The organism is Gammaproteobacteria bacterium (assembly GCA_016199745.1).
GTDB lineage: Bacteria > Pseudomonadota > Gammaproteobacteria > Acidiferrobacterales > Sulfurifustaceae > JACQFZ01.
The window spans coordinates 56,402-114,072 of sequence record JACQFZ010000014.1 but is presented as its reverse complement, the minus strand read 5'-3'; the positions used below and the strand labels follow the sequence as shown (position 1 = coordinate 114,072).

At 59.0% G+C, this 57,671-nt stretch carries 49 protein-coding genes and 1 pseudogene (2 of these 50 running past the window's edge); 17 read left to right on the top strand and 33 right to left on the bottom strand.

The features are described from left to right. Positions 1-1,786: the 3' portion of a hypothetical protein gene (locus HY308_03370; GenBank protein ID MBI3897319.1), read on the top strand. 41 nt of this gene lie to the left of the window's left edge; the window shows 1,786 of its 1,827 coding nt (coding positions 42-1,827); its start codon lies beyond the left edge, outside the window; the stop codon is at positions 1,784-1,786. A gap of 120 nt (positions 1,787-1,906) precedes the next feature. On the opposite strand, the gene HY308_03365 is transcribed toward HY308_03370, so the two are convergent. Continuing rightward, the gene (locus HY308_03365; protein ID MBI3897318.1) at positions 1,907-2,758 is read right to left on the bottom strand and encodes a cytochrome c; all 852 of its coding nucleotides are present in this window, start codon (positions 2,756-2,758) and stop codon (positions 1,907-1,909) included. A gap of 180 nt (positions 2,759-2,938) precedes the next feature. On the opposite strand from HY308_03365, the gene HY308_03360 reads away from it, so the two are divergent. After that, positions 2,939-3,937, top strand: coding sequence for an OmpA family protein (locus HY308_03360; GenBank protein MBI3897317.1), 999 nt, complete (start codon positions 2,939-2,941; stop codon positions 3,935-3,937). Between the two features lie 40 nt (positions 3,938-3,977). Next, the gene (locus HY308_03355) at positions 3,978-4,538 is read left to right on the top strand and encodes a hypothetical protein (protein ID MBI3897316.1); all 561 of its coding nucleotides are present in this window, start codon (positions 3,978-3,980) and stop codon (positions 4,536-4,538) included. Between the two features lie 111 nt (positions 4,539-4,649). Here the strand turns inward: HY308_03355 and HY308_03350 are convergent, their stop codons facing one another. The 3 genes from HY308_03350 to HY308_03340 form a co-directional block, all read right to left on the bottom strand. After that, positions 4,650-5,753, bottom strand: a complete 1,104-nt coding sequence (locus HY308_03350) for a beta-propeller fold lactonase family protein (protein MBI3897315.1) — start codon at positions 5,751-5,753, stop codon at positions 4,650-4,652. A 249-nt stretch (positions 5,754-6,002) separates the two neighbouring features. Then, positions 6,003-6,485 (bottom strand): peptide-methionine (R)-S-oxide reductase MsrB, encoded by a 483-nt coding sequence (gene msrB / locus HY308_03345; protein MBI3897314.1) that lies wholly within the window; start codon positions 6,483-6,485, stop codon positions 6,003-6,005. Between the two features lie 111 nt (positions 6,486-6,596). Continuing rightward, on the bottom strand, positions 6,597-7,385 hold the full coding sequence (locus HY308_03340; protein MBI3897313.1) for a DUF1223 domain-containing protein: 789 nt from the start codon (positions 7,383-7,385) through the stop codon (positions 6,597-6,599). Between the two features lie 177 nt (positions 7,386-7,562). Between HY308_03340 and HY308_03335 the strand changes: the two genes are divergently transcribed. Further along, positions 7,563-7,763 (top strand): hypothetical protein, encoded by a 201-nt coding sequence (locus tag HY308_03335; GenBank protein ID MBI3897312.1) that lies wholly within the window; start codon positions 7,563-7,565, stop codon positions 7,761-7,763. Between the two features lie 109 nt (positions 7,764-7,872). Here HY308_03335 and HY308_03330 read toward each other — a convergent pair whose 3' ends face one another. The 3 genes from HY308_03330 to HY308_03320 all read right to left on the bottom strand — a co-directional run bounded on the left by HY308_03330 (position 7,873) and on the right by HY308_03320 (position 13,138). Beyond that, complete coding sequence (locus tag HY308_03330) at positions 7,873-10,230, bottom strand: DNA polymerase II (protein MBI3897311.1); 2,358 nt, start codon at positions 10,228-10,230, stop codon at positions 7,873-7,875. A gap of 78 nt (positions 10,231-10,308) precedes the next feature. Then, a complete protein-coding gene (locus HY308_03325) occupies positions 10,309-11,925 on the bottom strand; it encodes a GMC family oxidoreductase (GenBank protein ID MBI3897310.1) in 1,617 nt (538 codons plus the stop codon). Positions 11,926-11,944: 19 nt separating this feature from the next. Continuing rightward, the gene (locus tag HY308_03320) at positions 11,945-13,138 is read right to left on the bottom strand and encodes a GNAT family N-acetyltransferase (protein ID MBI3897309.1); all 1,194 of its coding nucleotides are present in this window, start codon (positions 13,136-13,138) and stop codon (positions 11,945-11,947) included. Positions 13,139-13,376: 238 nt separating this feature from the next. On the opposite strand from HY308_03320, the gene HY308_03315 reads away from it, so the two are divergent. Then, complete coding sequence (locus HY308_03315; GenBank protein MBI3897308.1) at positions 13,377-13,928, top strand: pyridoxamine 5'-phosphate oxidase family protein; 552 nt, start codon at positions 13,377-13,379, stop codon at positions 13,926-13,928. 13 nt (positions 13,929-13,941) lie between these two features. On the opposite strand, the gene HY308_03310 is transcribed toward HY308_03315, so the two are convergent. The 4 genes from HY308_03310 to HY308_03295 form a co-directional block, all read right to left on the bottom strand. Beyond that, positions 13,942-14,907: an AI-2E family transporter gene (locus HY308_03310; protein ID MBI3897307.1), complete on the bottom strand. Its 966-nt coding sequence runs from the start codon at positions 14,905-14,907 to the stop codon at positions 13,942-13,944. A 95-nt stretch (positions 14,908-15,002) separates the two neighbouring features. Beyond that, positions 15,003-16,031, bottom strand: coding sequence for an L-threonine 3-dehydrogenase (gene tdh / locus HY308_03305; GenBank protein ID MBI3897306.1), 1,029 nt, complete (start codon positions 16,029-16,031; stop codon positions 15,003-15,005). A gap of 237 nt (positions 16,032-16,268) precedes the next feature. After that, positions 16,269-17,477, bottom strand: coding sequence for a glycine C-acetyltransferase (locus tag HY308_03300; GenBank protein ID MBI3897305.1), 1,209 nt, complete (start codon positions 17,475-17,477; stop codon positions 16,269-16,271). A 68-nt stretch (positions 17,478-17,545) separates the two neighbouring features. Further along, a complete protein-coding gene (locus tag HY308_03295) occupies positions 17,546-18,955 on the bottom strand; it encodes a threonine synthase (GenBank protein MBI3897304.1) in 1,410 nt (469 codons plus the stop codon). A 241-nt stretch (positions 18,956-19,196) separates the two neighbouring features. On the opposite strand from HY308_03295, the gene HY308_03290 reads away from it, so the two are divergent. Then, on the top strand, positions 19,197-21,179 hold the full coding sequence (locus HY308_03290) for an acetoacetate--CoA ligase (GenBank protein MBI3897303.1): 1,983 nt from the start codon (positions 19,197-19,199) through the stop codon (positions 21,177-21,179). A gap of 87 nt (positions 21,180-21,266) precedes the next feature. On the opposite strand, the gene HY308_03285 is transcribed toward HY308_03290, so the two are convergent. Beyond that, on the bottom strand, positions 21,267-22,679 hold the full coding sequence (locus tag HY308_03285) for a DUF5050 domain-containing protein (protein MBI3897302.1): 1,413 nt from the start codon (positions 22,677-22,679) through the stop codon (positions 21,267-21,269). Between the two features lie 321 nt (positions 22,680-23,000). Between HY308_03285 and thpR the strand changes: the two genes are divergently transcribed. Next, positions 23,001-23,510 (top strand): RNA 2',3'-cyclic phosphodiesterase, encoded by a 510-nt coding sequence (thpR, locus tag HY308_03280; GenBank protein MBI3897301.1) that lies wholly within the window; start codon positions 23,001-23,003, stop codon positions 23,508-23,510. Here the strand turns inward: thpR and soxZ are convergent. Then, positions 23,483-24,340 (bottom strand): thiosulfate oxidation carrier complex protein SoxZ, encoded by an 858-nt coding sequence (gene soxZ, locus HY308_03275; protein ID MBI3897300.1) that lies wholly within the window; start codon positions 24,338-24,340, stop codon positions 23,483-23,485. The genes thpR and soxZ overlap by 28 nt on opposite strands. Positions 24,341-24,388: 48 nt before the next feature. After that, on the bottom strand, positions 24,389-25,843 hold the full coding sequence (locus HY308_03270; GenBank protein ID MBI3897299.1) for a M48 family metallopeptidase: 1,455 nt from the start codon (positions 25,841-25,843) through the stop codon (positions 24,389-24,391). A gap of 207 nt (positions 25,844-26,050) precedes the next feature. On the opposite strand from HY308_03270, the gene HY308_03265 reads away from it, so the two are divergent. From HY308_03265 to HY308_03255, 3 genes are all read left to right on the top strand, one after another. Next, positions 26,051-26,275, top strand: a complete 225-nt coding sequence (locus tag HY308_03265; protein ID MBI3897298.1) for a sulfurtransferase TusA family protein — start codon at positions 26,051-26,053, stop codon at positions 26,273-26,275. An 89-nt stretch (positions 26,276-26,364) separates the two neighbouring features. After that, complete coding sequence (locus tag HY308_03260; protein ID MBI3897297.1) at positions 26,365-27,519, top strand: PilT/PilU family type 4a pilus ATPase; 1,155 nt, start codon at positions 26,365-26,367, stop codon at positions 27,517-27,519. 345 nt (positions 27,520-27,864) lie between these two features. Next, entirely contained in the window at positions 27,865-30,723 is a 2,859-nt protein-coding gene (locus HY308_03255) for an insulinase family protein (protein MBI3897296.1), read from the top strand. On the opposite strand, the gene HY308_03250 is transcribed toward HY308_03255, so the two are convergent. Further along, complete coding sequence (locus tag HY308_03250) at positions 30,720-30,872, bottom strand: hypothetical protein (protein ID MBI3897295.1); 153 nt, start codon at positions 30,870-30,872, stop codon at positions 30,720-30,722. The genes HY308_03255 and HY308_03250 overlap by 4 nt on opposite strands. Positions 30,873-32,624: 1,752 nt before the next feature. Next, a pseudogene (locus HY308_03245) lies at positions 32,625-35,732 on the bottom strand (DEAD/DEAH box helicase). Between the two features lie 74 nt (positions 35,733-35,806). On the opposite strand from HY308_03245, the gene HY308_03240 reads away from it, so the two are divergent. Beyond that, positions 35,807-36,331, top strand: a complete 525-nt coding sequence (locus tag HY308_03240; GenBank protein ID MBI3897294.1) for an NUDIX hydrolase — start codon at positions 35,807-35,809, stop codon at positions 36,329-36,331. Positions 36,332-36,340: 9 nt separating this feature from the next. Here the strand turns inward: HY308_03240 and HY308_03235 are convergent, their stop codons facing one another. The 5 genes from HY308_03235 to HY308_03215 all read right to left on the bottom strand — a co-directional run bounded on the left by HY308_03235 (position 36,341) and on the right by HY308_03215 (position 43,011). Beyond that, positions 36,341-37,114: a response regulator gene (locus HY308_03235; GenBank protein MBI3897293.1), complete on the bottom strand. Its 774-nt coding sequence runs from the start codon at positions 37,112-37,114 to the stop codon at positions 36,341-36,343. A gap of 155 nt (positions 37,115-37,269) precedes the next feature. Further along, a complete protein-coding gene (locus tag HY308_03230; protein MBI3897292.1) occupies positions 37,270-38,661 on the bottom strand; it encodes a SpoVR family protein in 1,392 nt (463 codons plus the stop codon). A gap of 2 nt (positions 38,662-38,663) precedes the next feature. Next, positions 38,664-39,854: a sporulation protein YhbH gene (gene yhbH / locus HY308_03225; GenBank protein MBI3897291.1), complete on the bottom strand. Its 1,191-nt coding sequence runs from the start codon at positions 39,852-39,854 to the stop codon at positions 38,664-38,666. A gap of 128 nt (positions 39,855-39,982) precedes the next feature. Then, positions 39,983-41,914, bottom strand: a complete 1,932-nt coding sequence (locus tag HY308_03220) for a serine protein kinase (GenBank protein ID MBI3897290.1) — start codon at positions 41,912-41,914, stop codon at positions 39,983-39,985. A 500-nt stretch (positions 41,915-42,414) separates the two neighbouring features. Continuing rightward, positions 42,415-43,011, bottom strand: a complete 597-nt coding sequence (locus HY308_03215) for a hypothetical protein (protein MBI3897289.1) — start codon at positions 43,009-43,011, stop codon at positions 42,415-42,417. Between HY308_03215 and HY308_03210 the strand changes: the two genes are divergently transcribed. Then, positions 43,003-43,287 carry a hypothetical protein gene (locus HY308_03210; protein ID MBI3897288.1) on the top strand — a complete coding sequence of 95 codons (285 nt, stop codon included), beginning with the start codon at positions 43,003-43,005 and terminating at the stop codon, positions 43,285-43,287. The genes HY308_03215 and HY308_03210 overlap by 9 nt on opposite strands. Positions 43,288-43,366: 79 nt before the next feature. Next, positions 43,367-44,620: a hypothetical protein gene (locus HY308_03205; GenBank protein MBI3897287.1), complete on the top strand. Its 1,254-nt coding sequence runs from the start codon at positions 43,367-43,369 to the stop codon at positions 44,618-44,620. 72 nt (positions 44,621-44,692) lie between these two features. On the opposite strand, the gene HY308_03200 is transcribed toward HY308_03205, so the two are convergent. Beyond that, positions 44,693-45,364, bottom strand: a complete 672-nt coding sequence (locus HY308_03200) for an OmpA family protein (protein MBI3897286.1) — start codon at positions 45,362-45,364, stop codon at positions 44,693-44,695. Between the two features lie 118 nt (positions 45,365-45,482). Further along, entirely contained in the window at positions 45,483-46,349 is an 867-nt protein-coding gene (locus HY308_03195; GenBank protein ID MBI3897285.1) for a tetratricopeptide repeat protein, read from the bottom strand. Between the two features lie 99 nt (positions 46,350-46,448). Here HY308_03195 and HY308_03190 point away from each other — a divergent pair, with 99 nt between their 5' ends. Further along, the gene (locus HY308_03190) at positions 46,449-47,519 is read left to right on the top strand and encodes a 3-deoxy-7-phosphoheptulonate synthase (GenBank protein MBI3897284.1); all 1,071 of its coding nucleotides are present in this window, start codon (positions 46,449-46,451) and stop codon (positions 47,517-47,519) included. Between the two features lie 34 nt (positions 47,520-47,553). Here HY308_03190 and HY308_03185 read toward each other — a convergent pair whose 3' ends face one another. Beyond that, positions 47,554-48,891: a YihY/virulence factor BrkB family protein gene (locus HY308_03185; GenBank protein MBI3897283.1), complete on the bottom strand. Its 1,338-nt coding sequence runs from the start codon at positions 48,889-48,891 to the stop codon at positions 47,554-47,556. A gap of 171 nt (positions 48,892-49,062) precedes the next feature. On the opposite strand from HY308_03185, the gene HY308_03180 reads away from it, so the two are divergent. Beyond that, positions 49,063-50,637: a peptide chain release factor 3 gene (locus tag HY308_03180; protein MBI3897282.1), complete on the top strand. Its 1,575-nt coding sequence runs from the start codon at positions 49,063-49,065 to the stop codon at positions 50,635-50,637. A 213-nt stretch (positions 50,638-50,850) separates the two neighbouring features. On the opposite strand, the gene HY308_03175 is transcribed toward HY308_03180, so the two are convergent. From HY308_03175 to HY308_03135, 9 genes are all read right to left on the bottom strand, one after another. Beyond that, positions 50,851-51,168, bottom strand: a complete 318-nt coding sequence (locus HY308_03175; protein MBI3897281.1) for a DUF3301 domain-containing protein — start codon at positions 51,166-51,168, stop codon at positions 50,851-50,853. A gap of 6 nt (positions 51,169-51,174) precedes the next feature. After that, positions 51,175-51,720: a GNAT family N-acetyltransferase gene (locus tag HY308_03170; GenBank protein ID MBI3897280.1), complete on the bottom strand. Its 546-nt coding sequence runs from the start codon at positions 51,718-51,720 to the stop codon at positions 51,175-51,177. A gap of 36 nt (positions 51,721-51,756) precedes the next feature. Next, a complete protein-coding gene (locus HY308_03165) occupies positions 51,757-52,617 on the bottom strand; it encodes a diguanylate cyclase (protein MBI3897279.1) in 861 nt (286 codons plus the stop codon). A 50-nt stretch (positions 52,618-52,667) separates the two neighbouring features. After that, positions 52,668-53,501 carry a DUF2236 domain-containing protein gene (locus HY308_03160; protein MBI3897278.1) on the bottom strand — a complete coding sequence of 278 codons (834 nt, stop codon included), beginning with the start codon at positions 53,499-53,501 and terminating at the stop codon, positions 52,668-52,670. A gap of 6 nt (positions 53,502-53,507) precedes the next feature. Next, positions 53,508-53,804 (bottom strand): antibiotic biosynthesis monooxygenase, encoded by a 297-nt coding sequence (locus tag HY308_03155; GenBank protein MBI3897277.1) that lies wholly within the window; start codon positions 53,802-53,804, stop codon positions 53,508-53,510. 74 nt (positions 53,805-53,878) lie between these two features. Then, positions 53,879-54,718, bottom strand: a complete 840-nt coding sequence (locus HY308_03150; GenBank protein ID MBI3897276.1) for a sterol desaturase family protein — start codon at positions 54,716-54,718, stop codon at positions 53,879-53,881. Positions 54,719-54,738: 20 nt separating this feature from the next. Continuing rightward, on the bottom strand, positions 54,739-55,815 hold the full coding sequence (gene modC / locus HY308_03145; protein ID MBI3897275.1) for a molybdenum ABC transporter ATP-binding protein: 1,077 nt from the start codon (positions 55,813-55,815) through the stop codon (positions 54,739-54,741). Further along, positions 55,812-56,486 (bottom strand): molybdate ABC transporter permease subunit, encoded by a 675-nt coding sequence (gene modB, locus HY308_03140; protein MBI3897274.1) that lies wholly within the window; start codon positions 56,484-56,486, stop codon positions 55,812-55,814. Before modB ends, modC begins: the two co-directional genes overlap by 4 nt. 610 nt (positions 56,487-57,096) lie before the next feature. Beyond that, positions 57,097-57,318 (bottom strand): hypothetical protein, encoded by a 222-nt coding sequence (locus HY308_03135; protein ID MBI3897273.1) that lies wholly within the window; start codon positions 57,316-57,318, stop codon positions 57,097-57,099. Here HY308_03135 and HY308_03130 point away from each other — a divergent pair. Then, on the top strand, positions 57,244-57,438 hold the full coding sequence (locus tag HY308_03130) for a hypothetical protein (GenBank protein MBI3897272.1): 195 nt from the start codon (positions 57,244-57,246) through the stop codon (positions 57,436-57,438). The genes HY308_03135 and HY308_03130 overlap by 75 nt on opposite strands. After that, positions 57,435-57,671, top strand: partial view of a hypothetical protein gene (locus HY308_03125; GenBank protein ID MBI3897271.1) — the 5' end (the start) only. Its footprint extends 243 nt past the window's final position; the window shows 237 of its 480 coding nt (coding positions 1-237); the start codon lies at positions 57,435-57,437; its stop codon lies off the right edge, out of view. Before HY308_03130 ends, HY308_03125 begins: the two co-directional genes overlap by 4 nt.

Here is a 57,671-nt window from a genome sequence, read left to right as displayed (position 1 = left end):
CCACGTGTCGGCATTCGCCACGCCGCGCCCGACCGATAGCAACGATATCGTTCTAGTAACAGATCCGGCCGCGCTCGCGGTTGTTGCTGAAAGTGATGGAAGCTTCGGCGCTCTCGTCGGTGGGCGGGATTTTGCCGGCGCGAGCAATCATGTGCTCGACCGTAAAACCCGGTACGGCACTATTGTTGCCGTACTCGCACGCGATCTGCGCGAGCTGGCGCGTGCCGATCCGAAGCTTGGCGTCGGTGTTCGTGGTAACCCGCATCGGTTATTCAACGCTCGCTGGCTCAGCGCCGACACTGCACGCTTTGAGCTCATCGGCGTCGTCAATCGCATCGATCGCATGCCGTTCACTTCGCCTGCCTGTGGCGAGACACGATTGATTTATCGGCTCGCGTACACCGACGATGTTAAAGGTGAGCTGGTGCATTCACGCTTGCCGATGACGATAGCGGTTGCGTTAGGCGATAAGTCGGTCGATCCGCAAAAAAGCTGCCGCCAAGCCGCATTGCGTTGGCAGGCGCCCGCCAACCTGGCCGGTAGCGAACTGGGCCGCTGGTTGATGCGTGCGTCCGGACCGTTGCACGCCGTGCTGACGCCGGTAAGCGTGACCCGCGTCGAAATCAATATGCAGTCCGTCCGCTGGCCATCGACCGTGCGGCCGGATCTGGGAGGTCACGCGGAATATTTACTACGCGTTTTTCAGCCGGGCGCGGACATGAACGCTGCTTTTTTTGAAGCGCCGTTGCTCAGTACGCCGGATGTTGCCGGGATCCGCGCTAATCCGCGCGCTCGGGCCCAGCTCATCGCTTGGATCGGCCAAAACCTAAATGCTATCGACGACGGTAGCGCAATGCTGCCAGACGCGCTGTCCGCGCGGCGCGCAATATCGGTAACACCGCGCGGCCTTTCGCGACGGGCGAATCGGCCGTATCGGCAATTGTTGACGGCCGTGGATCTCAAAAACATAAATTTCGCGACGTTGCGATATGCGCGATCGCCGGCAGCGCTGCTACGGCGACTCGATGACCTCACGTGTCAGGGCTGCCATCAAGCACGCACGATCGCCGGCTTTCATTTATTGGGCATCGATCAAGCCGACGTCGGTGTCGGCAACGCGCTTGCCGTCGCAACCTCGCCGCACTTGTTTGCCGAAGTGCAACGCCGCGCGGCGCTCAATCGAAATCTCGCCGCTGGCAACCGGCCCGATTTCGCGCGCCCGTTCGCCGAACGCCGTTCAAACGATTCGGGCGGCTATGGGGCGCACTGCGGGCTCGGCGACCCTGGATTCGCGGCTTGGACTTGTGTCGCCGGATTGCGCTGCGAACCGTACGACGCGTCGGTCGACGACGCCGTTGTCGGCGTTTGTCTCCCGCAGAAGGCCGAGGTCGGCGACCCCTGCCAAATCGGCACAATGACAGCGCACGCCGATCCGCATCGCGACGCCGTAACCGCCGTGCAATCACGGCCCTGCAGCGGTACCGCCGTCTGTAATACCAACAATGTCGGTTTCCCCGGCGGCATGTGTACCGAGAGTTGCGGCGCGTCGTCCGCGCAGTCCCGTTGCGGGGTAATCGCTCAGCTGCAGCCGTTCAACGAATGTCTCGCCCGCAAGACGCCATTCCCGCGTTGTTTAGCGGCACACGTTTCTCCGGCCGGATTGCGTGCCTGCGACGCCGCTACGCCGTGCCGCGACGACTACATTTGCGCACGAACACCGACGGGCGAAGCGGTCTGTATTCCGCCGTATTTTCTTTTCCAGCTTCGGGTCGACGGGCATCCCTGACTTGGGAGAAAAGAAAAGGTCGGGGCAATTCATGGGGTGGATATAAGCACAAACGGCTTGTAAATCCGCATCGTCAGCGCGTTCGCTAAGGGAAGTTGGACTGATTATTTCAAGCTGGCTTTACGGCGCCGCCGTTTTGCGTCTCGCCATATGTTTTAGATACGCCAGCAAATTATCCAGATCGCGATTGGATAAAACCTTGTCATCGAAGCCCGGCATTACTGAGTTACTCCAGGTTCTCACGCTCTGCGGATTGCGAATCAGTTTACGTAAGGCGTCGCGCTGAAAGTATTCCGTTGGGTTCATCGGTACGTTGAGATCTGGGCCTTTGGTCGCGTCACCGCTGCGATTGAGCGTGTGACAAGCAAAGCAGTTTTTCTGAAAGACGCTGAAACCGCGGTTGATAGCGGAGTTCGTCGGTACGGTTGTGCTCGGTGCCAATGCCGGCCAGCGTTTGCGCAACGACACACGTACTTCGATCTTGGCGACTTGATACGGCCATTGTTCCCGGCCGATATGCGCACGATCCGGATGTAGCCATACCAAGTAAAACGGTCCGGCGGATTGTTTGCCGCCGGGTTTGAGCTCGGGCCACGGTTGCTCCACCGGTTCTACCGCTAAGTAGGCGACGGCGCTGTTGGTGTCGCGATTTAACAGCGGTGCAATAGGCAGCTCGGCGACGAAACCGTCGGTAGCGACGAATTGAATGACATCATCCGCTTCTGGATGAAAATGCGCCAATAGTGTTGCGATTGGAATCGCTCGATAATGCATTTTCCCATGGTAGGCAACATCACCGACGATCGATACGTCCGTTGTCTCCGGGTGTTTCAACAACTGCGTTCGCGTGTAGTCCAGTTGCTCGCCGTTACTCGCCAGTTTCAACACCGGCTCGTCTGCTGCTGCGTCGAGCGTAAGCATTGCCGCAATCAACAGGCAGCTCAAACGAAAGACGTTGCGAATAGTTTTCATCGGTGATGATCCCTGCTGAGTAACTATCGTTGGGGGGTGACATGCCGCCGATGGTAACTGAGCCGTGCAATAGACGATAGGTATGCACCTGCTGTACCCGCCACTTGAGCCAGGTCCCTGCAAGAACGACAATAGGTTGCCTGTCCGGTATGGACAATAAATAGAAAGAAGGGGGGAGACATGAACAAAGCTTTTTACGCCGTTGCACGAACCGCGGTTTATTTTTCCGCTTTATTGATGGTTGCGTTCGCCTTGCCTGGCGCTTATGCCGATAGTCTTTATAAAGAAGCGCCGGGGGCAAAAGACCATCCGCTGGTAAGTCGCTTTAAAGGTTCGGTGTTGTATAAGTATGGCTCGATCAACTTCGAGCGAGTCGAAATCGCGCTGCCGGATAAGCACACCGAAACGATGGAAGGCAAGCTGTACAACTACTACTACTTAGGCCCCAAAGGTCGAGGTGACTTGGAGGTGTATCGCAACTACAAGCTTGCCTTCGAGCAGCAGCATTTCAAAATCCTATGGGCCTGCGAAGACGGTATGGCTTGTGCGAAGCAAGGATTAGCAGCGCATGCACGTAAGTGGACTGACGATGCGCGCTCGTTTGTCGGCGGAAGCTTTTACATGAACAACATGGACAGCGATCGGCCGTTTCGCTTTCTATTGGCGCGCCTATCGCGGCCGGAAGGCGACGTCACCGTCGTTCTCACGGTTCGTGGCGGTTACTTCGCCGATCAAGGCTTCGATTCCGACTACTTCCTGCAAGTGATCGAGTCGGCGGCTATGCAGCAAGATCAAGTGTCGGTGAACGCCGAGGCGTTGCACAAAGGAATAATGGCCGATGGCAAAGTCGCGCTCTACGGTATTTATTTCGACACCGCCAAGGCGGATATCAAACCCGAATCGAAAGCGCAGTTGGACGAGATGGCGAAGTTACTGAAGCAGAATTCGGCGCTAACGGTATTCATCGTCGGCCATACCGATAACCAAGGCACGTTAGAGGCGAATATCGCATTGTCGCAACGACGAGCCGATGCCGTCGTCGGCGCACTGGTGAAGGACTACAAGATTGACGCTAAGCGACTTGCGGCAAAAGGTGTTGCGAACTATGCGCCGGTTGCCTCGCAATTGAACGATGCTGGTCGTGCGAAGAATCGTCGGGTTGAGCTTGTGGCTCAATGAGCGGCGCCCGTTTATTTCTGCCTAATAGGATTTCATGAATATGTACTTAAGGTTCATCGTTTGTTTTTGCTTTGTTTCCATGTCCAGTACGGCGTTTGCCGCTACTCCGGATCAGATCGGTACGCTTTTTTGGCACTCGTTGCCGCCGGCGCCAGCGATTGATGGCACCGATAAAGTTGATCCAACACAAAAGTTCGTATCGCCGCCGCTGGTCAAGGACGACGCGTTGAAGCCGGTAGTAACGATTAAGTACGCCGGTGACAACAATTCCGTGCGAGTCGATATTTCCGAGAACCCGACGGTCGCCGAATATTTGCTGATGAACTTCGATATGCAGCACAAGGCTGATGTCATGAAGGCTTATTCCTATTCCCGGATAAAGATCTCCGGGAAATACGACGCCGGCATGACAATCCCAACGAACGAGACCAATTTTGTCAGATTTTTTTATATTCCCGTGCCCGATCAATTTGGGAAAATGAAATATGTGCTGACGATGAGATTGGAAGGTAGTAGCGGTGCCGGCAAAGCCAGTTATGAGAAATGGATGAATGCCGTGCTACTGGATATACCTTTTGCCGCACTGGCACAGCTGAAGTAGAAAGGCGATCTGAAACGTCAACTCAACGACCTCGGGGTAATTTGCGTCAAATATTTTTCCTCTTCCCCAACCCCGCTCCCGTAGGCGGGAGCGGGGAGTCGCCAAGACGTTTTAGCGCACCGCCATGCCCTGCGCGAACACGGAGAAATTACCGACGACCGGACCGAGATCGGTCAAGCTGCCATCGTGCTCAATACGAAAGGCGTCGATTTGCAGACTACCCGCATCCAAGGCATACAGGAAACGGCCATTCTCGGTGGTTGCGAGATCGAGCGGTTTATTGCCGGTCCCGGCGGCGCCGCTCACCAGCGTGAGTTCGCCGGTGTCAGCGTCGAGGCGATAACTCGAAATGGTTTGTGTGCCGGGGTTGGCGGTGAAGGCGTAGCGATGACCGTCGCTGGCGATCCAGCAAGCGGCTCGCTGGCCGTTGGCCACCGACGGGCTGATGACCTGCAACGTTCCATTCGGCTGTATATCGTATGACGACACGGCGTTAGTGGCCGCTTCGACGACCAACAGATGATCGTGCCGATCAAAGGTGAAGCCAAACGGCGTGGTGCCATTCGACGATGAGACAACGGGGTTCGTCGCCGGCAGTCCACGGCGGTCCACGGTGTAAACCAGAATTTTGCTATTCGCCTTGTCAGTGATCACCAGTGCCTCACCGCGCGGATCAAACCCGACTTGCGCAAATGCGCCGGCGCCGAGCGAGCGCGTGGAATCGGCAATGGGCGTTAGGTTACCGTCGGGTCCGAGGGTAAAGCCAGTAATGTTCGGCGCCGTGCCGGCGTTGAGTACATAAACGAGATGGTGGAATACCGCCACGCTCACTGGCAAGGTGCCGCCCGAGCCGGCCTTACCCGAAAGCTCGAGCCCATGCGGCCGAACATGCAAGACGGAAATTTCATTGCTGCCGGCATTGGTTGCGAACAACCAACGCTGGTCATGGCTCAACACCAGCGATCGTTGTGACCCGAGTGGATCGAGACCACCACCCGAACCTTTACCGTTGGTTGATACCGCACCGTCTGCTGTTAGGGCGCCATTGGCGCCGCGGTTGAAAATAAGGATTTGATTGTCGTCGGGAGCGTTGGTCATGGTGTATACCGCGCCAACATTGTCGTCGCCTGCCGAGTTTTTTTCCGCCAACGCCGTGGTGGACGAGAGTGCGAGCATCGTTGTTGCCGAAATTGCTATCCATGGTTTACGGTTCACGTTTCTTCTCCTTGAGGTTCTTCGTATTTCCAATGGCGGATACAACGCTTGATATTTCATATCCGCTCGTTGGGCATCCAGGTCCTGCTTCCGCGTACTCGAGCAGGTTAATGAATGGCCCGTGAGTTGGTCGGGCGAGAGCGCGTAACCTTACAGACTATTAATTCCCGTAATCAAAACCCGTAGCCCGGATGGAGCGAAGCGTAATCCGAGCTACGCACGGCGGCGTTCGTGCTCTTGAGACGGTTCTTACTCGCCGGTCTTGTTGAGCTTGTCGAGAAACGGTTCGCCCTGGCGGACAAATTCAAGAGCTATCGAGTTAATACAGAAACGCATACCGGTCGGCGGCGGCCCGTCCGGAAAAACATGTCCTTGGTGGCTGCCGCAGCGCGTGCAAACGATTTCAGTTCGTTCCATGCCGTAGCTTGCATCCTTTATGTACTTCAGATGCGTCTCATCGAACGGCGCGGTGAAACTGGGCCAGCCGGTTCCCGATTCGAATTTCGCACCTGAACGAAACAGCGGTAGGCCACAGAGCTTGCAGCAGTACGAACCGGATTGCTTGTTGTCGAGCAAAGCGCCGCAGAACGGCGCCTCCGTACCATGTTGCAGCAGGACGCCGCGCTCCTCAGGCGTTAAAACGGCCTCGAGGGTTCGGCGTTGGGTGGGATTCGGCGGCAATAGATCAAACCCGGACGGCGAACGATTAGCAGCAGAGGTAGGCGTTTCCATAGTTAACCCTTTTGGTCGTGTAAGAAGTTTGCGACTAATTGGAGGACTCGCCAAAGGTCGGCTCGAATATACACCCGTGCAAGTAGACCGACATCAATCGGCGATGACCTGTTATTGGCAGACGCCAACGGCGAGCGCTTGTAACACCTCGGTGTTGTTGAGGTCCTGTACGAACGCGGCCACTCCTAAATCGTCGAGCTTCCATTCGGCCGAAAGCGCAATCGTCTCGCTACGTTGCGCATGACCGGTGCGATCGATCGGAAATGGGCCGATCAGTCGGCGTACGACGGCGGCGTGTTCTAATTTGCGCCCATTGTTTTCGCCAGCGCGCACGTTGCTCTGCAAATTATTTTCGTAAATTGCGATGTAGAGTCCAGTATTAACGCGATCGCGCTTCACCGAGGCGGTGCCATTAATTCGCAACGTCTGTTCAGTGCGTTCAAGTTTGAGCGCAATGTCGGCTAGCGGTGCGGTACGATTTATTTGCTCCAGATCGGCGTCGAAAGTGTTCCACCGCCAATGCGTATATTCATGCCCGTTCAGCACGAGTTCTGGCGTATAGACAGCACGGCTACCGGTGCGTTTGGCCAAATCGTATTGGCGTCGGCTGAAGGCGGCCTGCGCGAACCGATCTTTCCAACCCAGGTCGTTCCAGTAATCGACGTGCAGCGCCAACGGCACAACCCGATCGTGGCCGAATCCGCGTCCCGCTAATTCGGCCAGCCAGCGATCGGCCGGCGGACAACTGCTGCAGCCTTCGGAGGTATAGAGCTCGAGCAGCGCCACCGTAGTGCTGCCACTTTTTGCGTCGCAGACGGCGGCGGCGGTTGCAACTGCCGGCATAGCGAGCGTTCCTAGCAGAAACCAGACGAAGTGGCGGTAGATAGCAATTTTCATCATATATTCTCGTCGTTTCCCCTTAGTCGGTGGAAACTCGCGAAAATTACACTTATCTCATCTCCGCCGCATTCTGATTCATACATCGCGCCATCGGCAGCGCTCAACGAAGGTGGCGCGGCAGCCGAGGCTGCCGCGCCTACCGCCGATAGCACGACGCGGCGGAAGTCGGAGCAGCGCTTGGGAACTGGGCACGGTCGGCGCGAAACTTCGCAAGTGCAGTACACCGAATTTCAGCGCGCGACCGAGCAATCGGCCGAGCTAATTAAAATTTATTACGACAGTTACGCCAATCTTGTCGCGCGTGGTGTGATCGCGGCGCCGCCGGTTAAAGATCCCAACCCGTTCCCAGGCCAGTTCGTACCGGATCCTTCGGGCTAATCCCAACGGTACCACCTCAAGCGAATATTCCCTCACCCCGCTTGCGGGGTGAGGGAGCGGGGATCACGGGCAATGAAATCGTTAAGTCATTGCCATTCGGAGTTGAGCCTTACATTTCACCGAATAGCGAGTACAGATCGAGTTGCCGACTGTCGCCGATGACGCGTTCGAAATCGAGCCCTAACGTTGCCAACACCGGTTCGGCGACCGGTTTAACTTGCTTCGTCACGTAGTGCTCACGATCGAGCGGATGTTGCACGTTGTCCAGCGGCTCCGGCCCGGCGGTCGTGATGACGTAGCTAATTAACCGACCCAGCGGTTGCGTTGATTTACGCGCGGCGACGACATGCGGCGGTGTGGTTGCAGTGTAGTCCTCGGTGTCTTTACGTAGGTTCTTGCGATAAACCAATGCGTCGTCCAAGTCGCCGTTACGGACTTTCCTAACCACGTCGGCCAGATATTCGTCGACCGACTGATCGGCAAACAGCCGGTGATAAAGCTCGCGTTGCACCTGCTTGGCGAGCGCGGTCCAGTCGCGGCGCACGACTTCCATGCCGACGAATTCGATGTTGTCACTGTCGTTAGTGTCGAGTAGGCCGGCGTAACGCTTGCGCGCGCCGCCGGTGCCGTGGCGCACTCGCGGTAGAAATAATTTCAGATACAGCTTTTCGAACTTTAGTTCGAGACGACTTTGTACGCGCCAGCGTCGGTCGATGTAGCGCGCAAGCTCGTCGTTCAGCGCGGCCGTCAGCTTCGGCCCTTGCTCGCGCGCCTTGCTCGGATCGTTCGTGCCCGAATGAACAAATAAGCTATCGGTGTCGCCATAGAGCACTTTGAAGCCGGCGGTTTCGAACCACTGTTTCGACCACAGCAATAGTTCGCGACCTTGACCGGTGATGGCGTTTGCCAGTGCCGAGTTGTAGAAGCGGCAAGCGGGCGTGCCGAGCACGCCGTAGAACGAATTCATCAAAATCTTGATCGCGTTGGCGGCAACGTCGTCGCCGGCTTTTTTGGCGGCGTCGCGACGCGGGAACAATTCGTCGAGCATGCGCGGCAAGATCGCCGGCTCGCGGTGAAAGGCGCCGCCGGGCGTATCGATCAGATCGGCGCCGGCCGGCGGATTGGCAACATAAGCCAGCGGATCGATGTTGAAGGTGCGGATGATGCTCGGGTACAGGCTCTTGAAATCGAATACCCAGACATTGCGGTGCAGTCCAGTCACCGGTTCCAGCACATGACCGCCTTGTTGCGCGGCGTGTACCCGTGAATCGTCGGCGCGCACGGTCGGCGTCACCAAACCGCGTTGTTCGAGCTCGGTTAAATAAAGAAAGTCGAACGAGGCGATGCTCGCGGCCACGCGGTCCGGTGTCATGCCGGCCAGTTGGCTGCGGGCGAAGGTGAGCTGCACCAGGTTCAGGCGCTTAACGATGTCGAACGCGAGGCGTGCGTCGGTGCGCGCATAGAGTGCAAAAGCGGCGAGGTCGTGCCGGTAGTTGTGCAGGATCTCGCCGATACGGTCGTGCACGTCGCCGGCGACCGCTTTACCTTCGCCGAGCACTTCGCGTGCGACCGCGTCGAGCGAGTAGTCGTCCATGCGCACGAAGGCGCCGCGTAACAGGTCGATGCCGTCGAGCACCAAGCGGCCGGGAATGGCGGCATTGCCGCTACCGAAATAACCTTCGGCCTTGCGGAGGCGCATTGCCCCCGGGTCGCGGCCCAAGCTGAAAGGATGGCGCAGGCGCGTGGCGATGCGTTGAAGCACGCTCAGATCGAAATCGACGATGTTCCAGCCGGTCAACACGTCGGGGTCGAGCTTGGCGACGCGATTGCAGAAGGCATTGAGCGCGGCGCGCTCATCGGTGCAGCGGGTAGCGTTGGCGGGCATGGCGCGATCGCTACTGTCGACGATCAGTACTTCGTCGATCTCGGGTCCATACATCGAGATCGCTAGCAGTTGTTCGCCCTTGGCATCGGTCTCGATATCGAACGACAGCACGCGCGGTTCCACTTGCACATTCGCCGGGCGAAGTTGCGGATTATCGAATACCCAAGTGACGCAGGTTCCGGGGACGGCGGTGCCTTCGATTTCGCAACCGCCTTTGATGCCGCGCTCGATCAAGTAGCGGACGGCGAAACGCACGTCGGCCTCGAACGTATCGATGCCGGCGGCATGCAAGCGGTCGCGTAAGCCGGGGACGTCCGGCGGTGTTTCGACGTCGAGCCGGCAGACCGCGGCGCCGTCGAATGTGTGTTTGGCGACCGGTCGCGGCGCGGGCGCGCCGAGTGCGCGGGTGCGCTCGGCATCGCTGGCGCGAATATAGAAATGCGGGCGTTGTCGGTAGTCGCGCACGAGAAATGTGCCGCCGTCTTCCAAGCGACCGTAGATGTGCACCACCGGCGCGCGACGGCCGTCGACGTCGGAGAAAACGCGATAGCTCGCTTGTAAGATAAAACCGCGTACTTTCATAGCCGCGCCATTTTGCGCCAATCGCAAAAGCGCCGCGAGCGCAATTTCGTTGCGCGCGCTGGCCGTATTAACACCGTACTAATTTAGGTCGATGTTTGCGGGTGTCGTCCGCGTCGGCGCATCCATCGACGTGTGTTTGCTGGCGAATGATTTTTTGAGGTGATCGGCGAGACGCAATGTGAGCGCGACGATGGTCAACGTCGGGTGGGCGTAACCGCAGGCAGGGAAGGTCGAGCTGCCGACAATATATAGATTCTCCATATCGTGTACGCGGCAAGTAGCGTCGACGACGCCATGCTTAGGATCCGATGCCATGCGGGTCGTGCCGATATGATGCGGTCCGGCGATGATATCTTTGGGCCAGATGTCGTCATCCGTGCCTAGCCAGCCCGCCGGTTGCACGCTTCCGAGGCCGAGGCGCGCGAGTTCGTCGCCGAGCACGCGCACGGCGGTGCGCGTGGTGTGCTTTTCGTGCGTGCTGAGACGCCAGTAGCGCTCAATCTTGCGTTGGCCGAGCGCGTCGCGCTCGTCCGAGAGTGTGACGCGGTTGTTCCAGTCGGGTGCGACTTCGCAACGTGCGAGCAAGCTGAACGACCGACGTGCCAGGTGTCGCATCAGCGCCATGACGGCGCTATTACTATTGGCGATTAACGTCCGCACTTGCTTTGTCAGATTATCGGGCCAGGTTCGCTCGCGCTGTGCTTGTCGCAGTCCGCGCAGTGCCACCGCCCAGGCGGCGGTTTCGGCAATTGGTAGAATTTCGATGCCCCAATTGAGCGTCTCATGCTGCCGTTGCACAGAGTCCGCGGGACACACCATCGTTTCGAAGCGCACGCCGTCTTCATGAAAATCGCCGACTAACATGCGTAAGCGCCGCGGATTTCGTATTTCGACGACGGCGGCGTTGGGGATGCGCAACTGGTCCATGTAATACCGACCGACAATATCGTAACGATTACCTAACCCTTGATGTGCAGCTCGATCGGACAGCAACAGCAAACGTGCGTTTTCAATACCGCCGCACGCCAAGACGAAATATTTTGCCCGCACCCGCCCGTGTCGGCCATCCAGGGTGCGCAGTTGGGCGGCGATTACACGCGTTGCCGTGCCATCGGTCTCGAGCTCGACCACGTTAGCGTGCAGGAATACGCGCACGTTGGTGGCGCGCTCTAAGTCGTGCCGATATCTTCGGCCAAAGCGCGTCGGCGGGCTCAGGCGCCATACCCGCGGAATGATTTTGTCGCGATTGAACAACGGCGTGCGTTGCGCGCGTGCCGGAAATTCCGCAAGGTCATAGCGATACGCGCCGATTTCCAACACCTCGTGCGCCGCGACGTAGTAACGATCGAGCTCGGTTTTGCCGATCGGCCAGCCGCTGTTGCGGATCCATGGCCGGCGTTCGAAATCCATCGCCGTTGGCACGGCGCAATGACCGACCCAGGCGTGCGTCGATCCGCCGAAACGACGATGGCGCGAGCTTTGGAGATCGTATACGTCGTAGTAGCCGGTATCTTTGCCGTCGTAGAGTGCCTGGATATCGGCATCGTGCTCGAAGCCGCCGCTTTCAAGCAAACACACGCGAATATCGGTGCCGGCGAACGCGCGTCCTAAGGTTATGCCGGCAGCGCCGCCGCCGATGATGCAAAGGTCGGCGTCGATTGCTTTTGCGTCGATCATTCGAAAGTCGATAATCATGCGTCGATAGCTCCCGTTATTAGGTAGTGCGCACGTCGTCCAGCGAGCCGACCCAACGTAAACCGGGCGGTACTTCGGTCAGCGCGAATAAATTCAGACAACGAAGGCCGCGCATCGAGTAGCTACGACGCAATCGTTCGAGTGTCGGTCGGTGATTTTCTTCTCCGGGAGTAATGAAGATGGCGCCGTACAGTTGGCCATCGGCGAGATAGATGAACGGATTGCGGTGCATAAACGTGTGTGCCGCTGCCGATGTGCGCGCGAATTTGAGTATCAGTAGCTTGTCGTGACCGCTGGTGACGTACATGCCCCATTTTCCCTTGAACCGGAGCACGCCATCGTTGAGAAACGGTCGAGAAAGACCGACATCGAACGACGGATATCCTTGTTCCGCCAAATATTGCGGTACGAAATGATAGAGCGCGGTCAATGCGCCGGCTTTCACGAACGTCGGGTCGCCGTTGTTTACGCCGACCGACCAACCGATTGCAACGCCGTCGCGATGTACGATAATCTGGCCAGCAATGTCATCATTATCTTGGCGGACCAATATCAGCTCGGAGATCGGCAGCTGCTCCAGCATTTCGTCATACGACATCATGAACGCGCGGTCACCGTAGACATGGCGGATGTACGGCACATACATGGAGTGATAGAAACGATCGAACTGCGCGCGCTCCCGCGTCAGGCGATACTCCAGACGGTTTCGGGCGATCAGACGCAAATCGCTGCGGACGGTTTCCGGTAATTTCCGGCAGCGTGCCGCCGCTGACACATCGATGTTGCCGCGTATCCAAGTGGGAATGCAGAATATTCCCGCTTCCGGTTGCGATTCTTCGATACCGCAGTACTGTCGATAGATCGACCGATCGAGATCGATCGCGATTAAGTCGGCGTCGTTATCTTCGACGCGCCATCCCAGCGCATGCCCCAACCACCGCATGTTTCGCGCGCGCTCGTCGACCGATTCCTGGAACGCGAGATGTCTAAGATAATTTTTGGATTCGAGTTGTCCGGCATAAATTAGGCGCAGCGGCTGCGATAATGTCGCGACTGGACCCTGCAACGTCCAAGTGCGCGCACGATAAGGTTCTATCGCATGGCGTGCCTGACGTACGACGGTGCGCAGCGGCGTGATGGCACGTAAGCGGTTCGATAACCATCCTGGCGCCATCACCGATTGTTCCACGGGCTCTTCATAAGAATCGACCATTATTTTCAACCGCCATCGCATTATCGCCTATATGCAGACGACCGGAGCGCGCTCAGTAGTCATCCTTGTCGTTAGCGAAGGGGGTTGATAATCCGGCGAACTCGATAGCAGGGAAGACATGGCGAACGTTGTTTACCATTACCCTTGGCATCGATAGTGCTATACGTTCGGCCGTCGTGACTTCTCCCACGCCGGCCCATACGATGAACATGAAATAGCTGTGCTAAAAGAGGAAAGTATGGGAAAGCAATATTCCGCGCTCAGCGACGAGCTCGCTAATTTTATTAAACAGCAAAAGATTTTTTTTGTGGCCACCGCACCGCACGCTGGCCGGGTCAACGTGTCGCCGAAGGGGATGGACTCGTTGCGGGTCGTCGATCGCACGACCGTCGCCTGGCTCAACGTCACCGGCAGCGGCAATGAAACTGCAGCACATGTCCTGGAAAACCGCCGCATGACGATCATGTTCTGCGCGTTCGAGAGCAAGCCGGTGATATTACGGCTCTACGGCCAAGCGCAGACATATCACGCGCGCGATCCTGAATGGGACCATTGGTTGGCGCAGTTCGAGCCGATCCCGGGTGCGCGACAGATATTCGTGTTATCGATCGAGCTCGTGCAAACCTCGTGCGGCTTCGGCGTACCGCTGTTTAGCTACGACGGCGAGCGCGAGTTGTTACGACATTGGGCGGAGAAGAAGGGCAGCGACGGTCTACTTCAATACTGGCGCGAGAAGAACCAAGTCAGTCTCGACGGGTTAAAGACGGCGGTCATCGAGCCCAGTAAATGAATAACGAGCTTTGCTAAATCAGTCCCTGTTCGTCGAGCTCGTATTTAACGTAGGCATATACCAGCGGCCCCATGATCAGTCCCGTCAGGCCGAACATCGATTCGAACAACAACATGGCCATCAGCAGTTCCCACGCCTTGGCCTTGATGCGATTGCCGACGATGCGGGCATTTAGAAAATATTCGAGTTTGTGAATGACGACGAGATAACCGAGCGAGGCGGCGCCGAGTGCAAACGAATGCGTGAGGCTGATGAGAAAAATCACCGTGTTCGAGATTAAGTTGCCGACCACGGGCAATAGGCCGGCGATAAAGGTGACGGCAATCAGCGTTTTAATAAACGGCAGCTTGATATCGAAATACGGCAACACGCCGGCGAGGTAAATGGTAGTCAGTAAGGTGTTGATCGCCGAGATCGGCACCTGTGCCAACAGGATGCGGCGGAAGGCGAGCGCCAGACGCTGAGCGCGCTGCGCGAGCGCCCGCGTAAACGGTGTTGATCGTGCACGCGGCGTAACTTCATGTAGCGCGATCATGGCGCCGATAATGAGGCCGATCAGGATGTGTACGACTATCCGCAGCGTGTCGGTGCCGATGGTGCGAATTACGACGGCGTTCTCGCGAAACCACTCGGCAATGGCACGTTTGACACCGTCGGCATCGGTCGGAAGAAATGCAACGACGCTGTCGGGCAAGATGCGCCGGAGATCATCGATGATTACCGCCAGTTGCGTCAGCAACAGCGCCAGGTTATCCGGCCCACGGCGCAGGAACACGCCGACGCCGACACCGGCAAGCGCCAATACGGTGACGACGATGATCGCCAGGACCGCCACGAACAACACCTTGGCATAGCGGTTACCGATATACGGGATGCGAACGGCGGCGGATAACATATGCACCAACTGAAAGACCAGCAGCCCGGCGATCAGGGCGGCGACCAAGTGCAGACCGATGACGGCGATCATGCCGACACCCATCAAAATCCAGCTGGCGATCTGGTACGGCAGCGGGATCGGTGCGGCTTTATCGTAACTACCGGCGTGCCGTGCCGTCGCCGGCAGTTTTTTTTGACCTAAGCTGTCCAATCGAGAATCACCTTACCGCTGCTGCCCGAGAGCATGGTTGCGAATGCAGTTTCGTACTGATCGACGCCGAAGCGATGGGTGATGATCGGCGACAGATCGAGTCCGCTTTGCAGCATCGCCACCATCTTGTACCAAGTTTCGAACATCTCGCGGCCGTAGATGCCCTTGATCTCCAAGCCCTTGAAGATCACTTGATTCCAGTCGATCACCGTTTCCGCCGGCGGTATGCCGAGCAATGCCACCTTGCCGCCGTGATTCATGTGCTCGAGCAAATTGGCGAACGCGCTCGGCACGCCCGACATTTCCATGCCAACGTCGAAGCCCTCGGTCATGTGCAGCTCGCTCATAACATCGCGCAGACTATCGCGTTGGACGTTAACCGTACGGGTTGCACCCATCCGTTGCGCCAACTGTAGTCGATAATCGTTGACGTCGGTGATGACGACGTGGCGCGCACCGACATGACGGGCGATGGCGACCGCCATGATGCCGATCGGGCCGGCACCGGTGATGAGCACGTCTTCGCCGACGAGATTGAACGATAACGCGGTGTGCGTAGCGTTACCGAAGGGATCGAAGATCGAGGCCAGCTCGTCGGGGATGTCGTCCGGAATTTTGAAAGCGTTGAACGCCGGCAAGACCAAGTACTCGGCGAACGCGCCCTCGCGGTTGACGCCGACGCCGACGGTGTTGCGGCACAGATGCCGGCGGCCGGCGCGACAGTTACGGCAGAAGCCGCAAGTGATATGGCCCTCGCCGGAGACGCGGTCGCCGATTTTGAAGCCGCGCACTTCGAGCCCCATGTCGACGATCTCGCCGACGTATTCATGGCCGACGTGCATCGGCACTGGAATCGTTTTCTGCGCCCACTCGTCCCATTTCCAGATATGGATGTCGGTGCCGCAGATCGCCGTCTTCTTGATCTTAATCAGGACGTCGTTGTGACCGACTTCCGGCTTCTTGACGCGGGTCAGCGTCAGCCCGGGGGCGCGTTCGAGTTTGGCGAGTGCTTTCATGGTTTGTTCCTCGTTAATGCCCCCACCCTAATCCTTCCCTGCGACCGTGGGGGAGGGGAATGGGCCGTAAAATGGGTAGGGTTGCTGCCTACGCGTAGCTTTGAATAGCGCACGGGCAATAAGTTGCTTCGGTGTTTTAAATTCGCCTGGGCAGAAAAGCGCTGCCCGCCCTACCTGTGTTTAATAACGTCAGACACCCGCCGTTTTTCATTCCCTCCCCCGCAACGCGGGGGAGGGTTAGGGTGGGGGTATTACGCCCAACGTCCGGGCGACCTTCGCAAACGCCTCAACCGCCCATTCAATCTGCTCCGGCGTATGCGCCGCACTCATTTGCGTGCGAATCCGTGCTTTTCCTTTCGGCACCACCGGAAACGAAAAGCCGACGACGTAAATGCCTTCGTCGAGCAACGCCTCCGCCATTCGACCGGCAAGCGCCGCGTCGCCGAGTATCACCGGAATGATGGGATGTTGTCCGGGCACGAGCTGAAAGCCCAAGCGCGTCATCTCGCGCCGAAACTGCTCGCCGTTCTCGCGCACGCGTCGACGCAGCGTCGCGCCTTCGTGGCTTGTCAGCAGCTCGAGCACCGTGAGCGAAGCGGCGGCGATGCTCGGTGCCAGCGTATTGGAAAATAAATACGGACGTGAGCGTTGCCGCAGCAGCTCGATAATTTCGCGGCGACCGGCGACGTAACCACCGGAAGCGCCGCCCAAGGCTTTACCGAGCGTGCCGGTGAGAATATCGATGCGTCCACTAACACCGCACAGCTCCGGTGTACCGCGGCCGTGCTCGCCGATGAAACCGATGGCATGCGAATCGTCGACCATGATCAATGCGCCGTGACGGTCGGCCAGCTCGCAGATCGATGGTAGATCGGCGACGACGCCGTCCATGGAAAACACACCGTCGGTGGCGATTAACTTGAAACGGGCGCCGGCGGCATCGGCTTCTTGCAGCTTCGCTGCCAGATCAATCATGTCGTTGTTGCGGTAGCGGAATCGTTTGGCTTTACACAAACGAATGCCGTCGATAATGCTGGCATGATTCAGCTCGTCGCTGATGATGGCGTCCTCTTCACCGAGCACCGTCTCGAACAGTCCGCCGTTGGCATCGAAGCAGCTCGAATAAAGAATGCTGTCTTCGGTTTGCAAGAACGCCGATAGCGCGCCTTCCAATTCTTTATGCACGCCTTGCGTACCGCAAATGAAACGTACCGATGCCATGCCGAAGCCGTGCTGGTCGAGTCCGTTTTTGGCGGCGGTTACTAAGCGCGCATCGTTTGCTAGGCCAAGATAATTATTGGCGCAGAAGTTCAGCACGCGTTTGCCGCTGGCCAGCTGAAGTGCCGGCGACTGCGGGCTTTGGATCACGCGTTCGGTTTTGTAAAAACCGTCGGCGCGGATTTGGTCGATGCTTTGGCGGAGATGTGAAAGATATTGATCGCGCATGCAACGGGTCCTTCCTGAAGCGCCCCCGCCCCAACCCTCCCCGCACGCGCAGGGAGGAAAGTAGGGCGTCAAGCGCAAGTGCTGACAATGAGCTGTTTCACACGCTCCGCGTCCGCTGGCATGACGGTCACGCGTTGCGGCCGGTCTTCGATACTCTCGAAGGCAGCAGGCCGCGCCGGTTTGCGGCCGAGCGCTTCTACCATTGTAGGCTCGAACTTAACGGGTAAGGCAGTCTCGAGACACAGTAGCGGCACATCGGCTTCGCGCTGCTCGATGCCGACTTTTAGGCCGTCGGCCGTGTGCGGGTCGATTTCGACGCGGTAACGTTCCCAAGTCTGGCGTATGGTCTGGAGACGATCGGCATGCGTGCTTTTGCCGGAAATGAAGCCGAAATCGCGCAACCGTGCTAGATACGGTGTGCCCGATAGATCGAGCGCGCCACCATTATCGATCTTGGCCCAGAGCTGTTGGATCACCGCGGCATCGCGCCCGACCAGATCGAAAATAAAACGCTCGAAGTTCGATGCCTTCGAGATGTCCATCGACGGACTCGACGTCGCCTGCGTTTCGGCGCTGTTGCGCGGGCGATAGATGCCACGACGGAAGAACTCGTCGAGCACGTCGTTTTCGTTGGTGGCGAGAATCAGGTGCTTGATCGGCAGGCCCATGCTGCGGGCGATGTGGCCGGCGCAGATGTTGCCGAAGTTACCGCTCGGTACGGCGAACGAGACTGGCTCGTCGTTCGATTGCGTTACGGCGAAGTAACCGCGGAAGTAATACACCACTTGTGCCACCAGCCGCGCCCAATTGATCGAGTTGACTGTGCCGATACTGTGCTTGCGCTTGAAGGGCAGATCGTTCGACACCGCTTTCACGATGTTCTGGCAATCGTCGAACATGCCTTCGATGGCGATGTTGAAAATGTTCGGATCGTTCAAGCTGTACATCTGTGCCCGTTGGAACGGGCTCATGCGCCCGTGCGGCGACAGCATGAACACGCGCACGCCTTTTTTGCCGCGCATGGCGTATTCGGCGGCCGAGCCGGTATCGCCCGAGGTCGCGCCGAGAATATTGAGTTCGTTGCCGCTCTTGGCCAGTACGTATTCGAAGAGATTGCCGAGCAGCTGCATGGCGATGTCTTTGAACGCCAGCGTCGGCCCGTTCGATAAGCGCAATAGATGCAGATTGGGCGCCAGTGTTTTTACCGGCGTAATGCTGGTGTTGCCAAAGGTAGCGCCGGTGTAGGTTTTATTGATCAGCGCTTTTAAGTCGTCTTGTGGAATATCGGTAACAAACTTGCGAATGACTTCGAACGCGAGTTCTGGGTAGCTCAGTGTGCGCCAGACGCCTAACTCGTCCGGCGTGACATTCGGGTAGACGTTGGGCAGATATAGACCGCCGTCCGGGGCCAGGCCTTCGAGCAGGATTTCGGAGAAGAGCTTCGTCGGGCTGCCGCCACGGGTGCTAATGTACTTCACGATAACTGGCTCCTGGGACTCGATGATAAAGCCGCATTTTACGCATGATGTCTGTCGGAATGGGGCGAAGGTGCCTACGTTTTGCTACCCCATCGGCATAGGCGACCCAAGGCGACATTTTTGGTCGGTTTGGGTAAAAGGTCTAGCCTAATAGGTGGTTTAGGATTGCGTCCGCTGGCCTTGTCCTTAATGGGACGGGGCGGGATTATTGCCCGATCGTGCATTTCACCGGAACTTACCGATGACCAAATCCATTTCGTCCGAGAAAAACCCGACGCAACCGCTGTGGCGCCCGTCGGCCGAGGTTGTCGCCGGCAGCAACATGACGCAGTTCATGCAGCAGGTACAGGCGCGTTGGTCGGTCAAATTCGACAACTATTGGGGCCTCGACCGTTGGGCGCTCGAGAATCCCGAGAAGTTTTGGACACAGATCTGGGAGTTCGGCGATGTCATTGCCGAAACCCGTGGTGACGTCGTCCTCGAGCAGGGCGACCGCATGCCGGGCGCCAAGTGGTTTCCACAGGCGCGGCTCAACTTTGCCGAAAACCTACTGCGCCGCGGCGACGACGGTACCGCGCTGGTATTTTGGGGCGAAGACAAGGTTAAGCGCCGGCAGACGTATCGCGAGCTGTATGACCAGGTCTCACGTTTGGCGCAGGCGCTACGTGCGCAAGGGGTGGAGACCGGCGATCGTGTCGTCGGCTTCATGCCGAATATGCCGGAGAGCGTGATCGCCATGTTGGCGGCGACCAGCGTCGGCGCGGTGTGGTCGTCGTGCTCGCCGGACTTCGGTGTGCAAGGTGTGCTCGATCGCTTCGGCCAAGTCGAGCCGAAGGTCTTGATCAGTGCCGACGGTTATCACTACAACGGCAAGACTCACGATTGCCTGGCGCGTTTGGCCGAGATCGAAAGCAAGTTGCCAACGCTTAAGAAAGTGTTGGTCGTGCCGTATTTGAGCGAGCGGCCGGATTTGTCGGGCCTCAAGAACGCGGTGCACTTGGCCGATTTCGTCGCGCCGTATCGACCAGCCACCATCGAGTTCAAGCGGCTGCCGTTCGCGCATCCGCTCTATATTATGTTTTCGTCCGGTACCACCGGTGTGCCGAAGTGCATCGTTCACTGTGCCGGCGGCGTATTGCTGCAACATTTGAAAGAACACCTGCTGCACACCGACATCCATCCGAACGATCGACTGTTCTACTACACGACTTGCGGTTGGATGATGTGGAACTGGTTGGTGTCGGGCCTCGCCGCCGGCGCCACGTTGCTGCTATACGACGGCTCGCCGTTCTATCCGAGCGGTAACATTCTGTTCGATTACGCCGATGCCGAGAACATGACCGTGTTCGGGACGTCGGCCAAGTACATTGAGGCGTTGGCGAAGAAGGGCATCGTGCCGATGACCAGCCACCGATTAAGCGGGTTAAAAGCGATGTTGTCCACCGGCAGCCCGTTGGTGCCGGAAGATTTCGACTACGTCTACGACAAGATCAAGCAAGACCTGCAGCTGTCGTCGATTTCCGGCGGCACCGATATCATTTCCTGCTTCGTGCTCGGCAATCCGTTATTGCCGGTGTGGCGCGGCGAGATTCAGTGCCGCGGTCTGGCATTGGCGGTCGACATTCTCGACGACAGCGCCAATCCCGTGCGCCAGGAAAAAGGCGAGCTCGTCTGCACCAAGCCGTTCCCGGTGATGCCGGTTGGTTTCTGGAACGACCCGGAAGGTAAGAAATATCGCGCGGCTTATTTTGAAAAGTTTGCCAATATCTGGTGTCACGGCGACTACGCCGAAATGACCGAGCACAACGGCTTCGTCATTTACGGTCGCTCCGACGCCGTGCTGAATCCCGGCGGCGTGCGCATCGGCACCGCCGAGATCTACCGTCAGGTCGAGCAGCTCGATGAGGTGGTCGAGTCGATCGTCATCGGCCAGGATTGGGAGAACGACGTGCGGGTCGTGCTGTTCGTGCGGTTGCGCGACGACCTAAGCTTGAACGACGAGCTGGATAAGAAAATCAAAGCGTACATCCGCAAGAACACGACGCCACGGCACGTACCGGCGAAGATTCTGCAGGTGACGGACATCCCGCGGACCAAGAGCGGCAAGATCGTCGAACTCGCCGTGCGCGAAGTCGTGCATGGGCGGCCGGTGAAGAACAAGGAAGCGCTGGCGAACCCGGAAGCGCTGGAGCATTTCCGTAATCGCAGTGAGTTGCAGAGTTAAAAGAGTCGGTAGCGTCGGTTAGCGAAAAACGGTGGGAACCTATCGTTCTGAAAAATTCCGTCCTTGGAATTTCCCAGAGTTGTCTTTTTAGTAAAGCGCCTCGAAGCCTTCGTCTTCGGAGCCGGTAGCGAGCGGTGTCGTCCCGGTGCCATCGGACTTGATCGTCATCACATCGCCGCGCGCATCGCGGCACAGCATCCACTTCGGCGGTGCGTCCGGTAGCGTATAGGTGGTACAGGCATTGGTGTAAATCACGCGGTCGTTATTGGTGGCAGCGCCGTAAGCGATGCCGCTGCCCAAGAAGCGATCGTCGGTTCCGTCTTCGTTGACGGCAGACAGGTCGTATTGATCGCCGGTAGTACGGATAGTGCGATACAGCACGCGGTGGGTCGGCGAAACGTCTTCGATCTGTTTGAAGACGCCGACCGTCGAGGTTCCCGACAGCAACTGATCATCACTGCCGTCGGCCTTGATGCTATGCAGCTCGTGGCCGTGTTGCGGATTATCGAGGTTGACCGGGTAACTCTGAAACATCACCCGTCCAGTCGGCGAAACGCCGTCGAAAATTTCTCGGTACTCGCTATTGGCGAGCACCTGCCGATCAGTGCCGTCCAGCCGCACGCTGTAAAGGCCATTAGCCTCGCTCGCCGGACCTGAAGCGCGGCCGGTTGCATAGATCAAACGTCCGTCAGCGGTGACTGCTTGGTAACGCTCTAGCTCACTCGAATCGGCCAGCACGGTCGTATCGTCGCCGCCGACGCCGATGCGGTAGAGATTACCGTTGAGGGCGTAAACGATGTCGTCACCATGCAGATAAGGCGACAGAAAAGCACCGTCGGCAGTGACCAAGGTTTTTCGATCCGATCCATCGGCGGCGACGCTGTAAAGCACGTGCTGCTGTGCCGCTTCATCCCATTGCATGTAGACGGCGCGACCTGACGACGAAATGCCGATAAACCACGGCTCGCCGGCGACGGTTGTATCGGTAAGTGTTTTGGTGTCGTTGCAAGTGGCGGCATATAGCTGGCCGTCGCCGCTTAGATCCGAGCAGAATCCGCTGGCGCATTTTTTGTAGATCACGTCACCGTTCGCCGCCAATCGTAGAAAAACCTCCGATGCGGCAGAAGCGGCGACGGCGCAGGTTTGGCTCCCATCGGCGCTGACACGATAAATATCCATCTGCACCTCGCCTTGCGCGTCTCTTTCTTCGCGGCTGAAGATGACGTCGCCCGCCGGTGTGACCGCTTGGAAGTGTTCCGGCTTCGTCGTATTCGTTAGATTAAGTGTGCCGGTACCGTCGGTCTTAACGCTGAAGACGTCCGTTTGCTGATCAACGATGGTTTCGTAAATCAGGCGTCCACCAGGCGCCGCTGTTTTATAAGTATGAATGCCGGCGCCGTCTGCCACAGTGACGATATTTGTTCCGTCTTCTTTGATCAGATACAGATTGCGGTTGTTAGCATCGAGCGCGCGCCAGAAGACGACTTGCTGCAATGCCACGGAAATAGGCGACGGTGGCGCGGGAGTCGTAGGCGTTGGTGACGGAGTGGATGGCGGGTTGTTTTCGGATGCTGGTTCGGTGTTTTCACCGTTGCCGCCAGCACCTCCGCTGGAACATGCTGCAGTTAACACAAAGCCCAGAGCAAGCACCAATCCTCTTAGGCTACGCATTTAAGCGGCTCCTTGTGTGTCTATTTAAAGAGTCGACGAGCGTCGCTGGTTTACCGCTGGGCGTCAAGGACGGAAACACTTGAGAGCCTCTTTCTCCTATCGTACTAACGGACCTTGCGTCCAAGGTTGGTTTAGAGTGGAGGTGTGGCTTTGCAACGACTCTTTCTGGCGTTATGGCCAGTCGATAATATCCGCGATAAAATAGCGGAAATGTCTCGCGCACTTTCGCTGCCAGGCCGCCCGATTGCCGCCGTTAATTTGCACGTGACGCTCGTTTTCCTTGGCGCCGTCGATGAAGCGCGCCGCCGTTGTGTAGAACAAGCGGCGAGTGCCGTGCCCAGTCGTGCGTTCGAGTTGACGTTCAGCGAAGTGCAGTGGCGGGCGCGCACGCGGATAGCCTGGGCGGTAGCGGAAGCGCCGGAGGAATTGCTGCAGTTAGTCGCGTCGCTCAATGAGACATTGCGGCAATGCGGCCATGTGCCCGATCCACGGCCGTTTCGCCCGCACATTACATTGGCGCGCGATGTCGTTCAGGCCGAGCGGTGTTATGCAATTGCGCCGATTCATTGGTCAGCGCAGGCGTTTTGCTTGGTGGCGTCGCCGCCGGGCGTCGATGGATCGGAGTATTCAGTTCAACGCTGCTGGCCGTTGGTCGATTGAACAACGCGGTTGTGTTTCGGCTCGGCGGGAACGACGATCACATTCGCGCCGGTCTCGCCTTTGTTGTCGCTCCAGCTCAACTTGATTCGGTCGCCAGCCTTGGTCTTCTTGAAACGAATTTTGAACAACGGATCGCGTGCTACCGTTGAACCGATGTCGGCGACCAGCGCTTCGCGGTCGTTCAACGTGAAAATGACTTTCTGAATGAAATGCGCCGGAATTTTCTCCGCCGTCTTCGCATCCATGTGCAAGCCGGTTTCCATCGGGTGTTCGATCAGCGAAACGATCTCGGTATCCTTGTTGACTCGTCGAACGCGCATCTTCACGTCGCGCCGTGGTACTTGCGGTTCGGCGACCTGCGAGTAGCCGGTACCGGTGCTGGTCGCTGCAACCTTGATCAACTGTGTCGCCGAATAAAGTCTGTTCCCCGCCTTAACGATACAAAACAGCGGCGTACTGGCAGCGAGCTTGATGTTGATCGAGAAATACGGCAGCGTCCGGCGAAAGCTCATGTGTGCCACCAGCGGCTGCGGATTTTTGGCGGCGATAATGCTGATCGATTCGACGTTCGTCAATGTCGTCGATACCGTCACGGCGACACGTGCACCGTCGCTGACTTGATACGGCGCCTTGATCTGGATCTCTCTGGACGCGACCGGCTGAGCGCTGCCGTACAAGCTGTGCAAAACCTCATCGAGGGTTGCCGCCGAGAACGCGTCTTTCGGCCACTCGGCGGCGACGCTGTCGCGCGGTTTCAGCCAGCCGGCGACGGCGAACAGTACCGATGCCGCGGTTCCTTTTAAAAATGTGCGGCGCTGGCTTCGTGCCATGGCGACATCCTGACCTATGGGAACAGATGAAGAAGAAAGCCTAACTGATTATGGTTTAGAAGCCGATGGGTTGTCGGCACCGGGACCGAGTTCGTCGCGGATCACGTGCATCCGTGCTTCGATGCTGGATTGCAGATAAAAATTGTTATTGACCGCGTGACTCGCGAGTTGTAATTGCTCGATGGCGGCGTGGCGATTGCCGTTGAGGTAATAGTGTTCGGCTAACGCTTGGTGCGACTCGGCGATCTTGCCGTTGGCGCCGGCGGCCTGTGCCAATAGTTGATATAGCAGCGGATCGTTGTGTCGAGTTTTTAGCGTCTCGCGTATGACCGGCTCCGCTTCGCGCGCGCGATTGACCTTGAGTAGCGAGCGGGCGTAGTCGAGCGCCAGCGGATAATAAGAATTGCGCTTATAGGCCGTGCCATACAGGGCGATGCCGTTGTCCATGTGACCGGCTGCCATCTCTACTTCCGCCTGTAGCATACGGTACGAGACGTTCTGCGGCGTCCGGTCGATCAGTCGCCGCGCTTCAGCGCGCGCTTCGTCGTAACGGCGCGAACGCATCAGGGCGATGGTATAACCATAACGCTCGGCGTCTTGCGCCACACCGCTTTCTTGTTTGATGCCTTGAGCAAAGGCGCGGGCGATCTCAGCGGCGTCGTCCGCCGCCCACGCGCGTAACTTCGCGCGCGCAAGTTGAAACTCAATGGTGTCGGGCACTTGGCGCAACGGATATTGCTCGGCACGCGCGCGCGAATCGCTAATGCGCGCGGTGGTCACCGGATGCGTACGCAGAAAGCCCGGCATATCGCTTTCGTTGTACCGGTTCAAATTTTGCAGCCGCTCGAAGAATGCCGGCATGGCACGCGGATCGAAACCGCTGTCGGCGAGTATATGCGTGCCGATCCGGTCTGCTTCTTCTTCGTTGGCGCGGGTGAAGTTGATGGCTTTTTGCGTCAAGGTGGCGCTGGTGACGGCAAGCGCGGCATCGCCGCCGCGGTTACCGGAACTGGCCAGCAAGATGCCGGCGAGCAGCGCCGCCATCGCCGGCAGGCTGTTACTTTTCTGCTCGGCTAGCAATCGTGGAATATGGCGCTGGGTGATGTGCGCAGTTTCATGTGCCAGCACCGATGCCAGCTCGGCTTCGCTACGTACCGACAACAGTAGTCCGGTATGCACGCCGATATACCCGCCGGGAAGAGCGAAGGCGTTTATCGACGGATCATTAATAACGAAGAAGTGAAAATCCTGCGACGGCATATCGCTGTGGGCAACCAGCCGTTGCCCGAGGCTCTGCAGGTAAGCGTTGATTTCGGCGTCATCGACGAAGGTATAAACACGCCGGATCTCGCGCATCGTCTCTTCGCCGAGCTTGCGTTCCTGCGCTGGCGAAATGACGGCGGCCGACGAATCGCCCAGATCCGGCAAATTGACGTTCGCCGGCAATAACGGTGCCGGCGCGGCAAGCGCGAGCGTTAGCAGGATTGAGAGCGTACGTTTCATCGTTATCGATCTTTTAACGGGTCGCTCGTCACGAGATAGCGGACTAGGCCCGCTTGGTACTCCGATAATATACTCCAATTCATCCGTTTGGCTTCCCCTCGGTTCCCCGGGCTGGGGAGCCTGTTTATCCTTCGATATTGCGATGAATTGAGAGTTCCGTCCGCCGGTTAATCGGCAGTACCGGGCTTGAATTAGGAGACTTTATTAGTGGCAGACCAAGAGCTGGACGTGCGTGGCCTCGAATGTCCGCTACCGATCCTGAAGACGAAGAAGGCGCTTAATACCATGACCAGCGGCCAGACGCTGTACGTCGTCGCTACCGACCGCAGCTCAACGCTCGATTTCAAGGTGTTTGCCTGCCAGACCGGCAATGAATTATTGGAATATAGCGAGGTTGACGGCGAGTTTCGATTTCTGATCAAAAAGGCCTAGCGGACGGGCGCTCGACCGGCAGTTTCCGATCGTTCGGCAAGGGCCATGGTCTACACTTACCTGCAAAAACCGAAGCGATCGTCGACGACATGACTGAACCGGAAAAGGCCGCCGCCGCCGCTGTGCCGGCAGGCGCAGCCGCGACCCAGATTACGGCGACCACGGATCCGTTGAAGTTGCTCGGCCAAGTGTTGAACTTGGCGGTGCGGCTCAAGGCATCGGACATCCATTTGCGTACGCGCAACCATCCGATCCTGCGGGTCGACGGACACCTGCGTGCGGTACGCGAGATCCCACCGTTCCCCGGCGATTTCATGGAGCGGCTGGCGCGAACGATGATGTCGGCACGCTTGTTGGCGTTGTTCGAGCAGAATCATCAAGTCGACTTATCGATCGGTTTCAAAGATATCGGTCGTGTGCGCGCCAACGTGTTTTATCAGCGTGGCTCGGTCGGCATGGTGTTACGCGTCATCAACACCAATGTGCCGACGGCGGCCGACCTTGGATTGCCGGAGATCGTCTCCACTTTTACCCGTCTAGAGCGTGGCCTGGTGTTGGTGACTGGCTCCACGGGTTCGGGCAAATCCACAAGCCTGGCGGCGATGATCAATGAGATCAACGCGACGCGCAGCGATCATATTATTACCATCGAAGACCCGATCGAATTTCTCTTCACCGAGAAGAAATCCATCATTACTCAGCGCGAAGTCGGCGTTGACACCAATACCTTCGCCGACGCCATGCGCGCCGTTTTGCGCGAAGACCCGGATGTCATTCTGCTCGGCGAAATGCGCGATCCGGAAACCATCGAAACGGCGATGATGGCGGCCGAGACCGGCCATTTAGTGTTTTCGACAGTGCATTCACCGGGCGCGGCTGAAACCATATCGCGCATCATTTCCACGTTCGCTGCCGAATCTCAACCTGGCATGCGTGCCAAGCTCGCGCAGAACTTGCGCGGTGTCGTCAGCCAGCGTTTGGTGCCGCGCAAGAACGGCCACGGCCGTATCGTCGCTTGCGAAGTCCTCACGGTATCCGCGCTGACACGCGAACTTATTCTCGATCCGCTCAAGATCAAAGACATCGGCGACCTGATTCGCAAGGGTACGCTCGCCGAAGGCATGATGAGCTTTGACAGTGCGTTGTTGCAGTTGTGTAAGAGCGGCGAGATCGACGAGGAGACCGCATTGTTCTACGCCACCAGCCCGACCGACCTCAAGCTCAAGCTGGAAGGATTTGGTTAATTAACGGTCATCGAAAAAAGCGCTGGCTCCGCCGGCTAGCGTCGTCGTTATCGTGCGCGTGCGAGTACGCTATCGGTCGTGGTAAGGGTGGTGCCTGCTTGTTGCGCCTTACCAACAACTTCTATTCATCGGGCTTCGGCCTCTGCCTATCGGTCGCACGGGCTATTTCCTAGACCTCTCGCATTTGACCGACTAGATTGAAAGTGTTGAGGCATCAACTCAACAAGGATCAAAGAAAAAGCAAACGGGACACCGGCGGGAAGCCGGAATTTGGTGCCGAATTTCATCTGTTAAAGATTTCACGGCGGTCGTTTACGGCGGCGGTTGAAATCGGAGGTTCGACGTTTGCTGCGTCTTTGCGTCCGTCTGTGGTTGTTGCTCGCCTGCGTGATTTCCGCCGTTGCTGTTGCTGATAACGCACGCAATCTCGATGAATCGCTACCGGTCGACACCAGCATTCAGTATCGCGTGTTGCCGAACGGTATGCGCTACTGGATTCGGCCGAACGCATTGCCGGCCGGTAAAGTGTCGATGTGGTTGCGCGTCGGTTCGGGCTCGATCAACGAAGACGATGATCAGCGCGGTTTGGCGCACATGCTCGAGCACCTGGCGTTCAACGGCAGTACCAACTTTCCCGCCGGTACGCTGATCAAGCGTTTCGAATCGGCCGGCCTCACCTTCGGTGCGCACCAGAATGCGACCACCGGCTTTCTCGACACTGTCTATAAACTGACGATTCCGAACGATCCAAAGATGGTCGATCTCGGTCTGTTGTTCTTCGCCGACGTTACCCATCGCTTGACGCTCGCGCTGCCGCAAGTCGATCAAGAGCGGGCGGTAGTGCTCGCCGAACGGCGGGCTCGCGACAACGCCGCTAAGCGTGCGTTCAACCGCGCGTTGATGGCGCTGGTGCCGGGCTCGCGTTTCGCCGAGCGCCTGCCGATCGGTGATGAGGCGGTGGTGAGCAACGCCACCAACGAGCAGTTGCGCCGCTACTATCGCAAATGGTACCGACCGGACAACACGGTGTTGCTGATCGCCGGCGACACCGATGTGGCGACACTCGACGCCATGGTGCGCAAGCAGTTCGGCGATTGGGCCCCGGCTGCCGATCCAGCGCCCGATCAACCGACGGGAATACGGCCTTACGAGCGCGACCGCGTCGAGATCGTCAATGAATACGGATTGATCTCGGCCGATGTCAACATCGCTCAGCTCGAGCCGGCGCGCGACATCACGCACCAACGTGGCTTCCGTACCTGGATGGTACAAAAGCTTGGTGCATCGTTAATCAATCAACGCATGAACGATCTCGTGCTCGAAGGACAGGCGCCGTTTGTGTCCGGTGCGGTCGCGGCCGATACGACCTTCGGCGCGACGTTGGTCGAGGCGCACGCTAAGGGTGCGCCCAAAGATTGGGAAAAGACGTTGCGCGGATTACTGATTGAAATGAATCGCGTGCGCCAACACGGTTTTAGCGACGCGGAATTCGCGCAAGCCTTGAAGGTATTTCGCCTGGATTTTGCTAGCGATGCGCTCGATGAGCCCGATCGCGCCGCCAATCATTGGCTGCGGGTCATGGAAGCGGCGGTCGAAGAGCGCCGTCAGCCGATCAGCGCGCGCCAGCAACTCGAACTGTTCGATCGATTTTTGCCAACGATCACCCGTGCCGAGGTCGAGGATGCCGTACGCGCCCGTTATGCCACGGAACGTCGCACGTTCACGCTAACGCTGCCGCGTCAGGACGACCTGTCGCCGCCGAGCGCGGCGCAGTTGTTGAAGATCGTGCAGTCGACCGAGTTGCAGGCGGTAGCGAAGCTTGTCGAACGCGAGCGCCCGGACATGCTGTTGGCCAAAGACCCGACGCCCGGCACGATCGTTCGCCAAGATTGGCACGCCGATTTAGACGTGCACTCGGTCACGCTCAGTAACGGCGTACGCATTCATTTCCGGCCGCTGGTGTACAAGCAGGACCATGTGAGCGTGCGCATCATGGTGGCCGGCGGTCGTGTCAACGAGACGCCGCTGAATCGCGGCATCACCGAAGCGGCGGCCGAATCGTTCCGCATGCCGGCGACCCGTTCGTTGGCCTCGGTCGATATCCAACGCTTGCTCGCGACCAAGCAAGTGACCGTCGCCGGTTACGATACCGCCGGTGCGCTCGAGCTCGACGTCGAAGGCCGGCGCCAAGATCTCGAGGATGGATTTCGCTTGGCTTATTTGCTGTTGACGCAGGCCCGCATCGAGCCGGCCGCGTTCGACACCTGGCAACGGCAAGCGATCGCGCGCGAGGCCAATCGCGAAGGCAGCGTCGACGCGCAACTGAACGACCGCGTCGATGCGTTCATGACCAGTAACGATCCGCGTTTTCGCGAGCTGACACCGCTCGATGCCCGTCGGCAAACATTAGCGCAAGCCCAAGCCTGGCTCGATCACATCCTCGCCACCGCGCCGATCGAGGTGGCAATCGTCGGCGATCTCAGCACCGACCGGGCGTTGGCGTTGGCACAACAATATCTCGGTTCGCTACCGACGCGTCCGTCGGTCGGTGGCGCTTACGCGGATGCTCGCCGCGTTGCGGTTGCGCCTGGTCCGTTCCAAGAGCGGGTGAGCGTCGACACGGCAACGCCGAAGGCGATGGTCTACGTCGGTTGGCGTGGCCCCAATTGGCAGGACGTGCGCGATTGGCAACTGCTCGATCTCGCCGGCCGTATCGTCACTAACCGCCTGTTCGCCGAAGTGCGCGAGCGTCGTGGCCTGGCTTATTCGGTGCGCGCGCGCTCGTCATCGAACACGCTCTACGAGGGCAACGGTCGCTTCCGCGTGTCGTTCGTGGTCGATCCGCTCAAGGCGGAAGAAGCCGCCAGCGTCGTCCAGGAGGTCGTCGACGAGTTCGTCCGTGCCGGTCCGAGTATCGACGAGCTGCGTATCGCCCAGGAACAGGCAACCTCGAGCTTCAGCAGCACGCGCTTGAGCCCGGAATTCTGGCTCGACATTCTGTCCGACCTCGATTACATGGGCGGCGACCTGTCGTGGGTGCAAGGTTATCTCGACGATGTGCGCCGGTTCACGCGCGCTGACGTGATGGCAGTCATGAAGAAATACATCCGCCCGGACCGGTTAGTGCGCGTGATCGGTACGCCGGCTGAATTCACGACGGCGGTTGAGACCGCGCCCAAAGGTACCGTGGCGACGGTCAATTAATCGTTTAGCGATGTAACTGCCTGCGCGATCAGACGATCTGGCTTCGCTGGTAAACGATGCCACGAATCGCGCTGAAACAGATCGAGAATCATGATGACATATCCCGCGCCGGCGCTTTCATCCGCTAGCCGTTGCCTCTCGTTGTTCATCCCGAATATTTCCTAGATAAACAGAATCGCCGCATTTTGTCGCCGGTGATGGGCGCCTAACGTAGGCACGCATCGAAAAGCCGTCGCCGCAGGGTTAGTGCTCGAACGATTGTGTGAGTGATGGCGGGCTGTTTATTGAGCCGTGGTCGTCGGCGGCTCCGGTGTATTTCGCCGTGTCGACCATGGTCGCAGCAGCGCGTTGCGCGCGGTCCATTCCTCGTCGGCCGGAATCTCGGATACGAATCGGGTTTCACCGCCGATTTGCACCGCGATCGGAATACCGTCGCGGTAAAGTATACGGTTGCTCGCGAGCGCCGGGACACGCGGGTCGGGAGTGACGATGCCGACGAGATTCAGCGGATCGGCAGCGCTCAATGACACCCACTGTTGCGTGCTTGGCTTTTTGCGGACGGTACGTAACAGCGATATGGCCTCGGGGAGCGCGTACTGCTCGCCGGCGAAGCCAGCGACGAAGCGGCCGCCGCGGATCTCGCCACGGGCTTCAAGGCGGCGGTAGACGCGCAATAGCTCGTACCACGACGGCAGCCAATCGGCTTCGCGCGTGAGCATCTTACGGAAGACGACGCCGTAGCGGCGGAGCAGGGTGAGGGCGACCTGCTCAATATCAAGTTGTGTCGGCGTGCTCTTCGCCTCTCGGTTCCGGTCATACGAACGTCCCCGCTCCCGCGAAGTGGGAGCGGGGACGGGGAGAGGGTCCCTTCCCCGCCGGGGCAAGGAATGAGGGTGCGGGTCGGTATCGCTGACTTCGCCAGTGTCTGCCAACGAAGGGACAGCCGCACGCCGCAGCAGACTCCACCGTCCGGCATCCTCGATTTCCGTTAAGCCGCGCCGGCGTCTTGCTGGCAGGCGCCGGCGATCGGCCGGCAGCAGCAGCATGCGTAGACCGGTGAAGCTGTCGGCTTGCACGCGACCGAGCGCGACCAGCTCGCGCAGCGCCTCTTCAATTTCGCTCTTCAACAGGCCGGCGCCGCTGCTGAGCTCGTCAAAGAAGGATGCGCCATGTTGGGTCAGGTAGTTGGCAACGGCGGTGGCACGTGGGCTCAAGCGAGTGCCGGTGCTCTCGTCCTGCGGCGGCAGCGATTGCCACAGCCGCAATTGCTTGCGCGTAAGCAATGCGATCGGTGTCGAGCGCACGGGTGCGGCGGCGCGTTCGCGGCCGTTCGTGACTTTCGGTGGCGTGAGCCGGGTCCAGGCGACGCGGCCGGCGCGGCACAGGCTGTCCAGCCATTCGGGGTCGTAGGCCTGCATGCGCGCCGGCAGGATGTCGCCTTCCCAGGCCATGCAGGCGGCTTCGTAGCCTTCGAGTTGTTCGATGATGGCGGACAAGGCTGGGCCGCCTTCGGGGCGTGGCTCGGCGGTGATGCCTTGCCATTCGAACAGGAACCGTAGGAAGTCGGCGGCAGTGACGGGCTCAATTTCGGCGCGCAGGCGTTCGACGGTGTAGCGATGGATACGTGCGAGTAGGCGGCGTTCGCACCACTCAACATTAAGTTGAGTCGGCGATTTATTAAGTTGAGTAGGCGTGTTTTTCGCCTCTCGGCTCCGATCATAGGAAAGTCCCCTCTCCCGCGAAGTGGGAGAGGGGTCGGGGAGAGGGTCCCTCCCCCTCAGGGGGAGGGAATGAGGGTGGGGGTGGGTGTCGCCAAGTTCGCCGGTGTCTTCGATCGAAGTTACCGTTTGAAGCCCCCTCTCCCCCTTCCCCTCCCCCGCAAGGGGGGAGGGGGACGCTGCGTTCGAGTTGTCGGTGAACTGGCCGCGCATGGCGAAACCTTCGCTCTCGAGCGCGAGCAATGCGGCATCGATGGATGCGACAGAGACACCAACAACGCCGGCAAGAGCGCTCGCCGTGGTTGGGCCGACACCTTGCAGGCGGCCGCGAATCAGCTCAGTCAACGCCGTCTCGGTGCTCCAGGCTTGCGTGGCGAACTCAGCCGGGACGGCGATATCGGGATCGAGCAGCGCGTGGGCGTGGAGCGCACGCCGCATCGGCACCTGCTCGGTGGCGATCCAGTGCGTCAACGAATCGGTGCGTAGGCGCGTCGCCCGGCCCGACGCGACCAGGTCGTCGAACAACGTTGCCCAACCGGACGATCGTCCTTCCGGCTCGCTGATGCCGCCGAGCAGCAGTAGCGCATCGTGTAGCTCATCGGCGTTATCGGCCTCGGGCCAAGCCTCGGTACGCACGCGCGCGATCGCTTCGGGGTCGAGCCGGCCGAACTCGGCCGCTTCCAGCGGATCGAGCCAACGGCGGCTCATTACCGCCTGCGTGCGTCGTTCTTCGAGCGGTGCATCGTCCAGGTAGGCGTACGGTTTGGCGTTCAAGATTTCTTGAGCGAGCAGCGACGGATGCGGCAAATCGCGCGCGCGAACTTGTACTTGGCCTTGTTCGATAGCGCGCAGCAGCGCGATCAGGCCATCGATGTCCATTGCCTCGTGCAGGCAGTCATCGATGGTTTGCCGCACCAGCGGATGGTCGGGGATCTCGCGTTGGCCGGTGAGATTTTCCGCACAGGCGATCTGGTCGGGAAAGACAACGGCGATCAAATCCTCGGCGTCCATGCGTTGCAGCGGCGCCGGATTGCGCCGGCCGCCGCGGAAGCGTTTCACCGCCAGCGCAATCGACGCGTTCCAGCGCCAGCGGGTCGTGAACAGCGGTGCGTCGAGCAGTGCTTGGACCAGTACGTCGTGCACGCTGGCGCTGTGCAGGTAATGCGCAACGTCGGCCAGTGGGAAGCTGTGGGTCTCGCCGAGCGACAAGACGATCGCGTCTTCGGTCGCCGCCGCTTGCAGCTCGAAATTGAACTTGCGGCAAAACCGTTTACGCAGCGCCAGGCCCCAGGCGCGGTTGATGCGCGAACCGGCGGGCGAGTGGATGACGAGCTGCATGCCGCCGGTTTCGTCGAAGAACCGCTCGAGCACGATGCAGTGCTGCGTCGGAATCGTACCGAGCACGCCTTTTGCGGCCGCTAGGTAATCGGCGATCTGCATCGCCGCCAGCTGATTTAGTCCATAAGCACGCGTCAGCCAGTCGTACGTTGCTTGCAACGATTCAGCGGTGATGTGCTCGCCCAATTGCCGGTCGATATCGGCGCGCAGACGCGTAACTGCACTCGATAGCTCGTCGGTGCGTGCCGGTGCCTCACCGAGCCAGAACGGAATCGACGGCGGCGCGCCGTGCGCGTCGTCGACGCGGACGATACCGGGCTCGATCTTCAGGATCCGGTATGACGTATTGCCCAGCTGAAAAATATCGCCCGCCAAGCTTTCAACGGCGAAATCTTCGTTGAGTGTGCCGACATGCAGGCCGGCGGGTTCGAGCACGACTTGATAATCGGCGTTGTCCGGAATTGCGCCACCGCAGGTCAGCGCCGTCAGCCGTGCGTTGCTGCGGGCGCGCAGCTGGCCGTTGATCGCGTCACGATGCAAATAGGCGCCGCGGCGACCGCGGCGGGTGCTGAAGCCGTCCGCCAGCATGCGCACGACTTCGGTGTAGTCGGCGCGCGTCAGTGTGCGATACGGATAGGCGCGGCGAAATCGCTCGTACAGTTCTTCCTCGGACCATTCGCGCGACGCGACCTCAGCGACGATTTGTTGCGCCAGTACATCGAGTGGTTGCGGCGGAATACGCAGCCGGTCGAGCTCGCCGCGGTGGACGGCGGCGAGTAGGGCAGTGCATTCGATCAGCTCGTCGCGGGTCTGCGGAAACAGCCGTCCCTTCGGTGTGCCGCCAACGGTGTGACCGGAACGGCCGACGCGTTGCAGGAACGTGCTGATGGCACGTGGCGAGCCGAGTTGGCAGACGAGATCGACGTCGCCGATGTCGATGCCAAGCTCGAGCGAGGCGGTGGCGACCAACGCCCGTAGCTCGCCGTGTTTTAGGCGTTGCTCGGCGTCGAGCCGGCTTTCTTTGGCGAGGCTGCCGTGATGCGAGGTGACGTGCTCTTTGCCGATGCGCTCGCTCAGGTGGCGCGTGACACGCTCGGCCAAGCGGCGCGTGTTGACGAAGACGAGCGTCGTCCGGTGCGCCTGAATGAGCTGCGCCAGTCGGTCGTAAACTTGATCCCAAACTTCGGTCGACATCACGGCTTCGAGCGGCGAGCCGGGCAGCTCAATCGCCAGATCGCGTTCGCGTGTATGGCCGGTGTCGACGATCGTGCAGTCGGCGACGCCGTCGGCATTGATGTCGGCACCGACCAAGAAACGGGCGATGTCTTCGATCGGTTTTTGCGTCGCCGACAAACCGATGCGAGCGATGCGGCGGCCGGCCAGCGCGCTTAAGCGTTCGAGCGACAACGCCAAGTGTGCGCCGCGCTTGCTACCGGCGACCGCGTGAATTTCATCGACGATCACCGTGCGGGTCGTGGCCAGCATGTTACGGCCGGATTCGCTGGTCAGGAGTAGATATAACGACTCAGGTGTCGTAACGATAATGTGCGGCGGGTATTTGCGCATGGCCGTGCGATCCGCCTGCGTCGTATCGCCGGTGCGGACTTGCGCACGGATATCGACGTCGGCCAGGCCAAGCGTTTTCAGTTCCTCGCGGATACCGGCAAGCGGGTGGCGCAGATTGCGTTCGATGTCGTTCGACAGCGCCTTCAGCGGCGATATGTAAACCACTTGGGTTTCGTCTGGCAGCGTCCCGGCGAGGCCTTGTTGCACGAGCGCGTCGATGGCGGCGAGGAAGGCGGCCAGGGTTTTACCGGAGCCGGTAGGGGCGGCGATCAGCGTGTGACGTCCGTCAGCGATGGCCGGCCAAGCGCGCTGCTGCGGTTCGGTGGCGTGGCTAAACGTGCGCTGAAACCAGGCGGCGACGGCAGGATGAAAGCGGGTTGCGGCCATGGCGGTAGGATACCACGGGGCATCGGCACGCCATTTGTCGATACAATCCAACGACAGGATGCGTTGGGGACCACATGGAAAAACAAGAGGTTTTTAACGGCCGGATCGTTTCGCTCGCGCTGGAGACGGCGACATTGCCGAACGGTAAGCGGACCACGTTCGAAGTCGTACATCACCCAGGCGGTGCGGCGGTCGTCGCGTTGGATGACGAGCAGCGCGTTTGTCTGCTGCGGCAATATCGGCACGCGATGAATGGCTGGGTGTGGGAGCTGCCGGCCGGCAAGATCGACAATCGCGAGGCGCCGCTGATTACCGCGCAACGTGAACTGCAGGAAGAGGCGGGCATTGTCGCCGATCGTTGGACCGCGCTCGGCGGCGTTGTCAGCTCACCCGGTGTTTTTACCGAAGTCGTTCATTTGTTTCTCGCGCAAATGTTGTCGGTCGTTGCGGCTGCCAACGAAGAGCACGAGCTGATCGAGGTGCATTGGTTGCCACTGACGGAAGCGTTGATGCGGGCGGCGTGTAGCGATATCAACGACGGCAAAACAGTCGCGGGGTTATTCCGCGCGCACTATCAGCTGACGCTGCCAGCGGCGTAGCGTGATGAATTACTGCGACTTCGCTTCCGCCGTTGCCGGCGCGGTACCCGTCGTCGGCGCGTTTCGTACCGCGGCGATACGCTGTTGGAAGACGGCGATTTCGCGGTCCATGCCGAGATTGAATTTGGTATTGCAATACTTGAGCAACGGCAACATGCGCATCACCAGCGTCAACGCGTGTGGTGCGACCGACGTGGTCTTGAGCCCACGCAGAGTTTCGAGGCCGTTGTCGATTTGCTCCAACGCGGTTTCGACGGTGCCCGGGCCGGTGTCGGAAATGGTGATGGGGACCACAGCAGACGCCGCCGGTTTGACCGGGGCAGCGACCGCCGCTGTTGCTGCGGCGGCCAACGTGCCGTTGATCTTGCGATATTCGCCGAGTTGGGTTTGGACGCAGGTTAGAAGCTGATCGGCCTGGAACGGTTTCAAGATGAAATCGTTCGCGCCGCAGGCGTAGGCGCGTTCACGGGTGATTTCGTCTTCGGCGCTGGTGATAACGATAATCGGAACTTCGCGCAGCGCCGGGTCTTCGACCGCGCGCACTTTGCAGATCAGGTTGTAGCCGTCCATCTCCGGCATTTGAATGTCGCTGATGACGACTTCGATGCGGGCGTTCTGGCGCAATATGCGCCAACCCGCGGCACCGTCGCCGGCTTCAAGGACGTGAAAGGTTTCGCCGAGCGCATTCATGAGGGTGCGCCGGACAACGCGCGAATCGTCAACAATAAGCACCCAAGGCTTATTGTCATTCGCTGCCTGCGGTGTGGTCGATGCCTGAGACATAGTCGGTTGCCGCAAATTAATTATAGGTTCGACTAAGGATTTGCAAGATTTAGACCAGCGACCTGGATTTGTCCGCTATCTGACCCTTATTGGCCGTCAAAAAGCCGTCATTTCAGCCGTTTAGCCGGATTTTAGGGAGGTGCCTCGAGGGGTGTTCAGAGCCGTTGCTCAAAGCCCGTTTCGCTGCGCGAAAAGCGTATAGCGGAGCCTTCGCGGTGGGTCTCGAGTAGGACCGGCCGGCCCCACAACTGATAAATGTAGCCCATGGTCTTTTCCAGGTACTCCATCTCCAGGTCGCGGCCGTCGTGCTCGTGTTGTAGCAGTAGCACGCGGTTATGGTTGAAGTCGGCGTCCATCACGCGGATGACCGGTACCGTCGCCATGCCGATGTTGCGCAGCAGCGTCTGCTTCACCGTCTGCCACTCTTCGTCGTTGGCGACGCGCGACACGACGATTTTGTCCTGCTCCTGCTTGTATTCGAACATGTGCATCTCTTCCATCAGCTCGCGCGTCAGGAATCGTCGCAGGAACGAGACATCGCGCTCGCTTTCGCGCGCTTCGAACATCGCCGCGCGCGGATCTTTGTCGTTGCTGTGCCGGCGTTCGAGATCCTCCCAGATCTTGAAACCCAAATAATAAGGATTGATCTGGCCGTTGTGCGGACGGACGACCTGGTTGTGATGCACCAGAAATTCGAAATGCAGGTCTTCCGGTAAATCGAGGCTGGTCATGATGCGGTGGTGCCAATAGCTGGCCCAGCCTTCGTTCATGATCTTGGTTTCGATCTGCGGCATGAAGTAGATCGCCTGTTCATGGACGATGCGTAGCAGATCGCGTTGCCATTCGCCCAAATAGGGGTTGTACTCGGCGATGAACAGCAGCAAATCTTCTTCCGGCTCGAGCGGCACCTTCGACAAGTTCGGTTCAACGCGCTCGCGCGGCTTGTGGATGCTCTCATGCGGGTCAAACGGTGGCTTCGACATCTGCACCGCGCGCTCGCGCTGCTCGTTCGGGTTCAGCTTGCGAATAACCGTATGGCGCCGGCATTGCAACGACAAGGCATGCGCCGCATCGAGCGTTTCCTCGACGAGCTTCAGGCCGATGGACGGATCTTCGATATAGCTGCGAATGCGATCGGCATGGAGCTTGAACAAGCTCAGTGTCAGCTCCGGCCGCGTGTCGCGGAACATGTAGTTGTTACGGAAGAAATCGTTGTGGCCGTAAACATGCGCTACCGTCAGTACCTGCAGGCACAACGAATTGTCGCGCATCAAGTAAGCCAGCGCCGGATCGGCGTTGATCACCATTTCGTACGGCAGACCGGAGACGCCGTAGTTGTACAGCGTCTTCAGTTTTTCGTACGACTTGCCGAACGACCAATGCGGGTAGTGCGCCGGCATGCCGTGGTAGGCCATATAACCGAGCATGTGTTCTTGGTCGCACACCTCAAATTCCTGGCCGAAACAAGAAAGGCCGAATTCCTCGGCCTTTGCGCGAATCCTCTCGTCCCATTCTTCGAGGTCTTTTGTCGTCCAGTGACGTGCCATCGTTAGGTCGCCGCGGCCGATTCGGCCGCCCGTTCGTGGGTTAGAAATTCTTTGAAGCTCGACCAGATGTCGTCTTTGCTTTCGATGACGACACTGTGGAAGTTCGGCGCCTTGATCTGTTCGAACACTTCGAGCAGCGAGTTGCCATACGAGCCGGAATTGAGCGGTTTTATTTCGCCGTAACCGAACAGGTTGCATACCGTGCACAGTTCCTGCGCGACTTTGACCGCCGATTGATTGTCTTCCATCCAGTTATCGCCGTCTGAGCAATGGAATGCATAGATGTTCCAGTGCGACGGATGATAGCGTTCTTGGATAACCTCGAGTGCCTTGTTGTAGCCGGCGGAAATCATAGTGCCGCCCGATTCGCCCTTGCTGAAAAATTCCTCCTCGCCGACCTCGCGCGCCTGCGCGTCGTGGGCGATGAACACGACCTCGACGTGGTTGTAGCGGGTTTTGACGAAGCGATAAAGCAGGAAGAAGAAGCTGCGGGCCAGGTACTTTTTCATGGTATCCATCGAACCCGATGTATCCATGATGCAAAGTACGACCGCATTCGATTGCGGTCGGATGTCGCGCACCAGGCGGCGGTACTTCAGATCGTCGCGATGGAACGGGAAGCGGGTCTCGGCGTTGGGATCGGGCATGCCACCGCTGCTGGCGATCGACCGCCGTAGCCGCGACATAGCGGTGCGGCGCTTATCGAGATGGGTGCGTACGCCGACCTTACGGTAGCCTTTGCGCTTGCGGGTCGATTCGACTTCGATCTCGCGGAGCGATTTGCGTTCGAGGTTTGGCAGCTCCAAATCCTCGAACATGATGTCGATCAGCTCTTCGAGCGTGACATCGGTCTCGTAGTAATCCATGCCCGGCTGTTGGCCGGCCGGACCGTGGCTGTGACCTTCCTGCTCGGCATTGCCGATGACTTGGCCCGGTTGTACTTCATCGGCGGCGCTGCCGACACCGGGTTGGTTACTACCGAAGACGAAACGAAATTCGCGCACGCCGCGAATCGGAATCTTGACGATCTTGTCGCGGCTCTGACCAATGATCGATTCTTCGGCGATGATATCGGCGATGTTCTGCCGGATCGATTCGCGTACCTTCTGCCGATGCCGTGAACGATCGCGGGCGCTGCGGTCAGAGCGCTGCGTATCCGCTTCGACGTAGGGTCGGAATATCGCTTTTTGCATCGCTCGCTCTCTATTCTCTTATTTAGCGCCCTCGCCCTCAGGGGGAGGGTTCGGGTGGGGGTGGGTTTGTGATGCTCCGTCGAAACCCATCCCCGCCCGGTTCCTGCCCTTGAAGGGGAGGGAACCCACTAATCCTTCCAAAGATTATTCGCCGCGTACTTCAAGATCATTTCTGCCGAGTGCTCGTTGTAACCGCGCTCGAGCAGGCCTCTGATCAAATCCCGGTACTTAGTGATTTGTTCCTCGTCGCGTGTCCGTGCCTTGGTGATAACGCGGCTCATCTCGCGTACCGAGTTCATCAACTTGCGCTCGATCGCTTCCTTCAGCGGCTCGTAGGACTTGTAGCTGACCTTCTCGCCGCGCCGGCTCTTGGCCCACAAGTAAGCCATGACCTCTTGCCGGAATCCTTGCGCCGACGAACCGACCACAGCGATCTGTTCTTCCACTGACTTCAGGAAGCCCTCATCCGGCTGTAGCTCTTCGCCGGTGTTGCGGTCTTTGACGCGCGTTTTGTTGACATAGGCTTCGGCGTGATCGAGGTAGTTCTGGAACAGAGTTTCCGCCTGCTCTTCGAACGAATACACGAACGCCTTGGTGATTTCTTTCTCCAGTACCTCGAGGTAAACCTTATGCAGGGTGTCTTGCAGGAACTCGAGGTGTTGCTTGCGCACGTCGTCGGCGATATCGGCCGCCTTGACCATGCGGATCAGCGACTCGCGCACGCTGATCGGCGTAATGCCCTCCGGATTTTCGGCGAGTGCGTTATCGATCGCCTTCATAATGAAGCGTGGGCTGATGCCAAACATGCCTTCGCGCCGCGAATCTTCCTGCAGCTCGCGCATGTTGGTGCGCACGGTCTTGCCTTTCTCGACCACTTCCTCGCTGTTGTACAGCCGCAGCTTGGTCATTGGGTCGCACTTATTCGTCGGTTCGAGTCGCGTCAGGATGGCGAACATGGCGGCGAGCTCGAGCGTGTGCGGGGAAATGTGCGCCTTGAAATCCGATTGATCGAGCAGCTTCTGGTAGATCTTGATCTCTTCCGATAGCCGCAAGTTGTACGGCACCTTGACCACGACCATGCGATCGAGGATCGCCTCGTTGGTTGGATCGCCGCGGAAACGTTGCCACTCGGCCTCGTTCGAGTGGGCGACGATGGCGGTATCGACATACACCGTACCGTGCCGGCCCGGCGCCGGGATGAATTTCTCCTGCGTCGCCGTGATCATGGTGTGCAGGTATTCCGGCTCGTTCTTGAACACTTCGATGAACTCGGTCATGCCGCGATTACCCACGTTGAACGCCCCGTTGAGATCGAGCACGCGCGGATCGCCTTCCGAATAGGTATCGAGCTTGGAGATGTCGACCGAGCCGATCAGTACCGACGTATCCTGATTATTAGGATCGACCGGCGGGACGACGCCGACACCGCGGCGCTCATGGCGCGAAAACGCCACGGTGGTAATCGGCACGTCTTCATAACGGCCGTGGAATTCTTCTTTGAGGCGGAAACGGCACACCGGGCATAGCTCGCCTTCAATGTGGATATTCAATGATTTTTCGAATTCCGGCCGTAATTGCTTCGGAATCAAATGCAGCGGTTCTTCCGCCATCGGGCAACCTTCGATGGTGTGCACCGGTGCCGCTTCTTCCAATCCGCGTTGCAGACGCTCGACCAATGAGCTCTTGCCGGCGCCGACCGGTCCCATGAGATAAAGCACCTGCCGTGATTCTTCGCCGTGCAACGACGCCGAATGGAAATAGCGCGCGACTTGCGCGAGCGTGCGCTCGACGCCGAAGAACTCGTTGTTGAAGAATGGATACAGCTTGAGCGGCTCGTCGTTGTAGAGGCGCTTCAGCTTAGGATCGTCGGAATTACTGACATCGTCGATGCCCGCCCGTGAGATCACTTCGTAGAGGCGAGCATGGGCAAGTTTAGCGAGGCTGGGGTCCGCTTTGACCTTATCGAGATATTCTAAGAACGTTCCACGCCAGTCGAGGTTCTGCCGTTTGGCGCGATCCTTCTCGATGAGTGCGGTGAACGTGGACGTCTGTTGGGGCATGGCAATGCTCCTCTCAGTGATTCGTTGTGACTACCTGACCGTCATCTTAGTCTCCGTCGTAGTTATTGTTGGGCACCGCAAAGGTGTTGGTGGTTCCGTAAATTAATTATAGCGTCTTTGCCGAGGCCCGGTGTCCACGGATACTTTTATTTGAATGCAACTCGCAGTAATTAAAAGGATCATGTTCCGTGGAAACAAGCACGCCTATCGGGCAACTTACTTAAGCGTCGCCGATATTGCCGTCAACGTAACCGGCTCGATGACTTTGACGGATTACGTTCGTTGATCGTCATTGCCGCGTCATGCGTCCGTTGGTCCCCAGTCCGGCAAACCCCTCTTATATATATAGGTCAGCTGAGTTCGACCCGGCCGTTGGTCGGCAGTTCATTACATAGCGCCACTGCTCCAAACAACCACTTCGTGCAATCCTAGAAAGTTGCCGCGTCGGTGTCGGGGAATTGCACAAAATCAACCCACCCGCCGCGGCAAACGGGCGAATCTCATGCACTCCTCCGAAACGACCGCGTTTCGCGTGCTATTCCACGGCGGCGCGTGCCGGCGCCGATCTCGCCGATGGCGCAGCGGATCGCCTCGTCGACGGTTTCCAGCCAAACGAATTTAACCTTCTCACGCGCCGTTGCCGGAATGTCTTCCAGGTCTTTGCGATTGCGTGCCGGCAGCATGACCGTTTCAATGCCGGCGCGAACGGCGGCCAGCGTTTTTTCCTTTATGCCGCCTACCGGTAACACCAGCCCACGCAAACTAATCTCGCCGGTCATCGCGACGTGACTGTGGATGTTGCGACCGGTGAGTAACGACGCGAGCGCAACGAACATGGCGACACCGGCACTCGGACCGTCCTTGGGGATCGCACCGGCCGGCACATGAATATGTATATCGCTGCGCTCGAAGAGATCGATCTCGATACCGAGGTGCCGCGCCCGGTTTTTGACGAGCGACAGCGCCGTTTGTGCGCTTTCCTTCATTCCGTCAGCGGTAGCACCATGCCGGGAAACAGGACGGTGCTGCGCACGGGCAACAGAATGACGGCGTCGGCCGGTAATGCGGGTGTCGTTTCCGGTTCGCTCATGAGGCATTCCTTTTTGTGCCACAAAACATTAGACAGAAGCGACGTCGGTTCACTCACTGATGTCGGCTGCAGCGTGTGGACCCAGCTATTGTCCGGATTGAGCGAGCGGTCAGGGAGGGTCAGCAGTTTATGGTCGCTGCTCGAGCGCATCGGTCGCGTCCAAAGCGGCAGTGCCGGCAACCTGCAGGTGACGATCGCCGGTGATCTGCACATGGCCAACCAGGCGAGCAAGCTGCCGTTTACCGTCAACGGCGAAATCAGCGGGCCGTGGCCAGGGTCATAAGCCGGTTTAGCCCGATACGCACGACCACCGGTCGGGTTGGCTACACTATTAATAATATGCCGCCCGAAACGTCGCCATCGTGAAGGTCATTGACACGTTGACCCATGTCACCGGTCTATGCGTACTTTTGCCGAACGGTGGTATTGGTTTCTATCAGGACAACAACGCGGTAGTGCTCGATGCCGAGTTGAGTCAGGCACTGACCGAGCGTAATCAGGAATTTCTCGCCGCTTACCTCGCAGCGCCTCATGCTGAGCCGTATCGTCTCGGTTTGATTTTTGCCGCGCGTGAACGCCGGCCGTGGGGTGTCGATACCTTTGTCTTGGAGGAGCGGGTAGTACGCGAGGTGTATCCGGTCAGTGGTGCGCCGACGGCCGAGCTGACGTCATTTCAAAAAAAGAATCGCGAGAAGAGTCTTTACCGCGGTATCGAGTTGTTGCTCGATTATCGACTCGAGCATCTTGCCGACGCGCCGGTCTACTGCCCGGTTTTATACGATCGTGGTACGACGCTCGGCCAGTATCCGGCGGCGCTTCATTTCGGCGAGGATGCCGATCGCGATATCCCGGTGCTCGAAGTTGTCAATTTGGTGGCAACTATGCCGATGGCGCACCGCAACGTCGCGGCCGTGCTTGCCTTGATGAAACGCATGTATGAGCGCACCGTTCACAAAGACATGCGCGACCAACGTTTAGCGGTGATCGGTAAAGTCGGCGTGGGATCGGAGCAGAATTCGGGATTTTTCGATGCGAATACGCGTCACGAGCGCAAGCTCACGCTTGCTGTCGAGGACATGCCGGCCCCGGTCGAGAACGCGCGGGCGCAGCTGAAGCCGGCGACGGGTTTCGCCGCCGACAAGCAAGCGCCGGCTGCCGGTAAGACGCAACCGTCGCCGGTATCGATCGCTGAGTTGCAGGTGCGTTTGAACGTGGTCGAGCCGTTGATTACCGGGCAACGAGTTGCGGCAATCGAGCGTTTGTTGAGTGCCAATCGATTGACGGATGTCAGTTGTTTGTCGACGTTCTTGCAATTCCAAAACATCGCGCAAGAAAAGTTGGCACTGCTCGCCGAAAAGTTGTCGGTCTATCGCGCGCCGGCCGGCACGCAATTGTTAGCGCTCGGTGCTAACGATCCGTGGAATTTATATCTATTGCAGGGAGCGATAGCGCTGCGCGCCGCCGACGGCGGTGCTACGTCGATCAACGGCGGCAGCGACAAGGCAAAAAGCCCGATTGCTTCATTGAAGCCGCGCAAGTACAGCGTTACGGCGGTGACCAGCGTCAGCTTTTTATGGATCCACGACACGATGGTCCAAGCGGTAACTCAGGCTTGAGCGGGCGGCGGTAACCCTGTGGGCGTTTAGCATAGAACGGGCAGCCTTGCTGCCCGTTTTCATGATTGATGCTTAACTTTCGGCAACGATCGGTTCGATATAGACCTCGACGCGCCGATTCAGCCGCCGCCCATCGGGCGATGCATTGCTGGCGCGCGGCGCGCTCTCGCCTTTACCTTCGGCTTCCAGTCGTTCCGATATCACGCCCTTGCCGTTGAAATAGGCTGCCACCGCCTCGGCGCGCCGCTCCGACAAGCTCTGGTTGTATTGATCGGTGCCGACATTGTCGGTGTGACCGACCACGGTCAGGTGGGTCTTACCGTAGCGATTCACGACGCTCGAAATCTTGTCCATCGTGCTGTTGAAGCCGGGCTTGATGTCGGACGAGTCGAACTCGAAGGCGGTTTGATCGGTCATGGTGACGCGCAGTACGTCGCCTGGCAGTTTCTCGATTTGAATATTGCCGGCGCTACGTTCCGGCGCCAGCACCTTTTCCAAATCCTGCTTCTGGTTATCCATATAAGCGCCGACCGCGCCACCGGCCAGGCCGCCGCCGACCGCGCCGATGAGGATGCCTTTCTTGCGGTTGCTCTTCTTGGCCAGACCGCCGATGACCGCACCAGTCGCTGCGCCGATGAAGGCGCCGCGTTGCGCGTCCGACATCGGTTGACCGTCGGTGGCGCAGGCGCTGACGCCGAAGGCGGCGACGGTGGCGATGATGATGGAGGTGCGTAAGGATTTCATGCGTGCTCCTATAAAAGTGTTTTGGAAATTATCCGAGATAATAACGATCGGGTAATCAGTTTGGTTGACGCAATTTTACAAGCGCGGCGTTCCGTGCGCGCGAAGGTGAAAGGCGAGTTTAGTGTAAGCCGTCGTGCAATAAAGGGCGGTAGCGGCGCACGCGGTCATCGTCGTCGCCGAGCATTTGAAACAACGCCAGCAGACCGTCGCGTCCGGCATTGTTGCGAAACGCCGGATCGCGTTGGGCAATTTCCAGCAGCTGTTGCATTGCTTCTTCGAAGTCGTTGTGCACGACCTTGGTCGCTGCGAGTTGATAACGACTGTCGAGATCGTTTGGGTCAATCGCGACCGATTCTTCGAGCTCACCGACAGAAGGCGCACCTTGCGAGGCACGAATGAAACCGAGATGAACGATCAAGTGCCGGCTCTCCGGGTGCTCACGCACGAACGATGGCAACGCATGCAGCAGCTCGTCGGCTTGATCGAAGCGGCCGGCGATCACTAGCAGCTTCACGAATTCGAGCGGCGTTTTGACGTTGTCCGGTTCGGCCAACGCCGCTTCCGTCACCAGCTTGATTGCCTGCTCGGAGGCACCTTGGCTGTACGCTTTTACCGCTTCGGCATATAAGCGATAGGCGCCGCGCAGCGGTACATGTTTATTGATGAAAGCGCGCACGTTGGCTTCGGAGTCGTCGCCTTCCAAGGTGTCGAGCACCTGGCCGTTGCGGTAGAGTCGCAACGTCGGCAGTTGGGCCACGCCATGTTCGCGAGCGAGCACGTCGAGCTCGTCGGTATTAAGCAACACCACCACAAAACGGCCACCGCATTGCGCCGCTAGCCGTACCAGCCGCGGGATCAGCATCATGCAGCCGCCGGCACGTGGCGACCAATAACTCGCCAGAACCGGCGTATTTTTGGAATTTTCCAGAACCAAGCTGCTAAAGTTATCAGCAGTGGCATCGAAGATATGGGAGGCGGTGGACATTAGGGGGTAACAATACCGAAGGCGACTGGCCCTATACAAGTTACTAACACGCTATAATGCCCGCGACTTTACCGCTTATTTTATAAAAGGCTTTTTCCCGTGATTGAAATCAACAATGTTAATGTTGTCTCTCAAGAGCTGCTACCGACCCCGGAGCAGGTAAAGGCGGCGTTGCCACTGTCGGCGAATGCCGAGCAAACCGTGGTTGCCGGCCGTGAGACTGTACGCCGCATCCTCGCCCGGCAAGATCATCGGCTGTTTGTCGTCGTCGGCCCGTGCTCGATCCACGACATCGCCGCGGCCGAAGAATACGCCGCACGGTTAAAGACACTGGCTGACGAAGTGTCGGATACGTTGTTCTTGATCATGCGTGTCTATTTTGAAAAGCCGCGCACGACCGTCGGCTGGAAGGGCTTGATCAACGATCCGTATATGGACGATTCCTTTCATATCGAGAAAGGACTTCATATGGCGCGCGAGTTGTTGTTACACGTCGCCGAGCGCGGATTGCCGGCGTCGACCGAAGCGCTCGATCCGATCACGCCGCAATATTTGTCCGATCTTATTACCTGGACCGCCATTGGCGCCCGTACCACCGAATCGCAGACGCATCGCGAGATGGCGAGCGGCTTGTCGATGCCGGTCGGTTTCAAGAACGGCACCGACGGCAGTCTGGGCGTCGCCGTCAACGCGCTCAAGTCGGTGTCGCAGCCGCACCATTTCCTCGGCATCAATCAGAACGGTCAGTCGGCCGTGTTTCGTACGCGCGGCAATGCGCATGCGCACATCGTCTTGCGCGGCGGCGGTAGCGGCCCGAACTACGACTCGGTGAGTGTGGCGATGTGCGAACAGGAGCTAGAGCGCAACGGCCTCGCACGTAATATCGTCGTCGATTGCTCGCACGGTAATTCGAAGAAGGACCCGGCGTTGCAAACATTGGTCGCCGAAGACTGTGCGCACCAAGTTATCGAAGGCAACCGCTCGCTCGTTGGTCTCATGCTCGAGAGCAATCTGCACTGGGGCAATCAGTCGATCCCGAAGGACTTGAAGCAGCTGAAGTACGGCGTGTCCGTTACCGATGCTTGCATCGATTGGCCGGCGACCGAGAAGTTGTTGCGTTTGCTCGATGCAAAGCTGAAGACAACGTTGCCGAGCCGTACCGCGAAGTGAGTCGAGTCGGTAGCGCGGGCAAGCGTTGCCCGCGCTACGATTTACCCGCCGCTATTTTCTCTACCATCTCGGTCCGTTCGTTCAACACTAAATCACGCCAGTTGTGACCGCTGAGCGCGTCAGCGCTGGCGCGTGCCAGATCTTCCATCACCGCGTCGACGATCGGATCGGCCGGCTCGGGTACCGACGCCGGGCCGGCGATACGGATGGCGTGCAACACGTCGCTTAGCGGAATCGTTTCGAGTGGTTGCGTCGGCAAATAGGTCGGCGGATTTTTGCGCGTCTGTGCCAGCAGACCATGCGCCATGAACGAGGCGAGTAGCTGTTCAATCGTCAACGGCGGATGTTTCAATGCATGTGCCAATGCATCGGCGGTCCACGCCGGGCGCGCGAAGTAATAGTGATTGCCGATCAGGCGCGCAATCGATAAACCTAAACGCTCCTTGTGCCGATTACTGAGCAGCGCGCTGCGCTCGCGCGTCACGCGCGTTACATAGCCGGGATGTTGGTGATAGTAGGCGATGCTGGCGCCGACCAGCAGAATCAACCAACACAAATACATCCAGATCAACGAGAAGATCAGGATGGCGAAGCTGGCGTACACCGCGCGGTACTGTCCCGAACCGACCACCAACGTCGTGAACAACCAACCGGCGCTCTGCCACAGCACGCCGGCGACGACGGCGCCAACCAGTGCCGAGCGCAATCGCACTTTGGTATTCGGCAGAAAGACATAGACGAACGCGAACGCGCCGATCACCAATAGATATGGAACGATCTTGGCGGCAATTGTCGTCAGGCTGTGGATCGGCTTGAGCATGCCGCTCGAGCTGAGCGAGGCGGTAACACCCATCGCCGTGAAGAACAGCAGCGGGCCGATGACCACCACCGTCAGATAATCGCCCAGCCGGCGCATGAATCGTTGCGGACGGTATACGTGCCAGATCGAGTTGATCGCCTGCTCGATTTTGTAGATCAGCGACACGCTGGTATAGATCAGCATGCCAAAGCCGACGGCACCGAGCACGCCGACGCGCATTTTCGATACGAACTGCAGGATCTGCCGGGCGATTTCGGCGCCCTTATCTTCGAGCGGTGCCAGCAGTTGCACCAGCAGCGGCTCGATCTGGTTGTGAAAACCGAACGCCTTGAGCACCGAGAAGGTGACCGCCAACAAGGGAATCAGTGCCAGCAGTGCCGTGTACACCAAGCCCATTGCCTGGAGCGACAGCTGACCGCGTGCCAGATCGCGGACAACGACAGCGCCGATGCGCAGGCTGCGGATCAGCGTCGCCTTGGCCGGCGGCTGTCGCTCGAGATCGGTGTCCCAGACCAAGCGGGTGAGGGCTTTGCGGGTTTTTCTGAAGGCCATCGTCTGATCGAGTTTATCGGCGTTGATACTTAATCATCTTATACGGTGGGTCGGATATCGACACAATTTCGCCTAGGTTCCCCCGTTGATTTGGCCCCTTGCCCGTCAACGGGAGGGGGGCGTGCAAGTTCGCTGACGCAACTGACATTGCCCGGTATAATCGCGCGCCCTATGAGCCTACAACGCGAAATCTCCCGCCGGCGCACGTTCGCCATCATCTCGCATCCCGACGCCGGTAAGACGACGTTGACCGAGAAGCTGCTGCTGTTCGGCGGCGCCATTCAGCTTGCCGGCACCGTCAAGGGCCGCAAGAGTGCGCGTCATGCGACCTCCGACTGGATGGAGCTCGAAAAGCAGCGTGGTATCTCGGTAACGTCGTCGGTGATGCAGTTTCCGTACAACGACAGCGTCGTCAATTTGCTCGACACGCCGGGCCATGAAGACTTTTCGGAAGACACCTACCGCACGCTGACGGCGGTCGACTCGGCGCTCATGGTTATCGACAGCGCCAAGGGCGTCGAAGAACGCACGATCAAGCTGATGGAGGTGTGTCGCCTGCGCGACACGCCGATCATGACTTTCATCAATAAGCTCGACCGCGAGAGTCGCGACCCCATGGAGCTGCTCGACGAAGTCGAGCGCGTGCTCGGTATTCGTTGCGCGCCGGTGACCTGGCCGATCGGTTCCGGTCGCCGCTTCAAGGGCGTGTATCACTTATTGCAGGACAGCGTTTATCTGTACAGCCCGGCCCATGGCGGCCGTATTCAGGAAGGCGATCTTATTAAAGGTCTCGACAACCCGGCGCTGGAACAGGCGTTGGGCGAACAGGCCGATGAATTGCGCACGGTGGTCGAGCTCGTGCGCGGTGCCGCCGAACCGTTCGATCCGGCAGCGTATCTCGCCGGTAGGCAAACGCCGGTGTACTTCGGTTCGGCGATCAACAATTTCGGGGTACGCGAGCTGCTCGACGCGTTCGTTGAACATGCGCCGGGCCCGCGGCCGCGCGACGCCGGCGAGCGCGTGGTCGCGCCCGACGAAGAAAAATTCAGCGGCTTCGTGTTCAAGATCCAAGCGAACATGGATCCGAAGCACCGCGATCGCATCGCCTTCTTGCGCGTCACCTCCGGTCGCTACAGCAAGGGCATGAAGCTGTATCAGGTGCGCACCGAGCGCGACGTGCAGATCAGTAGCGCTATCACTTTCATGGCGCGCGAGCGCGAGCGTGTCGATGAAGCATACGCCGGCGATATTATCGGTCTCTACAACCACGGCACTATCAGCATCGGCGATACCTTCACCGAAGGCGAAGATCTCAAGTTCACCGGCATTCCGTACTTTGCCCCCGAATTGTTCCGTCGCGTCATGCTGCGCGATCCGTTACGCATGAAAGCGCTGCAAAAAGGTCTCGATCAGTTGAGCGAGGAGGGCGCGACGCAGGTGTTCCGGCCGGTGATGGGCAATGATTTGATTTTAGGCGCGGTCGGAAATTTGCAGTTCGACGTAGTCGCCTGGCGTTTACAGAACGAATACGGCGTCGAGTGTCGTTACGAATCGGTCGATGTCACCACCGCTCGCTGGGTCGATGCCGATGATGCCAAGCTTAAAGAATTCCGCCGTCAGTACGAAGGACGGTTGGCGCTCGACCGCGCCGGCCATCTGGTTTATCTCGCCCCGAGCACGGTCAATCTGAACGTCACCATGGAGCGCTGGCCCGACGTGCGCTTCCGGGCGACGCGCGAGCACTAAATCTAGTTTGTGTTGCCCCCACCCTAACCCTCCTCCGCAAAAGCGCGGGGGAGGGAACTCAAAAACGTAAATCCGCGACCCAATTAGTTCCTTCCCCCGCTGTTGCGGGGGGTGAAGCGGAGTTTTCGCGAGTGTCCAGTGGACACTCGCGCCGCTGAACGGGCGCGCTGTCGTTGCGCGCACCGGGCGGGAATAGCTAGGGTGAGGGTAATATCAAGAAAACTTTGGCGGCGGCTCAACCGGAATATTGAGCGCCGTCAACGTGCGTCCCAGTAGGATCGCCGACCCGCGCCCGCGTTCACCGGCGCTCGGGCTGTACTCGAAGGTGTAAATCCGCCGCAAGCGCACACGGCCGTTACCGTCGCGCGCCAACCCAAAGCGCCGCATGGCAGCGGTATCGTCAAGGAACTGCACGCCCAGCGCCTGACATGCCTGCCGGCAATGTGCGACAACGATCTCTTGTGCCCGCCGATGATCGATCCATAGCACCAACAGCAGCGCGACCAGTAACAGGATTATTAGCTCGGGCATAGTCGCTTAGCGAATATCGCTCGGCACCAGCGAATAGACGGCGGCATCGTGGGGTCGCCCGCGCAGTACTAACCGATTGCGCGCGACGCATTCGAAGGTGGCGCCGACTTTCTCGGCGACGCGGCGGCTGGCGAGATTGTCGATCAGGGCGACAATTTCGATCCGAGTGAGATGCAGCTCGCTGAAACCGAACGACGCCGCCAGCTTAGTCGCCGCCGAAGCGACACCATGGCGGGTGCGGCTGGCGCGTACCCAATAGCCGAGCTGACCGAGCTTGTGCGCCGGATTCAGTTGATTGATACCGACGCTGCCGAGCAGCTGGCCACCAGCTGCGTCGGTGATGGCGAACGCGTATTCCGCGCCTCGGTTCCACTGCTGATCGCAAAGCGCGAGCCACTCCTCGCTGTCGCCGATGGAGTAGTCGGGATGACACCACGGCAACCAGCGGCCGATCTGGCGGAGCGACTCGCGGACCGCGGTGTAAAGATGCGGCGCATCGGTCGGTGTGAACCGCCGGAGGGTGATCGCTTCGCTGACAAAAGAAGTGCGCATGGTTTCGCCGTGCGAATAAACTTTCAGCACACTACCTCAGTCCGCCGTGATCGTGTAGCGGATTTGGTTTTTGCCTTGCTGCTTGGCGAGGTACATCGAGCGGTCGGCTTGATTGATGAGTTCGTCGATCGACAGCGGTGTCTTCGAGCAGGTGATCACGCCGATACTGAATGTTACCGGCCAGCGTTCACGTTGCATCTTGTCGGCGAGTTGTCGATGAATTTTAGCGATGGCCTTTTCGCCGGCATCGGCGCCGGTTTCCGGCAGCAGTACGACGAATTCATCGCCGCCCATGCGGCCGACGGTATCGACCTTGCGCAGATGTTGTTGAACGCAGCTGACGACCATGCACAAAACAGTGTCGCCGGCTTGGTGACCCCAACGGTCGTTCACCGCTTTGAAGTCATCGAGGTCGATGAAGGCGATGGTGAACGGATGGCCGTGCCGCGCCAAACGTTGCATTTCGTTCTCGGCAAGTTCCAAGAAGCAGCGTCGGTTGACCGCACCGGTCAGCGAATCGGTGCGCGATAGCTCGTACTCGTGTTGCAGTGCCACGTGTAACGCCGCCAGCAGCAAGCTGGCGATAAGAAATAAGCCCAGGCTAACGCTCGTGTTCCACAGATGAATCAGCGGATGCGGCCACAAATAACCGCCGGTGTAGTCAGCCACGAGCCATGTCAGGACGCTGGCGATGCAGGCGACGATGCCGAGCCCACGTCCGCCGAACCAGGTGACGGCGAAGATGGGCGCGAGATAGAACAGCGAGAAACTGGTTTGGTAACCGGTTAGATAATCGAGGACGCCGACCAATGCGATCGACAACGAGCCGGCCACCAGCCAGAAGAACTTGTTGCGGTCGCTCAGGTAGGCGGCCAGACGTTGTTGCCATCGTTTCATCCCGCCTTAGACCGGCGCCCGGACAATTCAATGCCGTCAGCGGAAAATTGTTAGGGATCGGACGGCGGCGGCCCCAGCGACTCGATGCGATAACCTTGCGGGTAGTCCGCGCGCGGGATGCGCGTACGTAGCCGCGGCTGTTTACGTGGCGGTAGCCAGCGTAGCGCCCGTGCCCGCAGCCGTAGCGAACGGTCGATGGTTGCTACCCACCAGCGCGGCGCCGGCGCCAAACCGAAGGCACGCAGCAAGGCATCGTCGAGCAGGGCGTTGATACTGCGACGTACCAGCGGCTGTAACGGCCGCGGGAACCAGCCGGCGAACATCGCGCGCGTCGCCAGAGCGACACGCTGGTTGGCGTCGGTGAAGCGGAAATGCTTGGCTTCATAGTCGATGTTGTAACGCTCGAACGTCGCGTAATCGTTCGGCAGATCCTGGAGGTGCATGCGCTCGCCGATATTGCGCCAAAACCAGAACCAACCGAGACGTTCGTATTCGCTCATGCGGCGCCAGCCGAAGCGCGCATTCCAGCGGATCGGCTCGAACATGAACGTCGACAGCACGTACAAGAAATCCTCATTGCGAATTTGAAAACGCCCGTGGATGGCGTTCATGCGCGCAATCGCGCGGCGGCCGCGGTCGCTGTCGAAGCCGTGCTCGACGATTTCGCTGACGATCAGATCGGTGTCGTCATAGCGCTTCTGCGGTCGCGCCTCGAACTCACCGGTCGCGTGCAGCAGCGCGCCGATGCGCGGCGCGGCGAACGTGCGAAACAAGGCGAGCTCGAGCGCGCGCGTCGTGTCCCACGGAAAGTCGAAGCAGCCGAGACGCTGGGCGATTGCCTGGCAGTGGGTGCGGGGATCGAGATCGGCGGTGTGTGGGTGCATGGCGAGTCAGCCGACTTTCGTCAGCTCGCGAATGTCCGGCGCGCCGGCGAGCTTGTCTTGTAGCGCGGCCAACGCGGTGGCGACATGCGCCGCCTGCCGGTGTTTGGCGAGCGCCGCGGCATCGCTCCAAGCTTCGACGATGGTGAAGCGTTGCGGATTCACGTTGTCGCGCAATAGCTCGTAATGCAAGCAGCCTTGCTCGCGGCGCGAGTCGTCGGCGAGTCGGGCTAAAACGGTTCGGACGGCTTCGCTGTGAGCGGGAACGGTATCGGCAGTGATAATGACGCGGACTTGCTGAGACATGCTGGGCTCCTAATGAAGCGTGATGCGTTACATTACTACGGAGTGGCGCAATGGTTGGATGCACCGATGTCGAATTATTTCCAGCGGCGATTGATCGGGTATTCGCCGGTAGCGCCCTGAAACGGCAGCACCAATAGACCGAGTAGCCGGCTTGTGAGGTGTTCGTCACGTAGCGTTTCAATACCGATCGTCATTGCTTCGTGGCCGGCTTGCGGCTGCGCTTGATAGGTGCCGAACAGCCGGTCCCACCACGGTAGATTGAACCCAAAGTTACTATTGGTTTCGTGGGCCACGATGGAGTGATGCACCCGGTGCATGTCCGGCGTCACTACCAGCCAGCGCAAGCCGCGGTCGATCGCCAGCGGTAGGCGGACGTTGCCATGGTTGAACAGGGAGCTGGCATTGAGCAGCACTTCGAATACGAACACCGCCAGCGCCGGCGTGCCGATCGCGACGATGGCGCTGAATTTGATCAGCATGGACAACAGAATTTCGATCGGATGGAAGCGGATGCCGGTGCTGACGTCGAAGTCTACATCGGCGTGGTGCACACGATGTAGTCGCCAGAACGCGGGTACGGCATGAAACATGACATGTTGTAGATAAATGACGAGATCGAGCGCGATGATGCTGAGCGCGATGACGAGCCAGGCAGGCGCATGGTAACGATGGAGCAATCCCCAACCCTCGCGTTCCGCCAAGAGCGCCATGCCGACCGCGGTCAACGGTAGTAGCAGGCGCAGCACCAGTGTGTTCAGCAGCGAGAGGCCGAGGTGACTCAGCCAGCGCCGGCCGCGGATGGCGCTGGGTCGGCGACGCGGCGCGAGTTGTTCCCACAGGGCCACGATCATTAGCACGCCGGCGAAGCAGCCGAGTCGGATCCAAAGCTCATGCGCGATGATCCATTGCGCCATGACGGAGTTCCTCCGAGCGTTTAGTTGAGCAGTGCTACGCTTTTGATCTGTGCGTACAGCGCCATACCGGGCGTCACTTGTAGCAGCGCCGCCGATTTGCGCGTGATGCGCGCCAGTAGTACCACCTCGCCGACGGCAAGTCGCAGCATCGTCCGCCCGGGCGCGTCGTCGACGATGTCGAGCACCCGCGCCGGCAAAATATTGAGAATGCTGCTTTGCGCCGGTGGAGTCAGGGCAACGCTAACATCGCGCGCGTGAATGCGCACGCGCACGCGCGTGCCGATCGGCGCGTTGGCGGCGGCGACCGCCAAATGGTTACCGGCAAAGGTCAGTTGCAGCAGGTGGAACGCTGCGTCGTAGTCGCTGACGACGGCGTCGATCACGGCGCTGGCAGTGTCGCCGTGCGCCAGTGGCAAATCGAGCCGCGTGAGCATAGCGCCGATCGGCCCCTGATCGCGCACGCAGCCGTTTTCCAGGAGCACCATGTGATCGGCGATGCGCGCGACTTCATCGATCGTGTGGCTGACATACAACGCCGGCAGCGACAGCTCGCGTTGCAGGCGTTCGAGGTACGGCAGAATGTCGGCCTTGCTGGCCGCATCGAGCGCCGATAGTGGTTCGTCGAGCAGCAACAGTCGCGGGCTGGTTAGCAAGGCGCGGGCGATGGCAACGCGCTGGCGCTCGCCGCCGGATAAATGCCGCGGGTCGCGATCGAGCAGCGGTCCTAAGCCGAGCCATTCGTTCGTCTGCTCGAAGCGAATGCGTTGTTCACTTGCCGGGATACGCTGTAATCCGTACTCGAGATTTTTTCGTACCGACAGATGCGCGAACAAGCTCGCTTCTTGAAATACGTAGCCGACAGCGCGCCGATGGGCGCCGACAAAATGACCACGCGTTTCGTCTTGCCAGCATTCGTCGTTGATGTGCAGCCGGCCTTCGGTGGCACGTATGAGTCCGGCGATGCAGCGCAAGATCGTCGTTTTACCGGAACCTGACGGGCCGAACAGTGCGGTGATGCCGTGCGTCGGTGTGGTGAACGTGGCGTCGAGCGCAAAATCGCCGACGTGCAGACGGAAGTGGGCGGCGACGGTGCTCATATCTGTCGTCGCTGCCGTCGGTTGATCGAGTAGAGCGCCAATAGTACGACGAACGCAAACAGCACCATGCCGGCGGCGAGCGTATGGGCGTTGGCGTATTCGAGTGTTTCGACGTGATCGTAGATCGCGACCGACAGTACTTTGGTTTGCCCCGGAATTGCGCCGCCGATCATGAGCACGACGCCGAATTCGCCGATGGTGTGGGCGAAGCCGAGCACGGTGGCGGTTAGCAGGCCAGGCCGTGCCAGCGGTAGGGCCACAGTGAAAAACCGGTCGCAACACGAGGCGCGTAATGTTGCTGCGACCTCCAGCGGTCGGTCGCCCATTGCTTCGAAGGCGTTTTGGATCGGTTGGACGACGAAGGGTAATGAGTAGATCGCCGAGCCGACGACCAGGCCGGCGAAGGTGAAAGGCAGTAGACCCAGCCCGAGTGCTTGCGTGATCGCGCCGCCCGGGCCGTTCGGTCCGAGTAGCAGTAATAAGTAGAAGCCGAGCACGGTGGGTGGAAGTACCAGCGGCAGGGCGACGATAGCGGCGAGCGGTTGTTTCCAAATGGAACGCGTGCGCGCGAGCCACCAGGCGAGTGGGGTGCCGATGAGTAGCAGGACGAGGGTGGTGACGGTGGCGAGTTTTAGGGTTAGCCAGATGGCTTGCCAGTCGGCGTGGGTCATAGTGAGGATGTTATTTGAATCGCCCTTTCGGGGCGATGACTGTCGAGTGTAATAAATATAAGCAGCGGAATGCTCCGCCCCGCCGCCCAGGGTGACTTTTCTTTGCTTGTGCAAAGAAAAGTCACCAAAAGAAAGCACCCCCCGGGGTGGCGCAACACCTTCCTGCGCTTCTCGCTTTTGGCTTACTAACTATGTCTGGCACAGCCCCTCCCGGGGCTGAGCCAGACGCGCGCCTCCTGCGCGCGTCGACGCCAAAAGCTCCGATGCTCGGAATGCGCCACACGGGGATTAACAGCAACAGCAACTACCCATTCAACTCACCCCCCCACCCTAACCCTCCCCCGCTAGGGCGGGAGAGGGAATGGATCGGTGGCAGTGGGTGTAGGGAGTCACTGACGGCCCAGTCGTTTTTGCTTTTGCTTTTCATCCCCTCCCCTGCGAAGCGGGGGGTGCGGCGGGGTTTTCGCGAGTGTCCAGTGGACACTCGCGCCGCCGAACGGGCGCGCTGAAGTTAGCGCGCACTGGGCGGGAATGGTTAGGGTGGGGGCGGTTGCGGTTGTAGTTATCGTTGCAGTTGCGATTGTCGTTGCGGTTAATCCCCCGGTGGTGCTTAGGCATAAGCCCGAAGGGGAACCGCCAGGGATGGACTACTACGGTGCCAAATACCCCAGCTCCGTAATAATCGCTTTCGCCGCCGGCGATCGCAAAAACGCTCCAACGCGACGAAGCCGAGTGAGGCGTTGCCGGTGCTGATGAATTGAAAAGTTTGGGCGATGTTCTCGCCCTGCACGAGGCGCGGTTCGATGCGAGTCCAAACGCCGAGCTTACGCATGACTTGCTCGGCGGCGCTGCCGTGCGGGGCGGTACCGGCGCGCGCACCGTTGACAGCAGCACCTTAGCTCACTTACTGTTATTTCAGCATCTATTGCCGTCTAGGGAGCTAATAATATGAATTGGGAATTAAAAGTAATCGTGAATTCCGTGGATCTGCATATCCCCAAAATTGAAGTGGGTGCCAAGCTCGGAGGAGCCGCTTTATTTTTTCGGCCATGGGGCCAAAGTAAGAATTTTCTGCCTTACGTATATTCCATTGGTGACCCCATTGCTTTGGCGGGTGGCGGGAAACATGGTGTCGGGATAATCGAAACGGAATATTTCTCGGTACAGGAAAAAAAATTTCCGTGG

Bases quoted from the DNA above. Each gene is read 5' to 3' on its own strand.
- soxZ (MBI3897300.1), bottom strand. From the start codon at position 24,340: ATGGCACGAAGCCAGCGCCGCACATTTTTAAAAGGAACCGCGGCATCG.
- HY308_03310 (MBI3897307.1), bottom strand. From the start codon at position 14,907: ATGGGTGTCGGCATGATCGCCGTCATCGGTCTGCACTTGGTCGCCGCC.
- HY308_03330 (MBI3897311.1), bottom strand. From the start codon at position 10,230: ATGAAAGTACGCGGTTTTATCTTACAAGCGAGCTATCGCGTTTTCTCC.
- HY308_03215 (MBI3897289.1), bottom strand. From the start codon at position 43,011: ATGCCTCATGAGCGAACCGGAAACGACACCCGCATTACCGGCCGACGC.
- HY308_03195 (MBI3897285.1), bottom strand. From the start codon at position 46,349: ATGTCCACCGCCTCCCATATCTTCGATGCCACTGCTGATAACTTTAGC.
- HY308_03220 (MBI3897290.1), bottom strand. From the start codon at position 41,914: ATGCCCCAACAGACGTCCACGTTCACCGCACTCATCGAGAAGGATCGC.
- modB (MBI3897274.1), bottom strand. From the start codon at position 56,486: ATGACCCACGCCGACTGGCAAGCCATCTGGCTAACCCTAAAACTCGCC.
- HY308_03160 (MBI3897278.1), bottom strand. From the start codon at position 53,501: ATGCACCCACACACCGCCGATCTCGATCCCCGCACCCACTGCCAGGCA.
- HY308_03175 (MBI3897281.1), bottom strand. From the start codon at position 51,168: ATGCCCGAGCTAATAATCCTGTTACTGGTCGCGCTGCTGTTGGTGCTA.
- HY308_03180 (MBI3897282.1), top strand. From the start codon at position 49,063: ATGAGCCTACAACGCGAAATCTCCCGCCGGCGCACGTTCGCCATCATC.
- HY308_03325 (MBI3897310.1), bottom strand. From the start codon at position 11,925: ATGATTATCGACTTTCGAATGATCGACGCAAAAGCAATCGACGCCGAC.
- HY308_03135 (MBI3897273.1), bottom strand. From the start codon at position 57,318: ATGCGTAAGCTCGGCGTTTGGACTCGCATCGAACCGCGCCTCGTGCAG.
- HY308_03260 (MBI3897297.1), top strand. From the start codon at position 26,365: ATGACTGAACCGGAAAAGGCCGCCGCCGCCGCTGTGCCGGCAGGCGCA.
- HY308_03235 (MBI3897293.1), bottom strand. From the start codon at position 37,114: ATGTCTCAGGCATCGACCACACCGCAGGCAGCGAATGACAATAAGCCT.
- HY308_03200 (MBI3897286.1), bottom strand. From the start codon at position 45,364: ATGAAATCCTTACGCACCTCCATCATCATCGCCACCGTCGCCGCCTTC.
- HY308_03290 (MBI3897303.1), top strand. From the start codon at position 19,197: ATGACCAAATCCATTTCGTCCGAGAAAAACCCGACGCAACCGCTGTGG.
- yhbH (MBI3897291.1), bottom strand. From the start codon at position 39,854: ATGCAAAAAGCGATATTCCGACCCTACGTCGAAGCGGATACGCAGCGC.
- HY308_03300 (MBI3897305.1), bottom strand. From the start codon at position 17,477: ATGCGCGATCAATATCTTTCACATCTCCGCCAAAGCATCGACCAAATC.
- HY308_03230 (MBI3897292.1), bottom strand. From the start codon at position 38,661: ATGGCACGTCACTGGACGACAAAAGACCTCGAAGAATGGGACGAGAGG.
- HY308_03340 (MBI3897313.1), bottom strand. From the start codon at position 7,385: ATGATGAAAATTGCTATCTACCGCCACTTCGTCTGGTTTCTGCTAGGA.
- HY308_03165 (MBI3897279.1), bottom strand. From the start codon at position 52,617: ATGAAACGATGGCAACAACGTCTGGCCGCCTACCTGAGCGACCGCAAC.
- HY308_03320 (MBI3897309.1), bottom strand. From the start codon at position 13,138: ATGGTCGATTCTTATGAAGAGCCCGTGGAACAATCGGTGATGGCGCCA.
- HY308_03185 (MBI3897283.1), bottom strand. From the start codon at position 48,891: ATGGCCTTCAGAAAAACCCGCAAAGCCCTCACCCGCTTGGTCTGGGAC.
- HY308_03270 (MBI3897299.1), bottom strand. From the start codon at position 25,843: ATGAAACGTACGCTCTCAATCCTGCTAACGCTCGCGCTTGCCGCGCCG.
- HY308_03250 (MBI3897295.1), bottom strand. From the start codon at position 30,872: ATGAACAACGAGAGGCAACGGCTAGCGGATGAAAGCGCCGGCGCGGGA.
- HY308_03360 (MBI3897317.1), top strand. From the start codon at position 2,939: ATGAACAAAGCTTTTTACGCCGTTGCACGAACCGCGGTTTATTTTTCC.
- modC (MBI3897275.1), bottom strand. From the start codon at position 55,815: ATGAGCACCGTCGCCGCCCACTTCCGTCTGCACGTCGGCGATTTTGCG.
- HY308_03240 (MBI3897294.1), top strand. From the start codon at position 35,807: ATGGAAAAACAAGAGGTTTTTAACGGCCGGATCGTTTCGCTCGCGCTG.
- HY308_03315 (MBI3897308.1), top strand. From the start codon at position 13,377: ATGGGAAAGCAATATTCCGCGCTCAGCGACGAGCTCGCTAATTTTATT.
- HY308_03210 (MBI3897288.1), top strand. From the start codon at position 43,003: ATGAGGCATTCCTTTTTGTGCCACAAAACATTAGACAGAAGCGACGTC.
- HY308_03155 (MBI3897277.1), bottom strand. From the start codon at position 53,804: ATGTCTCAGCAAGTCCGCGTCATTATCACTGCCGATACCGTTCCCGCT.
- msrB (MBI3897314.1), bottom strand. From the start codon at position 6,485: ATGGAAACGCCTACCTCTGCTGCTAATCGTTCGCCGTCCGGGTTTGAT.
- HY308_03150 (MBI3897276.1), bottom strand. From the start codon at position 54,718: ATGGCGCAATGGATCATCGCGCATGAGCTTTGGATCCGACTCGGCTGC.
- HY308_03355 (MBI3897316.1), top strand. From the start codon at position 3,978: ATGTACTTAAGGTTCATCGTTTGTTTTTGCTTTGTTTCCATGTCCAGT.
- tdh (MBI3897306.1), bottom strand. From the start codon at position 16,031: ATGAAAGCACTCGCCAAACTCGAACGCGCCCCCGGGCTGACGCTGACC.
- HY308_03365 (MBI3897318.1), bottom strand. From the start codon at position 2,758: ATGAAAACTATTCGCAACGTCTTTCGTTTGAGCTGCCTGTTGATTGCG.
- HY308_03170 (MBI3897280.1), bottom strand. From the start codon at position 51,720: ATGCGCACTTCTTTTGTCAGCGAAGCGATCACCCTCCGGCGGTTCACA.